Annotated in this window: 61 protein-coding genes and 1 tRNA gene (2 of these 62 cut by a window edge); 24 read left to right on the plus strand and 38 right to left on the minus strand. The window is 66.9% G+C overall.

The annotated features are described in order from the left end of the window. The 5 genes from LF41_RS11370 to LF41_RS11390 all read right to left on the minus strand — a co-directional run. A protein-coding gene (locus LF41_RS11370; RefSeq protein ID WP_152599997.1) for an acetylglutamate kinase crosses the window boundary here: on the minus strand, positions 1-261 show its 5' portion. 1,065 nt of this gene lie to the left of the window's left edge; only the first 261 of its 1,326 coding nucleotides appear in the window; it begins with the start codon at positions 259-261; its stop codon lies off the left edge, out of view. A gap of 5 nt (positions 262-266) precedes the next feature. Further along, positions 267-1,349 carry an acetylornithine deacetylase gene (locus LF41_RS11375; RefSeq protein WP_036169771.1) on the minus strand — a complete coding sequence of 361 codons (1,083 nt, stop codon included), beginning with the start codon at positions 1,347-1,349 and terminating at the stop codon, positions 267-269. Between the two features lies 1 nt (position 1,350). Next, a complete protein-coding gene (locus tag LF41_RS11380) occupies positions 1,351-2,550 on the minus strand; it encodes an argininosuccinate synthase (protein ID WP_036169774.1) in 1,200 nt (399 codons plus the stop codon). A 26-nt stretch (positions 2,551-2,576) separates the two neighbouring features. Continuing rightward, positions 2,577-3,605 carry an N-acetylornithine carbamoyltransferase gene (locus LF41_RS11385; protein WP_036169776.1) on the minus strand — a complete coding sequence of 343 codons (1,029 nt, stop codon included), beginning with the start codon at positions 3,603-3,605 and terminating at the stop codon, positions 2,577-2,579. A 240-nt stretch (positions 3,606-3,845) separates the two neighbouring features. Then, on the minus strand, positions 3,846-4,259 hold the full coding sequence (locus LF41_RS11390) for a hypothetical protein (RefSeq protein WP_052116384.1): 414 nt from the start codon (positions 4,257-4,259) through the stop codon (positions 3,846-3,848). A gap of 132 nt (positions 4,260-4,391) precedes the next feature. Between LF41_RS11390 and cysS the strand changes: the two genes are divergently transcribed. The 3 genes from cysS to LF41_RS11405 are packed head-to-tail and all read left to right on the plus strand — an operon-like array spanning position 4,392 to position 7,443. Continuing rightward, positions 4,392-5,768: a cysteine--tRNA ligase gene (cysS, locus tag LF41_RS11395; protein ID WP_036169782.1), complete on the plus strand. Its 1,377-nt coding sequence runs from the start codon at positions 4,392-4,394 to the stop codon at positions 5,766-5,768. Then, the gene (locus LF41_RS11400) at positions 5,765-6,214 is read left to right on the plus strand and encodes a SufE family protein (protein ID WP_036170043.1); all 450 of its coding nucleotides are present in this window, start codon (positions 5,765-5,767) and stop codon (positions 6,212-6,214) included. The genes cysS and LF41_RS11400 overlap by 4 nt, the downstream gene beginning before the upstream one ends. Next, positions 6,211-7,443 (plus strand): MFS transporter, encoded by a 1,233-nt coding sequence (locus tag LF41_RS11405; protein WP_036169786.1) that lies wholly within the window; start codon positions 6,211-6,213, stop codon positions 7,441-7,443. Before LF41_RS11400 ends, LF41_RS11405 begins: the two co-directional genes overlap by 4 nt. A gap of 45 nt (positions 7,444-7,488) precedes the next feature. Here the strand turns inward: LF41_RS11405 and dksA are convergent, their stop codons facing one another. Then, entirely contained in the window at positions 7,489-8,526 is a 1,038-nt protein-coding gene (gene dksA, locus LF41_RS11410) for an RNA polymerase-binding protein DksA (RefSeq protein ID WP_036169789.1), read from the minus strand. 109 nt (positions 8,527-8,635) lie between these two features. On the opposite strand from dksA, the gene yidD reads away from it, so the two are divergent. Together yidD and LF41_RS11420 are read left to right on the plus strand one after the other, a co-directional pair. Further along, positions 8,636-8,854 (plus strand): membrane protein insertion efficiency factor YidD, encoded by a 219-nt coding sequence (gene yidD / locus LF41_RS11415; RefSeq protein WP_084073591.1) that lies wholly within the window; start codon positions 8,636-8,638, stop codon positions 8,852-8,854. A gap of 62 nt (positions 8,855-8,916) precedes the next feature. After that, on the plus strand, positions 8,917-10,278 hold the full coding sequence (locus LF41_RS11420) for a dihydroorotase (RefSeq protein WP_036169791.1): 1,362 nt from the start codon (positions 8,917-8,919) through the stop codon (positions 10,276-10,278). A 21-nt stretch (positions 10,279-10,299) separates the two neighbouring features. Here the strand turns inward: LF41_RS11420 and LF41_RS11425 are convergent, their stop codons facing one another. Continuing rightward, positions 10,300-11,421 carry an inorganic phosphate transporter gene (locus LF41_RS11425; protein ID WP_036169793.1) on the minus strand — a complete coding sequence of 374 codons (1,122 nt, stop codon included), beginning with the start codon at positions 11,419-11,421 and terminating at the stop codon, positions 10,300-10,302. Between the two features lie 16 nt (positions 11,422-11,437). Next, on the minus strand, positions 11,438-12,064 hold the full coding sequence (locus tag LF41_RS11430; RefSeq protein WP_036169795.1) for a DUF47 domain-containing protein: 627 nt from the start codon (positions 12,062-12,064) through the stop codon (positions 11,438-11,440). Between the two features lie 193 nt (positions 12,065-12,257). On the opposite strand from LF41_RS11430, the gene LF41_RS11435 reads away from it, so the two are divergent. Both LF41_RS11435 and LF41_RS11440 read left to right on the plus strand, forming a co-directional pair. Next, positions 12,258-13,559, plus strand: coding sequence for a hemolysin family protein (locus LF41_RS11435; protein ID WP_036169797.1), 1,302 nt, complete (start codon positions 12,258-12,260; stop codon positions 13,557-13,559). Then, positions 13,552-14,172, plus strand: a complete 621-nt coding sequence (locus LF41_RS11440; RefSeq protein WP_052116369.1) for an exopolysaccharide biosynthesis protein — start codon at positions 13,552-13,554, stop codon at positions 14,170-14,172. The genes LF41_RS11435 and LF41_RS11440 overlap by 8 nt, the downstream gene beginning before the upstream one ends. 10 nt (positions 14,173-14,182) lie before the next feature. Here LF41_RS11440 and LF41_RS11445 read toward each other — a convergent pair whose 3' ends face one another. The 3 genes from LF41_RS11445 to LF41_RS11455 all read right to left on the minus strand — a co-directional run bounded on the left by LF41_RS11445 (position 14,183) and on the right by LF41_RS11455 (position 18,168). Continuing rightward, a complete protein-coding gene (locus LF41_RS11445) occupies positions 14,183-16,324 on the minus strand; it encodes a putative bifunctional diguanylate cyclase/phosphodiesterase (RefSeq protein ID WP_036169798.1) in 2,142 nt (713 codons plus the stop codon). After that, positions 16,321-17,169, minus strand: a complete 849-nt coding sequence (locus LF41_RS11450; protein ID WP_237577744.1) for a phosphate/phosphite/phosphonate ABC transporter substrate-binding protein — start codon at positions 17,167-17,169, stop codon at positions 16,321-16,323. The genes LF41_RS11445 and LF41_RS11450 overlap by 4 nt, the downstream gene beginning before the upstream one ends. 195 nt (positions 17,170-17,364) lie before the next feature. Then, positions 17,365-18,168, minus strand: coding sequence for an RNA methyltransferase (locus LF41_RS11455; protein WP_052116386.1), 804 nt, complete (start codon positions 18,166-18,168; stop codon positions 17,365-17,367). 56 nt (positions 18,169-18,224) lie between these two features. On the opposite strand from LF41_RS11455, the gene LF41_RS11460 reads away from it, so the two are divergent. Continuing rightward, the gene (locus LF41_RS11460) at positions 18,225-19,040 is read left to right on the plus strand and encodes an inositol monophosphatase family protein (RefSeq protein ID WP_036169800.1); all 816 of its coding nucleotides are present in this window, start codon (positions 18,225-18,227) and stop codon (positions 19,038-19,040) included. Positions 19,041-19,131: 91 nt separating this feature from the next. Here the strand turns inward: LF41_RS11460 and secF are convergent, their stop codons facing one another. From secF to queA, 5 genes are read right to left on the minus strand one after another with little or no spacing between them, the layout of a single operon-like run. Further along, positions 19,132-20,094: a protein translocase subunit SecF gene (gene secF / locus LF41_RS11465; RefSeq protein WP_036169802.1), complete on the minus strand. Its 963-nt coding sequence runs from the start codon at positions 20,092-20,094 to the stop codon at positions 19,132-19,134. Between the two features lie 13 nt (positions 20,095-20,107). After that, entirely contained in the window at positions 20,108-21,970 is a 1,863-nt protein-coding gene (secD, locus tag LF41_RS11470; RefSeq protein WP_036169804.1) for a protein translocase subunit SecD, read from the minus strand. A gap of 56 nt (positions 21,971-22,026) precedes the next feature. Further along, the gene (gene yajC / locus LF41_RS11475; RefSeq protein ID WP_036169806.1) at positions 22,027-22,368 is read right to left on the minus strand and encodes a preprotein translocase subunit YajC; all 342 of its coding nucleotides are present in this window, start codon (positions 22,366-22,368) and stop codon (positions 22,027-22,029) included. A 33-nt stretch (positions 22,369-22,401) separates the two neighbouring features. Then, positions 22,402-23,541 (minus strand): tRNA guanosine(34) transglycosylase Tgt, encoded by a 1,140-nt coding sequence (gene tgt / locus LF41_RS11480; protein ID WP_036169809.1) that lies wholly within the window; start codon positions 23,539-23,541, stop codon positions 22,402-22,404. Further along, positions 23,538-24,578, minus strand: coding sequence for a tRNA preQ1(34) S-adenosylmethionine ribosyltransferase-isomerase QueA (gene queA / locus LF41_RS11485; protein WP_084073568.1), 1,041 nt, complete (start codon positions 24,576-24,578; stop codon positions 23,538-23,540). The genes tgt and queA overlap by 4 nt, the downstream gene beginning before the upstream one ends. Before the next feature lie 188 nt (positions 24,579-24,766). Between queA and LF41_RS11490 the strand changes: the two genes are divergently transcribed. Together LF41_RS11490 and LF41_RS11495 are read left to right on the plus strand one after the other, a co-directional pair. Continuing rightward, positions 24,767-26,272, plus strand: coding sequence for an aminotransferase class III-fold pyridoxal phosphate-dependent enzyme (locus tag LF41_RS11490; protein ID WP_036169813.1), 1,506 nt, complete (start codon positions 24,767-24,769; stop codon positions 26,270-26,272). A 41-nt stretch (positions 26,273-26,313) separates the two neighbouring features. Beyond that, positions 26,314-26,967, plus strand: coding sequence for a class I SAM-dependent methyltransferase (locus LF41_RS11495; RefSeq protein WP_036169815.1), 654 nt, complete (start codon positions 26,314-26,316; stop codon positions 26,965-26,967). A gap of 3 nt (positions 26,968-26,970) precedes the next feature. Here the strand turns inward: LF41_RS11495 and LF41_RS16475 are convergent, their stop codons facing one another. The 8 genes from LF41_RS16475 to rsmD all read right to left on the minus strand — a co-directional run bounded on the left by LF41_RS16475 (position 26,971) and on the right by rsmD (position 33,214). Further along, positions 26,971-27,966 carry a TMEM43 family protein gene (locus LF41_RS16475; RefSeq protein ID WP_161786955.1) on the minus strand — a complete coding sequence of 332 codons (996 nt, stop codon included), beginning with the start codon at positions 27,964-27,966 and terminating at the stop codon, positions 26,971-26,973. Beyond that, entirely contained in the window at positions 27,963-28,856 is an 894-nt protein-coding gene (locus LF41_RS11505; protein ID WP_036169817.1) for an MBL fold metallo-hydrolase, read from the minus strand. Before LF41_RS11505 ends, LF41_RS16475 begins: the two co-directional genes overlap by 4 nt. Before the next feature lie 37 nt (positions 28,857-28,893). Further along, positions 28,894-29,484: a hypothetical protein gene (locus tag LF41_RS11510; protein WP_036169819.1), complete on the minus strand. Its 591-nt coding sequence runs from the start codon at positions 29,482-29,484 to the stop codon at positions 28,894-28,896. Next, positions 29,481-31,220, minus strand: a complete 1,740-nt coding sequence (gene ggt, locus LF41_RS11515) for a gamma-glutamyltransferase (RefSeq protein ID WP_036169821.1) — start codon at positions 31,218-31,220, stop codon at positions 29,481-29,483. The genes LF41_RS11510 and ggt overlap by 4 nt, the downstream gene beginning before the upstream one ends. After that, positions 31,217-31,489 (minus strand): YfhL family 4Fe-4S dicluster ferredoxin, encoded by a 273-nt coding sequence (locus LF41_RS11520; RefSeq protein WP_036169822.1) that lies wholly within the window; start codon positions 31,487-31,489, stop codon positions 31,217-31,219. Before LF41_RS11520 ends, ggt begins: the two co-directional genes overlap by 4 nt. A 51-nt stretch (positions 31,490-31,540) precedes the next feature. After that, positions 31,541-32,029: a hypothetical protein gene (locus tag LF41_RS11525; protein ID WP_036170055.1), complete on the minus strand. Its 489-nt coding sequence runs from the start codon at positions 32,027-32,029 to the stop codon at positions 31,541-31,543. A gap of 41 nt (positions 32,030-32,070) precedes the next feature. After that, positions 32,071-32,571 (minus strand): pantetheine-phosphate adenylyltransferase, encoded by a 501-nt coding sequence (gene coaD / locus LF41_RS11530; RefSeq protein WP_036169825.1) that lies wholly within the window; start codon positions 32,569-32,571, stop codon positions 32,071-32,073. Positions 32,572-32,635: 64 nt separating this feature from the next. Next, positions 32,636-33,214: a 16S rRNA (guanine(966)-N(2))-methyltransferase RsmD gene (gene rsmD, locus LF41_RS11535; RefSeq protein ID WP_036169827.1), complete on the minus strand. Its 579-nt coding sequence runs from the start codon at positions 33,212-33,214 to the stop codon at positions 32,636-32,638. Between the two features lie 65 nt (positions 33,215-33,279). Between rsmD and ftsY the strand changes: the two genes are divergently transcribed. The 4 genes from ftsY to LF41_RS11555 are packed head-to-tail and all read left to right on the plus strand — an operon-like array spanning position 33,280 to position 36,959. Beyond that, a complete protein-coding gene (gene ftsY, locus LF41_RS11540) occupies positions 33,280-34,401 on the plus strand; it encodes a signal recognition particle-docking protein FtsY (protein ID WP_084073571.1) in 1,122 nt (373 codons plus the stop codon). Next, the gene (locus tag LF41_RS11545) at positions 34,401-35,645 is read left to right on the plus strand and encodes an AsmA family protein (protein WP_036169828.1); all 1,245 of its coding nucleotides are present in this window, start codon (positions 34,401-34,403) and stop codon (positions 35,643-35,645) included. The genes ftsY and LF41_RS11545 overlap by 1 nt, the downstream gene beginning before the upstream one ends. After that, positions 35,642-36,685 carry an A/G-specific adenine glycosylase gene (gene mutY, locus LF41_RS11550; protein ID WP_036169830.1) on the plus strand — a complete coding sequence of 348 codons (1,044 nt, stop codon included), beginning with the start codon at positions 35,642-35,644 and terminating at the stop codon, positions 36,683-36,685. Before LF41_RS11545 ends, mutY begins: the two co-directional genes overlap by 4 nt. Position 36,686: 1 nt before the next feature. Then, a complete protein-coding gene (locus tag LF41_RS11555; RefSeq protein ID WP_036169832.1) occupies positions 36,687-36,959 on the plus strand; it encodes an oxidative damage protection protein in 273 nt (90 codons plus the stop codon). A 4-nt stretch (positions 36,960-36,963) separates the two neighbouring features. On the opposite strand, the gene LF41_RS11560 is transcribed toward LF41_RS11555, so the two are convergent. Next, positions 36,964-37,386 carry a DUF6491 family protein gene (locus tag LF41_RS11560; protein WP_036169834.1) on the minus strand — a complete coding sequence of 141 codons (423 nt, stop codon included), beginning with the start codon at positions 37,384-37,386 and terminating at the stop codon, positions 36,964-36,966. Positions 37,387-37,536: 150 nt separating this feature from the next. Between LF41_RS11560 and LF41_RS11565 the strand changes: the two genes are divergently transcribed. Next, a tRNA-Phe gene (locus LF41_RS11565) sits at positions 37,537-37,612 on the plus strand. A gap of 173 nt (positions 37,613-37,785) precedes the next feature. Here the strand turns inward: LF41_RS11565 and LF41_RS11570 are convergent. Then, positions 37,786-38,262: a hypothetical protein gene (locus LF41_RS11570; protein ID WP_152599998.1), complete on the minus strand. Its 477-nt coding sequence runs from the start codon at positions 38,260-38,262 to the stop codon at positions 37,786-37,788. Between the two features lie 153 nt (positions 38,263-38,415). On the opposite strand from LF41_RS11570, the gene LF41_RS11575 reads away from it, so the two are divergent. Continuing rightward, a complete protein-coding gene (locus tag LF41_RS11575; RefSeq protein WP_036169836.1) occupies positions 38,416-39,663 on the plus strand; it encodes a glycosyltransferase in 1,248 nt (415 codons plus the stop codon). Then, complete coding sequence (locus LF41_RS11580) at positions 39,660-40,025, plus strand: cupin domain-containing protein (protein ID WP_036169838.1); 366 nt, start codon at positions 39,660-39,662, stop codon at positions 40,023-40,025. The genes LF41_RS11575 and LF41_RS11580 overlap by 4 nt, the downstream gene beginning before the upstream one ends. Before the next feature lie 110 nt (positions 40,026-40,135). Here the strand turns inward: LF41_RS11580 and LF41_RS11585 are convergent, their stop codons facing one another. The 4 genes from LF41_RS11585 to LF41_RS11600 form a co-directional block, all read right to left on the minus strand. After that, positions 40,136-40,525: a hypothetical protein gene (locus LF41_RS11585; RefSeq protein ID WP_036169840.1), complete on the minus strand. Its 390-nt coding sequence runs from the start codon at positions 40,523-40,525 to the stop codon at positions 40,136-40,138. 94 nt (positions 40,526-40,619) lie between these two features. Continuing rightward, positions 40,620-40,979, minus strand: coding sequence for a hypothetical protein (locus tag LF41_RS11590; RefSeq protein WP_036169842.1), 360 nt, complete (start codon positions 40,977-40,979; stop codon positions 40,620-40,622). A 63-nt stretch (positions 40,980-41,042) separates the two neighbouring features. After that, positions 41,043-41,510: an Hsp20/alpha crystallin family protein gene (locus LF41_RS11595; RefSeq protein ID WP_036169844.1), complete on the minus strand. Its 468-nt coding sequence runs from the start codon at positions 41,508-41,510 to the stop codon at positions 41,043-41,045. Positions 41,511-41,667: 157 nt separating this feature from the next. After that, complete coding sequence (locus LF41_RS11600) at positions 41,668-41,940, minus strand: hypothetical protein (protein ID WP_036169846.1); 273 nt, start codon at positions 41,938-41,940, stop codon at positions 41,668-41,670. 438 nt (positions 41,941-42,378) lie between these two features. On the opposite strand from LF41_RS11600, the gene LF41_RS17015 reads away from it, so the two are divergent. The 5 genes from LF41_RS17015 (at position 42,379) to LF41_RS11615 (ending at position 47,235) form a co-directional block, all read left to right on the plus strand. Next, positions 42,379-42,522 (plus strand): hypothetical protein, encoded by a 144-nt coding sequence (locus tag LF41_RS17015; RefSeq protein ID WP_161786956.1) that lies wholly within the window; start codon positions 42,379-42,381, stop codon positions 42,520-42,522. Between the two features lie 13 nt (positions 42,523-42,535). After that, on the plus strand, positions 42,536-42,691 hold the full coding sequence (locus LF41_RS16480) for a class IIb bacteriocin, lactobin A/cerein 7B family (protein WP_084073573.1): 156 nt from the start codon (positions 42,536-42,538) through the stop codon (positions 42,689-42,691). A gap of 255 nt (positions 42,692-42,946) precedes the next feature. Further along, positions 42,947-45,055: a peptidase domain-containing ABC transporter gene (locus LF41_RS11605; protein ID WP_036169848.1), complete on the plus strand. Its 2,109-nt coding sequence runs from the start codon at positions 42,947-42,949 to the stop codon at positions 45,053-45,055. Further along, positions 45,052-46,317, plus strand: a complete 1,266-nt coding sequence (locus LF41_RS11610; protein ID WP_036169850.1) for an HlyD family secretion protein — start codon at positions 45,052-45,054, stop codon at positions 46,315-46,317. Before LF41_RS11605 ends, LF41_RS11610 begins: the two co-directional genes overlap by 4 nt. 27 nt (positions 46,318-46,344) lie before the next feature. Further along, on the plus strand, positions 46,345-47,235 hold the full coding sequence (locus LF41_RS11615) for a pseudouridine synthase (protein ID WP_052116371.1): 891 nt from the start codon (positions 46,345-46,347) through the stop codon (positions 47,233-47,235). A gap of 6 nt (positions 47,236-47,241) precedes the next feature. On the opposite strand, the gene LF41_RS11620 is transcribed toward LF41_RS11615, so the two are convergent. The 3 genes from LF41_RS11620 to LF41_RS11630 all read right to left on the minus strand — a co-directional run bounded on the left by LF41_RS11620 (position 47,242) and on the right by LF41_RS11630 (position 49,719). Then, positions 47,242-47,802, minus strand: coding sequence for a hypothetical protein (locus LF41_RS11620; RefSeq protein ID WP_036169852.1), 561 nt, complete (start codon positions 47,800-47,802; stop codon positions 47,242-47,244). Between the two features lie 85 nt (positions 47,803-47,887). Further along, on the minus strand, positions 47,888-48,649 hold the full coding sequence (locus LF41_RS11625) for a LytR/AlgR family response regulator transcription factor (RefSeq protein WP_036169854.1): 762 nt from the start codon (positions 48,647-48,649) through the stop codon (positions 47,888-47,890). Next, positions 48,646-49,719 carry a sensor histidine kinase gene (locus tag LF41_RS11630; protein ID WP_052116372.1) on the minus strand — a complete coding sequence of 358 codons (1,074 nt, stop codon included), beginning with the start codon at positions 49,717-49,719 and terminating at the stop codon, positions 48,646-48,648. Before LF41_RS11630 ends, LF41_RS11625 begins: the two co-directional genes overlap by 4 nt. A 145-nt stretch (positions 49,720-49,864) precedes the next feature. On the opposite strand from LF41_RS11630, the gene LF41_RS16220 reads away from it, so the two are divergent. Next, positions 49,865-50,554 (plus strand): DUF2306 domain-containing protein, encoded by a 690-nt coding sequence (locus LF41_RS16220; RefSeq protein ID WP_052116373.1) that lies wholly within the window; start codon positions 49,865-49,867, stop codon positions 50,552-50,554. On the opposite strand, the gene LF41_RS11640 is transcribed toward LF41_RS16220, so the two are convergent. The 3 genes from LF41_RS11640 to LF41_RS11650 all read right to left on the minus strand — a co-directional run bounded on the left by LF41_RS11640 (position 50,544) and on the right by LF41_RS11650 (position 52,656). After that, positions 50,544-50,831: a hypothetical protein gene (locus tag LF41_RS11640; RefSeq protein WP_036169857.1), complete on the minus strand. Its 288-nt coding sequence runs from the start codon at positions 50,829-50,831 to the stop codon at positions 50,544-50,546. The genes LF41_RS16220 and LF41_RS11640 overlap by 11 nt on opposite strands. Positions 50,832-50,893: 62 nt before the next feature. After that, positions 50,894-52,252, minus strand: coding sequence for a hypothetical protein (locus LF41_RS11645; protein WP_036169858.1), 1,359 nt, complete (start codon positions 52,250-52,252; stop codon positions 50,894-50,896). Between the two features lie 14 nt (positions 52,253-52,266). After that, positions 52,267-52,656, minus strand: coding sequence for a hypothetical protein (locus LF41_RS11650; protein ID WP_152599999.1), 390 nt, complete (start codon positions 52,654-52,656; stop codon positions 52,267-52,269). Positions 52,657-52,757: 101 nt separating this feature from the next. On the opposite strand from LF41_RS11650, the gene LF41_RS11655 reads away from it, so the two are divergent. Beyond that, positions 52,758-53,246, plus strand: a complete 489-nt coding sequence (locus LF41_RS11655; RefSeq protein WP_036169862.1) for a nuclear transport factor 2 family protein — start codon at positions 52,758-52,760, stop codon at positions 53,244-53,246. Between the two features lie 11 nt (positions 53,247-53,257). On the opposite strand, the gene LF41_RS11660 is transcribed toward LF41_RS11655, so the two are convergent. Both LF41_RS11660 and LF41_RS11665 read right to left on the minus strand, forming a co-directional pair. Continuing rightward, positions 53,258-54,094, minus strand: a complete 837-nt coding sequence (locus tag LF41_RS11660) for an acid phosphatase (protein WP_036169863.1) — start codon at positions 54,092-54,094, stop codon at positions 53,258-53,260. Beyond that, on the minus strand, positions 54,091-54,242 hold the final stretch of the coding sequence (locus LF41_RS11665) for a DUF1214 domain-containing protein (protein WP_036169865.1). It continues 1,225 nt past the right edge of the window; the window shows 152 of its 1,377 coding nt (coding positions 1,226-1,377); its start codon lies beyond the right edge, outside the window; its stop codon occupies positions 54,091-54,093. Before LF41_RS11665 ends, LF41_RS11660 begins: the two co-directional genes overlap by 4 nt.

Below are 54,242 nucleotides of genomic sequence, written 5' to 3' on the forward strand. Positions count from 1 at the left end.
GGCGGCGAGTTCGTCGTCGAGCTGCGGGCCCGCGCCGTGCAGCACGATGGGCGTGAGGCCGACGTCCTGCAGGAACGCGAGCGACGAGGTCAGCGCTTCGAGATCGTCGCGCAGCACCGCGCCGCCGACCTTGACGACGGCGAAGCGCGCCGCGTCCAGTTGCGAGAAGCGCTTGAGGTACTGCGAGATCTCCTTCGCGCCGGCCATGCTCGAAAGCAGTCGGACGATGGTCTGGCGGGTCTGGGGATCGTGGATGTGCATGACGTTCATTCGAGGATGCGCACGATGGAGTCGGTGTAACGCTGCAGTTGGTCGAGGGCGACCCATTCGTCGGCGGTGTGCGCCTGGGCGATGTCGCCCGGTCCGTAGACGAATGCGGTCATGCCCGCGCGCGAGAAGAGCGACGCCTCGGTCCAGAAATCGACGGCGTTGCCGATGGGCAGGCCGAGCTCGTCGGCGAGGTCGCGCGCTTCCAGGCGCCGCGCTTCGGCGAGCGCGATGTCGCCCGACGGCAGCGACGGGCCGCGGAAGGTTTCTTCGTAGCGGGCGAGCGCGCCGGGTTCGGCGAGCTTGCCGAACGCGTCGTGCAACTGCTCGAACGCCATCGACGGCAACGGACGGAACCCGAAACGCACTTCCGCCGCCGGCGCGATCACGTTCGCCTTGATGCCGCCTTCGACGCGGCCGATGTTGAAGCGCAGACCCGTCAGCCCGCCGAAGCGCTGGTGCGATTCGGCGTCCACGAGATCCAGCGCGCGGCTGCCCCAGCGCATCGCGTGGTGCAGCGCGCTGGCGTGCAGCGCGTTCTCGCCCGACGCATGGCCCGCCTGGCCCTGGAAACGCAGCAACACCGAACTGATGCCACGATGCGCGAGCACCGCTTCGCATTGCGTGGGTTCGGCAATGATCGCTTCGGCGAACCCGTGATCGCGTGCGAGGAATGCATCGATGCAGCGCGCGTCGTTGGCTTCCTCGTCGCTGCTGAACAGGAACGCCGCGTCGCCCTGCGTCACGCCTGCTGCGGCGACCAGGCCCGCAGCCGCGCCCTTGATGTCGCATGCGCCCAGGCCGATCGCACGATCGGCCGTGATGCGCAGGCGCAACGGATCGGCCGTCCACGCGGGCGAGGACGGCACCGTGTCGAGATGGACGTTGAACACGCGGCGCGGGTTGCCGCGCACGGCGAGCAGCGACACCGCGCCCTCGCCATGGTCGGTCACCGTGCACTCGAAGCCCGGCAGATGCGCGCGCAGGTACGCGAAGATGCCCGCCGTCGTGATCGCCCGCGGCGGGTTGCGCGTGTCGAACGATACGAGCGATTCGAGATGGCGAAGGACGCGATCGAGCACCTCAGCGGTCCTTTTCGTTCACCTGGGCCCACAACGTGCTGCTCATGCCGAACAGGCGGATGAAGCCTTCGGCTTCCTCCACGCCCCAGTCGGCCGATTGCGCGTAGGTGGCGCCCTTCGCATTGAGCAGGTGCGGCGAACGGATTGCGACTGCGTCGACGCGGCCGCCGCGCGTTTCGAGCACGACTTCGCCGTTGACCATGCGCTGGCTGGAGGCGAGGAAGGCTTCGAGGTCGGTCTTCAGCGGATCATGGTAGAAGCCTTCGTACACGAGCTCGACCCACTTGCGCGCCACGTCCGGCTTGAAGCGGTTCTGCTGCTTGGTCAGCACCGCTTCCTCCAGTGCGCGATGCGCGGCGAGCAACGCGGCCAGGCCCGGGGCTTCGTACACGATGCGGCCCTTCAGGCCGATCGTCGTATCGCCGGTGTACATGCCGCGGCCCACGCCGTACGGCGCGAACAGGGCGTTGAGCTTGGCGAGCAACTGCGCACCGGGCATCTGCTTGCCGTCGATCGACACTGCTTCGCCTTTCACGAACGCGATCGTCACTTGCAGCGCATCGGCCGGCCATTGCTCGCGCGGTGCGCACCAACCGCGGGCGCCTTCGCCCGGCGCTTCCCATTTGTCGATCTCACCGCCCGACAACGTCACGCCGAGCAGGTTTTCGTTGATCGTGTAGGCCTTCTGCTTGGCGCGCACGGCGAAGCCGCGTTCCTCGAGGTACGCCTGTTCGTACGCGCGCGTCTGCGTGTGCTCCTTCTGGATCTCGCGGATCGGCGCGACGATCGTGTAATCGCCGCTCGCCTTCACCGCCAGATCGAAACGCACCTGGTCGTTGCCCATGCCCGTGCAGCCATGCGCGATCGCGCGCGTGCCGAGTGCATGTGCGCGTGCGAGCGTCGCATCGACGATCAGGTAACGGTCCGACACCAGCAGCGGATACTGGCCCTGGTAACCCTCGCCCGCCATGACGAAGGGCTTGACGAAGCCGTCCCAGATCGCGGGACCGCCGTCGATGGTGACGTGCGAGGCCACCCCGAGTTCCGCGGCGCGCGCTTCGATGGTCGCGCGTTCTTCCGCATCGACGCCGCCGGTGTCGGCGAACACGGTGTGAACGTTCCAGCCCTGCTCCTGCAGGTACGGCACGCAGAAGGAGGTGTCGAGGCCGCCGGAAAAGGCGAGGACGATGTCTTTGTTCATTGGAGATCGGTTCCGGGAATAAGGAGTCAGCGGCGCTGGCCGATGAGCGAGGCCATGACCGCTTTCTGCACGTGCAGGCGGTTCTCGGCTTCGTCGATGGCGATGCATTGCGGCGAATCCATCACCGCGTCGGTGGCCTTCACGTTGCGGCGCAGCGGCAGGCAGTGCGAGAACACGCCGTTGTTCGTCAACGCCATCTTGGCTTCGTCGACGATGAAGTGCTGGTGCGCATCGCGGATGGGCTTTTCCGGCGCCCAGTTGCCGAAGTACGGCAGCGCGCCCCAGCTCTTGGCATACACGGCATCGGCGCCGCGATACGCGCTTTCGATGTCGTGGCTGACCTGCAGGGAGCCGCCGCTTTCGGCGACGTTCTGCGCGGCCCACTGCATGTAGCGCTCGTCGAGGATGTACTCGGGCGTCGGGCACAGCAGCGTCACGTCCATGCCCATGCGCGTGGCGATGGTGAGCGCGGAGTTGGCCACCGCGGTGTTCAGCGGCTTGGGGTGGTAGGTCCACGTCAGCACGTATTTCTTGCCGCGCAGGTCGGTGGTGCCGAAGTGTTCCTGCAGCGCCAGGATGTGCGCGAGCTCCTGGCACGGGTGCGTGATCGTCTCCATGTTGATCACCGGCACCGACGAATATTTCGCGAACCCCTTCAGCACGCGGTCTTCGCGATCCAGCGACCAGTCGACGAACTTCGGGAACGCACGCACGCCGATCAGGTCCACGTAGCGCGACAGCACGCGCGCGACTTCGGCGATGTGCTCTTCGGTTTCGCCGTCCATCACCGTGCCGAGGTCGAACTCGATCGGCCAGGCGTCCTTCCCCGGCTGCAGCACCACGGCGTGGCCGCCGAGCTGGAAGGCGCCGATCTCGAAGCTCGTGCGCGTGCGCATCGAGCTGTTGAAGAACACCAGCGCGATGGACTTGCCTTCGAGTGCCCGCGGGCCGAGCGGCTGCTGCTTGTACTGCGCAGCCATCGCGAGCACGGCGTCGAGCTCGTCGCGCGACCAGTCCTGGGTGTTGAGGAAGTGCCGGAGCGGAACCTGTTTCATGGAGCGTCCTGTGGGGAAGGAAATCGCCGGGCCATGAACGAAGAAACCCAGCGCAAGGGCTGGGTTTCTGGCGGATCCGATACGACGCGGCGCGCTACCCAGCGAAAATGTGGGGGAGCGGTCGGCGCGCGCGCGAGGTCATGCCCGCCGCCATGTAGGCGGAGGTGAGGACGTCGGCGTCGGCGCGGCAGGTCTGCATCGGGCGCGCATGGTCGCACCGACGGGCCGTCGTTGCAATGTTCACTTGCGCGGCGGGATGTAGGGAACGACGCTCACGCGCACGCGCAGGCGGTTGCCCGGGTCGTACGGCAGGCGCGAGCGGTACTTCGTGCCGCGATAGACGTAGTCCACGTCGTAGGCGATCGGGCGGCGGAACTCGCGCACCACCGGCACCATCTCGCAGTTTTCCTGCTGGGGCGCGGGCTCGGGCTTGCGCGACACGGCGCCCTTCACCGCGCCGACGATCTTCGCCAGGCCCTTCTCTTCGGCGGCATGCGCCTGGTCGGAGCACCGCGGTTCCATCCGCGTGGCGCGCAGCACCTGGTAGATCGGCTGCACCCGCATGACCTGGGCGAAGTCCATCCGCACGTTCTCGGGCTGCAGCACCGTGGTGCCGGCGTCCTGCGCGAACGCCGGCCGCCCGGCGAGGGCCAGGGCAAGGAGGACGGCAAGACGGAAGGACGTGAAGAGGCGCACGCATTCAGTGTAAAGGCCGGACGCGGGCTGCGGCCTGAATCAGGGCTTTCCCGACCGCTAGAATGGCGCGGTTTCCCCATCCCCCGACCCATGGCCCTTCGCCTCCACAACACCCTGACCCGCCGGGTCGAGCCTTTCGCGCCGCTGGACCCCGTCAACGGGCCCACCATGTATCTGTGCGGGCCGACGGTCTACAACTACGTCCACATCGGCAATGCGCGCGGGCCGGTGGTGTTCGACGTGCTGGCCGCCCTGCTCCGCCGCCGGTTCGGCCAGTTGCGCTACGCGCGCAACATCACGGACGTCGACGACAAGATCAACGCCGCCGCGCGCGAGGCCGGCGTGCCGATCTCCGCCATCACCGAACGATTCACGCAGGTCTATCTCGACGAGATGGCCGCACTCGGCGTGCAACCGCAGCCGCTGCAGCCGAAGGCCACCGAGCACATCGCACAGATCATCGCGATGATCGAGCGCCTGATCGAGCGCGGGCACGCGTACGCCGCGGAGGGCCACGTGCTGTTCTCCGTCGGCAGCTACAAGGATTACGGCAAGCTCTCGCGCCAGTCCCCCGAAGACATGCTGGCCGGCGCGCGCGTCGACGTCGCGCCCTACAAGCAGGATGCGGGCGACTTCGTGCTGTGGAAGCCTTCGACCGACGATCTCCCCGGCTGGGATTCGCCCTGGGGCCGTGGCCGCCCAGGCTGGCATATCGAATGCTCGGCGATGGCCGAGGCGCACCTGGGCGAAACGATCGACATCCACGCCGGCGGCATCGACCTGCAATTCCCGCACCACGAAAATGAAGTCGCGCAGAGCGAATGCGCGCACGGCGGCAAACCGTTCGCGCGCTTCTGGCTGCACAACGGGATGCTGGTGTTCGGCGGCTCGAAGATGTCGAAATCGCTCGGCAACGTCGAACGCATCCACACACTGCTGGAACGCTACCCCGGCCGCTCCGAGGCGCTGCGTTATGCGCTGCTTTCCGCGCACTACCGCCAGCCGCTGGATTGGACGCCGGCGCTGGTCGAGCAATCGATCCGCACGCTGGATCGCCTGTACGGCACGCTGCGAGACCTGGGCGACGTGGACGCGACGGCGGTGATCCCGCAGTCGGTCGAAGAGATGCTCGACGACGATCTGAACACGCCGCAGGCATTGGCCGAACTCGCGCGCCTGGCCGGCGACGCGCGCAAGGCCGAGGGCGCCGATGCGCGGCGCGATGCCAAGGCCGCGTTGCTCGGCGCGGGCCTCGCGCTGGGCTTGTTGCAGCGCGAACCGTCGGAGTGGATCGCGGGCGAGACCTCGGACGACGACGACGCGCGCATCCAGGGCCTGATCGACGCACGCATCGCCGCCAAGGCCGCGAAGGATTTCGCCCGCGCCGACGCCATCCGCAAGCAGTTGGCCGACGACGGCATTCTCCTGGAGGACACGCCCCAGGGCGTACGTTGGAAACGCGCATGAACGCCGTCGCCGACCACCGCGTGTTCCCGCTGGAGCCCACCGCCGCCGATGCACAGGCAGCGATCGCGGAGGAGTTCGCCTTCTTCGGTGATTGGTCGGAGCGTTACCAGTACCTCATCGACCTGGGCCGCAAGCTGCCGCCGTTCCCCGATGCGCTGAAGACCGAGGAACATCGCCTGCACGGGTGTCAGTCGATGGTGTGGATCGTCGGCGAAGGCGATCCGCAGCGCCTGGATTTCGTGGCGACCAGCGATTCGGCCATCGTCGCCGGCTTGTGCTTCCTCGCCCTGCGCGTCTATTCGGGGCGCTCGGCGAGCGAGATCCTCGAGACCGAACCGGATTACGTGAACGACATCGGCCTGGCCAAGCACCTCTCGCCGACCCGCAGCAACGGCCACGCCGCGCTGCTCGCCTTCATCCGCGAGCGTGCGCGGGCCGCCGCGTGAGCGCCGACGCACTGCCATCGCCGCTGCGCAATCGCGCGTTCCTCGAACTGCTGACGTATCGCATCCTCGCGATGCTGTCCTACCAGATGGTCGCGGTGACCGTCGGCTGGCACATCTACGAGATCACGGGCGATCCGCTGGCGCTGGGCCTCGTCGGCCTGGCCGAAGTCATTCCGTATTTCTGCGTCGCGCCCTTCGCCGGTTATCTCGTCGACAACCTCAAGCGCCGGCGCCTCGGCGCGATGGCGTGCGCGGGCCTGGCGATCACCGCGACGCTGCTCGTGTCCTTCGCCGCCGGATGGACCGCGGCGGCGGGGACGTGGCTGATCTACGCGGCGATCGCGCTGACGGGCACGGTGCGTTCGTTCCTCACGCCGATCTACAACACGCTGTTCGCGCGCGTGTTGCCGCGCGAGCAGTACGCGCGCGGCGCAGGGCTCGGGAGCGTGGTGTTTCAGCTCGGGCTCGTGCTGGGCCCTGCGTTCGGCGGCGTGATGGTGGCCTGGGCCGGGAAGACCGCTGCGTACGGCGTCGCCGCGGCATTCGCGATGGCCGCGGGCCTGGCGCTGATCACCATGCGCATCGACGAGCCGCACATTCCGGCCGAACGCGCGCCGATCTTCGCCAGCATCGGCGAAGGCCTGCGCTTCGTGTTCGGCCACCAGATCCTGCTCGGTGCGCTGGCGCTGGACATGTTCGCGGTCTTGTTCGGCGGTGCGGTCGCGTTGCTGCCGGCCTTCATCAAGGACGTGCTGCACGCCGGCCCCGAAGCGCTGGGCATCCTGCGCGGTGCGCCGGCGGCCGGTGCGGTGATCGTGGGTCTGTGGATGGCGCGCAAGCCGCTGGAGAAACACGCCGGGCGCGTGCTGCTGATCGCGGTGGCGTTGTTCGGCGTCTGCATCATCGGCTTCGCGCTGTCGACGCACCTGTGGCTGTCGGTGGCGCTGCTGTTCGCTTCGGGCCTGTGCGACGGCGTGTCGGTGGTGCTGCGCTCGACGATCCTGCAACTCGCCACCCCCGACGCCATGCGCGGGCGCGTCTCGGCGATCAACGGGATCTTCATCGGTTCGTCGAACGAACTGGGCGCCTTCGAATCGGGGCTGGCGGCGAAGATCCTCGGGCTGGTGCCGAGCGTGATCTTCGGCGGATGCATGACGATGTCGATCGTGGGCATCACGGCGAAGTTCGCGCCGAAGTTGCGCAGGTTGAACCTGAAGGACCTGCACTGAGGCAAAAAAAAGCCCCGCTTTAGCGGGGCTTTCTTCATGCGTGCATCAATCGCCCATCTGCTTTTGCAGGTGTTCCCAGCGTTCCTGCTCGTCGATCGTGCGTTCGGCGGTCAGGCGGGCTTCCAGTCGGTCCAGGCCGATCTCTTCGCCCGAGTCCACGCTGTAGCCGTATTCGCCGGCGTCCAGGCGCTTGAGCGTGCTGTCGATCTTGCCGATCAGCTTGCGATAGCGGTCGCGGGTGCGCAGCTCGAGCGAGTTCTCGGTCTCGCGCGTCGCACGTTCGGCTTCGTCGCCGACGTCGCGCACTTCGTCCTTGAGGTTCTCGATGGTCTGCTTGGATTCCTCGACGAGGTCCGCGCGCCAACCGAGCAGGCGCTGGCGGAAATATTCCACCTGCAGCGGGCTCATGTACTCCTCATCCTGCGAGGGCTTGTAACCCTGCGGAACGACGGGGCGGCCCGTGCCCTCATCGGTCTTGTAGTCGACGACTTTCACTTTACCCCGCGGTGCAGGTGCGGCCGGTTTGGCGGCCACGGCAACCGCCACTTTGCCCTCCGGGCGTGGGCGGGGCGTGACGGCGGGCGCAGCCGACGAGGCGGGCTTGGGCGACGTCGCGAGCGCTGGCTTTGCGGATTTCGCCGCGGCCTGCGGTGCGGGGGCCTTCGCTTCGACCTTCGGCGCCGGCGTGACCGGTGCGCTCTTGGTCGCGGGCTTCGCGGCGGGCTTCTTGACGGCGGCGACGCGCGTCTCGGGCTGCTTCGCGGGCGCTGCGGCCTTCACGGGCGCGGCCTTGGCGACGGGCTTGACCGGAGCGGCGGCCTTCTTCGCGGGCACGGGCTTCGCGGCGGGCTTCACGGCCTTGGCGGGCGCGGGCTTCTTCGCGGGCGCGGCTTTCTTCGCGACGACGGGCTTCTTCGCAGGCGCGGCCTTCTTCGCGACAGGCTTCTTCGCCGGCGCGGGTTTCTTCGCTGCGGGTTTGGCGGGCTTTGCGACGGGCTTTTTCGCCGCAGTCTTCTTCGCCGCCGGCTTGGCGACCTTCTTCGCGGCCTTGGCGGCCTTCTTCGCTGGTTTCTTCGCTGCCACGAGCGGTACGTCCTCGTTCCCTTGAGGCGGGAAAGCGCGCTGTTATACCCTGCCCCGTCATGGGCGGCAACCCGCGAAACCCGTGGACAAAGGCCGCAATTCGACAATCGTGATCGATCGACTGCTCATCGGGGCCCTGCGCGGATACAAGCGCTGGATCAGTCCATTGCTGGGTCCGCGTTGCCGGTTCGCGCCGACGTGCTCGGAATACGCGATGCAGGCCATCGCGCGCTTCGGCGCGGTGCGCGGGACCTGGCTGGCCGCGCGGCGCGTCGCGCGGTGCCACCCGTTCCACCCCGGCGGGCACGACCCCGTGCCGCCACGATGAACGCCCACTGCGCGTGCATCTGAATGCGCGCATGATGCCAACGCACTCCTCAAGGACATGACATGCCCGCGACGTCCAAGCCCACGCTGATCGTCAACGCCCGCCTGGTGAATGAAGGGCGCGAGTTCGAAGGCGACCTGCGCATCGAGAACGGCCGCATCAGCGCCATCGGCAGCGGCCTGTCCCCGCGCGACGGGGAACACGTCGTCGACGCCGCGGGGCGCCGCCTGCTCCCGGGCATGATCGACGACCAGGTGCACTTCCGCGAACCGGGCATGGAATACAAGGCGGACATGGCGACCGAGTCCGCCGCGGCCGTCGCCGGCGGGCTGACCAGCTTCATGGACATGCCCAACACCAACCCGCCGACGCTGGACAGCGCCGCGCTGGAAGACAAGTACAAGCGCGCCACGGGCCGGGCGTGGGGCAACTTCGGCTTCTACATGGGCGCCAGCAACGACAACATCGAGGCGATCCGCGCGCTCGACCCGCTGCGCGCACCGGGCATCAAGGTGTTCATGGGCGCATCGACCGGCAACATGCTCGTCGACAACCCGGAAACGCTGGACGCGATCTTCCGCGACGCGCCCACGCCGATCATCACGCACTGCGAAGACACGCCGATGATCGACGCCGAGCTCGCGATCTACAAGGCGAAGTACGGCGACGACATCCCCGCCGCGTGCCACGCCGACATCCGCTCGCGCCAGGCGTGCATGAAGTCGACGCTGCTCGCGCTGGAACTGGCGCGCCGCAACGATACGCGCCTGCACGTGCTGCACATCTCCACGGCCGACGAACTCGCGCTGTTCGAACGCGGCCCGTTGATCCGCGCCGATGGCACGCGCAAGCGGATCACCGCCGAAACCTGCATCCACTTCCTGCGCTTCGACCGCGCGGACTACGCAACGCTCGGCCACCTGATCAAGTGCAATCCTTCGATCAAGGATGCGAGCGACCGCGAGGCCTTGATCGCCGCCGTCGCCGAGGACGTCATCGACGTGCTCGCCACGGACCACGCACCGCACACGCTCGAAGAGAAGTCGCGTCCCTACACCGGCGCGCCGAGCGGCTTGCCGCTCGTGCAGTACGCGTTGCTGGCCGCGCTGGAACTGGTGCACGAAGGCCGGCTCACCAACGCGCAGGTGGTGCAGAAGGTCTCGCACGCGCCGGCGCAATTGTTCGACGTCGCGCAGCGCGGCTACCTGCGTGAAGGCTACATGGCCGACCTGGTGCTGATCGACGACACGCCGCTCACCGTGCGCCGCGAGGACGTGCTGTCGAAGTGCGGCTGGTCGCCCTTCGAAGGCCGCACGTTCCATTCGCGCATCGGCGCGACGTGGGTCAACGGCGTGCTCGCATGGGACGGCTCGCAGTTGGTGGGCGGGCCGAACGGGCAGCGGCTGGAGTTCGCGCGCGTCTGATCGCGCGCGAATGTCGGCGGATTACGCCCAGCCCAGCATCTCGACGAGGCGGAACATCCCGTAGGCGATGCCGCCGGCGGCGGGGATCGTCAGGATCCATGCCCACACGATGCGCTCGATCACCGTGATCTTCAGCGCGCGCGGGTTCTTCGCGAAGCCCACGCCCATGATCGCCGTGGAAATCGAATGCGTCGTCGATACCGGCATGCCGAAGTGCGCAGCGGTGACGAGGATCGTGGCGCTGGCCGTTTCCGCGGCGAAGCCGTCGATCGGATGCAGCTTCACCATCTTGTGGCCGAGCGTCTTGATGATGCGCCAGCCACCCGCGGCGGTGCCGGCGGCCATGACCAGGGCGCAGGTGACGACGACCCACGTGTCGATGTCCTTCTCGCCGCCGTCCGGATGCAGGAAGCCCAACCATGCCGGCAGGTCGTTCAGCGCGCCCGATGCCTGCGCGCCGAAGATGGCCAGCGCGATGATGCCCATCGTCTTCTGCGCATCGTTGGTGCCGTGCGCCATGCCCATGTAGGCCGCCGACACGATCTGCGCCTTTCCGAAGAACGCGTTGACCCAGCGCGGCCGCGCCACCCGCGCGAACGGACCGCCCGCGCGGAACAGCGCGGCGATGATCGCGTACAGCAGCCCGAGGATCAGCACGCCGAGCAGGAAGCCGAAGAACGGCGAACTCACCATCGGCAGGAAGACCTTCCACAACAGGCCCTTGTTTGTGGACCAGTCGCCGTCACCGGCCTTCGACCAGATCAGCGCGCCCCAGTTGTTGTGCGCCGCCGACAGCGCCGCGCCGCACAACCCGCCGATCAGCGCGTGCGACGAGGACGACGGCAGGCCGCGCCACCACGTGATGATGTTCCAGGCGATCGCGCCGAGCAGCGCGCAGATCAGCACCTGCGAGGTCACCGCGACGACGTCGGTGTTGATCAGGCCCGAGGAGATGGTCTTGGCCACCGCGGTGCCGAGGAACGCGCCGACGAGGTTCATCCCGGCGGCCAGGATGACGGCCTGGCCCGGCGACAGCACCTTGGTCGCCACGACCGTCGCGATGGAATTGGCGGTGTCGTGGAAACCGTTGATGAACTCGAAGATCAGCGCGAACGCCACCACGAGCAGCACGAGGGTGAGCATGCGATGCGCCCCTGGGTCAGCTGTTCTTGAGCGCGATCGAATAAGCGACGACGCCCGCCTCGCGGCAGCGGTCGATCGCCTTCTCGAGGATCTCGAAGAATTCCTTCAGCAGGAACATCTCCGCGGCATCGAGGCGACCGGAGTAGATGTCGCGGTGCAATTCGAGGATGAGGCGGTCGGCTTCGGCTTCGATCACGCGCAGGCGATCGTTGAGTTGCTTCATCGGCTCCAGGCGCAGGTGCTGCAGCTCGGCGACCATCTGCACGACGACTTGCGCGGCCTGTTCGAGCATCGCCGCGCGCGGCGCGAAGTCGATGCCTTCCAGGCGATGGCGCGCGAGCGCGAAGCGGTCGGCGAAGCGCTCGACCTGCTTGGGGATCTTGTAGAGCGCCGAACCGAGCGACTCGATGTCCTCGCGCTCGATGGGCGTGATGAAGCTGTCGACCAGCGCCTGGCTGATCTTGTCGGAGGCCACGCGCTCGCGCTGGCGGGCGAGCTTGAAGGCTTCCAGCGCCGGCGTGCGCGTCGGCGACTTCAGCATTTCGTGGAGGGCCACCGTGCTGTCGTGGGCGGCGACCGCGGCGTCGTTGAGCAGGCTGTAGAACTGCTTGCCCTGTCCGAAGATCGTCTGCAGGGAGAACATGCGGGGCGGCTCCGTTTCACGGTGGTGACGATAAAGAGGCGCAATTATGACAGGCAGTCGTATGACAAGCGTATGACAGCCCCGCCGCCGGGCGGCTGTTATGATGCCGCCGCGCCCCCGCGCACCCCATGGACGACGCCACTCCCGCCCCCGCCGAACACCCCCCGGCCTTCCCCCGAATGGACGCGCCCGCGTGCTCGAGCTGCTGATCGTCGCCTTCCTGATCGTCCTCAACGCGTTCTTCGCGATGTCGGAGATGGCGCTGATGACCTCGCGCAAGCTCAGGCTCAAGCAGATGGCCGAGGACAACCGCGGCGCCCGCTGCGCGCTCGCGCTGGCCGAGCATCCGGACAACCTGCTGTCCACCGTGCAGGTGGGCATTACCGCGATCACCGTCCTCACCGGCTTCTACGGCGGCGAATCGCTCGGCGCGATCATCTCCGCCAACCTGCGGGACGTGGCCTGGGTCCAGGAACACGCCGGCAAGATCGGCACGGCCGTCGCCGTGGTCCTGATCACCGCAGCGTCCGTGGTCTTCGGTGAACTCGTCCCCAAGCGCCTGGCGCTGACCAATCCGGAAAAGATCGCCAGCATGGTCGCGATCCCGATCGATTGGGTCTCGCGCGGCGCGCGGCCGCTGGTCGCGACGCTGTCGGCGACCAACCGCCTCGTCTTGCGCCTGCTGGGCATCAAGGACGACGCGCGCGGCGCCATCACCGAAGAAGAAATCCAGCTGCTCGTGAGCGAAAGCCACGAACAGGGCGTCATCGACGCCGACGAACGCAACATGATGACGCGCGTCATGCGCCTGGGCGACCGCACCGCCGAGAGCCTGATGACGCCGCGCATGCGCATCGCGTGGCTCGACGCGGCCGCCGACCGCGAGGAGAACCTGCAGACGATGCGCGAGACGCCCTACTCGCGTTATCCGGTGTATCGCGGCAACGACGCCGACGTCATCGGCGTGCTGGAAGTGAAGACACTGCTCGACGAGCTGGCGAAGACCGAACCGGAGTTGTTCCGCGACATCCGCCCCGCGGTGTTCGTCTCCGAATCGACGCATGCGCTCAAACTCCTGGAAATCTTCCGCGAAGAACAGCAATCGATCGCGCTGGTCGTGGACGAATACGGCGAGATCCAGGGCATGGTGACGGTCACCGACGTGATGGGCGCCATCCTCGGCCGGTTGCAGTCGATGCAGTCGGACGAAACCGATGCGATGGTCGCGCGCCGCGACGATGGGTCGCTGCTGGTCGACGGCGCTTTGCCAATCGAGGACGTGCGCGAATTGCTCGGCGGCATCGCGTTGCCGGACAGCGAAGCGCTCGACTACCACACCGCCGCGGGCATGGCGATCGCGCATTTCGGGCGCATCCCCAACGTCGGCGAGTATTTCGATTGGGACGGTTGGCGCATCGAAGTGGTCGACCTCGACGGCCCGCGCGTCGACAAGCTCCTGCTGCAACCCCTGGACCCGGACGCGGACGATGAATGACGGGCAGGCGCAAGCGCCGCACGCCGAGCGCGGCACCCGCGCCATCCTCGACGCGCTCGCCGAGGGCGACCCGAACGATCTGCTGACGCTGCGCGACCTGTTGTCGGGCCTGGGCCGTCGCGCATTCGGCATGCTCGCCTTCGTGTGCGTGCTGCCCGCCTTCATCCCGATCCCCATCGGCGGCGCGATCAGCGGCCCCTTGCTGATGTTCATCGGCGTGCAGATCGCCATCGGCCTGCGCAAGCCGTGGTTGCCGGAGTTCATCGGCAAGCGCGGCGTGCACCGGCATGCGATCGCAAAATTCGACAAACGCCTGTCGCCGGTCTTGTCGCGGCTGGAAAAAGTGGTGCGCCCGCGCATGGCGTGGATCCTAGACAGCCGCATCGCCGGGCTGGTCACGGGCGTGTTGCTGGTGCTGCTCGGGTTCCTGTTGTCGCTGCCGATCCCGCTGACCAATTACCTCTTCGGGTTCACGCTGCTGGCCTTTGCGCTGGCATTGCTGGAACGCGACGGCGCGTTGATGCTCGCGGCGTGGGTGGTCGGCATCGTCGCCGCGGCGTTGAGCTGGAACCTGGCGGTCCAGGCCGCGCACGGCCTGGATCTGTTGATCTGACGTCGCAGAATCAGGCCAGCAGCTGCCCGAAGTCGTGCGCGTTCATCGGGTAGCCGAGCCAATAGCCTTGCGCGAGGTCGCAACCGCGTTCGCGCAGGATGTCGAACTGCCCTTCCTTCTCCACGCCTTCGGCCACGACGGTGATGCCGAGCGAATGCGCCATCGCGATGATCGCGGTGGTGAGCGCGAGGTCGTCTGGGTCGCGCAATACATCGGCGATGAAGCTGCGGTCGATCTTCACGCCGTCGACGGGCACTCGGCGCAAATGGCTCAGGCCGGAGAAGCCCGTGCCGAAGTCGTCGAGCCAGATCTTGACGCCCGAGGCGCGCAGGCGCGCGAGCAGGCCGCTGGCGTGGATCTCGTCGCCGATGACCGCGGTCTCGGTGAGTTCGAGGTGCAGGCGCTGCGCTTCCAGGCCCGTTTCCTTCAGCGTGGTCGCGACCACGCGCGGGAGATCGCCGCTGCGCAGCTGGCGCGGCGAGACGTTGACGGAGACGAACAACTTGTCGGACTTCGGATGCGCTTCCTGCCAGCGCATCGTGTCTTCGCAAGCAGCGCGCAGCACTTGCGGGCCGATGGTCTCGATCAGGCCGCTCTGCTCGGCGACGTCGATGAACACCGACGGCGCGATGGGGCCATGTTCGGGATGCTGCCAGCGCAGCAACGCTTCGGCGCCGCGCAACTGGTTGTCGGCGAGGCTGTAGACGGGCTGGTACGCCAGGCTCAGCTCGCCGCGTTCCCACGCGCCGCGCAGGTCCTGTTCCATGCGCACGCGGCGTTCGACCGCCTGGTCCATCGCGCGCGAATAGAAGCGGTGGCAGTTCTTGCCGGCGACCTTCGCCTGGTACATCGCGATGTCGCCGTTCTTCATCAGCATCGTCGAACCCGACGCGTCTTCCGGGAACAGCGTGATGCCGATGGACGTGCCGAGGAAGACCTGGCGTTCCTGCACGACGATCGGGCGGCTGAGTTCGGCCACCAGCGCTTCGGCCAGCCGGCTTGCGGCCGTGCGGACGTCGCCGTGGTTGCCCGTCGGCGAAAGCACGCTCTCGATGAGGATGACGAATTCGTCGCCGCCGAAGCGCGCGAGCATCGCGCCTTCGCCGCCCATGCGCTCGACGGTTTCGCGGATGCGGTTGGCGAACTGCACGAGCACTTCGTCGCCCGCATCGTGGCCGAGTGTGTCGTTGACGCGCTTGAAGTCGTCGATGTCGGCGAACAACAGCGCGAGCTGGCGGCCGGCGCCACGCAATTGCAACAGGCGGCGGTCCAGCGATTCGCGGAACGCCAGCCGGTTCGCGAGCCCCGTCAACGCATCGCTGTAGGCCATGCGGCGGATGTCGCGGTCGTGGCGCGCGACGCTGCTGCTCATGCGGCCGAAGGCGCGCACGAGGTCGCCGACCTCGTCGCCGCGGCTGGTCACCGGCGCGTCGGTTTCGAAATTGCCGGATTCGATTTCCTGCGCGACGTCCGCGAGCTGGCGGATCGGGCGCACGAGCGTCTTCTGCACCAGCGCGACGACGAGCGCGCCGAGCGCGAGCAACGCCGCGCCGATCATCGAGATCCAGAACACATGCTTGCGGCCGATCTCTTCGAGGCGCGCGTGCATCGCCCCGTTCGCGCTGTCCTCGTCGCGCTTGATCGCCGAGAGCGAGTAGCCCACGCGCACGCCGCCCAGGCGCTGGTCGCCGATCATGATCGGCGCGGAGATGTCCACGATGCGGTCGGAGCTCTGCACGTGCGTCGAGCGGGCGGTGACGACTTCGAACGCGAAGGCATCGTTCATCGGCTGGCCGTAGGCCGGGATGTCGCCCGAACCGTCGTGCACGATGCGGCCCTGGGCGTCGTAGACCAGCACATAGGCGACGTCGGGCTGGCGCATCGCGGCGCGCGCGAGCGTGCCGATGGCGTCCAGGTCCGAGTAGTACATCGGGTTGGTCAGCGATTCGGCGAGTTGTTGCACGCCGGCTTCGCCGCGGCGCTTGAGGCGTTCGCCGACCAGCTCGCGCATCGTCTGGCGGCCGACGTCGAAAACCTGCGCCTGCATCGTTTCCTGGCGCTGCCACATCACCGCCATCAGCGCGAGCACGCCGATCAGCACGAGGGCCATGCCGGCGAGGAACTTCGCCTGCAGGCCGAAGCGCAGGGTCATTCGACCTCCGCGCGGATGCGCTCGACGCCGCTGCCGATGTACTGCAGCGAATGTTGCGCGCGGCCATCGATCGGCAGGAAGCGCGTGGTCTTGAAGAAGCGCAGCAGCGCTTCACGTGCGTCGGGATCGCGCGAGGCTTCGATCAGCACTTCGCGCAGGCGCGCGGCGACCTTCGGGTCCATCGAGCCGCGCACCATTTCCAGCGCGCGCGGGTACGCCGGGGTTTCGTGCACGATCTGCAGGTCGGCGCGGAAAGCAGCGGGCACGCGCTGCGGGTTCTGCCAGTCGAGGTTGCTCATCACGCCGACGTCGACCAGGCGCTTGTGCACCCATGTGGCGATGTTGAGCTCGGTGCGCGCGAACAGATAACCGACGCGATCGGGTTCGGCGCGGTCCATCGGCGAGAGCAGGATCTCGAGCTTCAGGCCCTGGTCGAGCAGCTCGGAGGCAGGCACGTAGTAGGCGCTGGTGGAATACGGGTTCTGGAAGGCGACGCGACGCCCCCGCATGTCCTTCAGCGACTGGATGCCGCTGTCCTTGCGGACGAAGAACACGCTGGTGTACGCGCTCACGCCGTCGCGTTCGGTGAGCAGGAGCGGTTTGGCGCCGGAGCCCTGTTCGAGCAGCATGCCGGTGCCGGCGGTTTCGGTGACCCAGTCGACGCGGCCGCGGCGCAGGTAGGAATTCATCTGCTGCACGTCGTGGGCCATCAGGATGCGGCCCTCGCGGATGCCCACGTCGGCCATGCGCGGCACGACGTAGTCGAGCAGCGGCTTGAGTTGTTCGTAGTGTTCCTTCGGGTCGTCGCTGATGCGGCCGAGCACCAGCACATGCGAGTCGTCGATGACGACGTCGTCCGCCGCACGGGCGTCGTGCTGGAGAAGGGGGTTCGGGAATGCTGCGGCGATGCAGACCAGCAAAGCGGCGAAGCGACGGAACGCTACCAAAGCGAAAGCCCTGCTGACTCCCCGAAGTGCGGAAAGCCTAGCCCATTTAACGCCTTGTAAACAGCGTTTGCCGCCGGTTGCAGGGCAGTTTCATCAGGTCTCCGGCGGCGGATTCGCACGCCCGGCGAGCATCGCCATCCGCTGGGTATCGGCGAGCACCCCGCGCAGGAGGCGGACTTCGGCACTGCCCAGCCCGGCGCGCAGGTACAGGCGGCGCAACTTGCGCATGGCCGAGTCCGGGGTCCGGCCCTTGTGGAAATCGATCGCATCCAGGGCGTCTGCCAGTTGCGCGAAGAAGCCTTCGAGCTCGGCATGGGGCGCCGGGCCTTCTTCCGACGTCACCATCCCGGACGCCGGCGCGGCCGCCCTCGCCTCCCCGCCCAGGGCGGTGCGCCGCACTTCGTAGCTCAACACCTGCACGGCCGCGGCGAGGTTGAGCGAGCTGAAGGACGGGTCCGACGGAATGTGGATCGAGGCGTGGCAGAGCTGGAGTTCGTCGTTGGTCAGGCCCGTGCGCTCACGGCCGAAGACCAGCGCCACCGGGCCTTGTTCGGCGAAGGCCAGCGCGCGGGCGGCGCCTTCGTCGGGCTCGAGTTGCTCGAGTTGCACCCGTCGGCTGCGGGCGGTGCACCCCAGCACGAGGGCGCAATCGGCGACGGCATCGGCCAGCGAATCGAAGACCGGCGCGTTTTCGACGAGGTCGTCGGCGCCGGCGGCCATCGCGACCGTGTCCCGGTCGGGGGCCTTTTCCGGGGCGACCAGCACCAGCCGCGACAGGCCCATCGTCTTCATGGCCCGCGCCGACGCGCCGATGTTGCCGGGGTGCTGGGTGCCCACGAGCACGATGCGGACGCGGTCGCGCGCCAGGGACTCGCGGGGGGATTCGTTCGAAGGCATCGGTTCGCTCATGGCGCGAATGTTAAACTCCGCGCCCCTCGCGATCGGCCCCGTCCATGCAGAAACCCGCCGTCACCATCATGGTCAAGGCCGCCCGCGCAGCGGGCAACGTGCTGTTGCGCCACATGAACCGCCTCGATGTCCTCAATGTCATCGAGAAGGAGCGCATGGATTATGCGAGCGAAGTCGACGGCCTGGCCGAGGCCGAGATCGTCCGCGAACTCAAGCGCGCGATGCCCGATTGCGCAATCCTCGGCGAGGAGACCGGCGCCACCGGCCGCGGCCGCTCGACCTTCGTGATCGACCCGCTCGATGGCACCAGCAACTACCTGCACGGCATCCCGCACTGGTGCGTGTCCATCGCGCTGGTCGAAGGCGGCGAGCCGCAGCACGCCGTGATCTTCGACCCGCTGCGCAACGAGCTGTTCACCGCGAGCAAGGGCAGCGGCGCGGTGCTCAACGACAAGAAGATCCGCGTCACCGAACGCAAGGACCTCGACGGCGCGATGCTCATCACCGGCTTCCCGCCCCGCGAACGCGAACGCATCGCCCCGCACCTGGCGTGTGTCGGCGAGCTGTTGAAGACCGCCGAGGACATCCGCCGCACCGGCTCGGCCGCGCTCGACCTCGCCTACGTGGCCTGCGGCCGCGCCGACGGTTACTTCGAAGCCGGCGTGAAGCCGTGGGACATCGCCGCAGGCGTGCTGCTCGTGCGCGAAGCCGGCGGCCGCGTCACCGATTTCCGCGGCGCCGGCACCGGCCCGATGGACCAGCGCGGCGTGCTCGGCCGCCAGCTCGTGGCCGGCAACCTCAAGCTCAGCGAACACCTGCAGAAGGCGATCGTGAGTTCCGGGTACGCCGCGGCTTTTTGATCGGTTCGATTCGAAGCTGGAACAACAAGAAGGCCGCGCAGATGCGCGGCCTTCTTGTTTTGCCGGACGCCGAACGGCGTCGCGCCTTGTGTTACGGACGTCGCGCCAGGGCGGCTTCGTCGCGGGCCTTCGGCAGGAGGTCCTGCTTGCGCACGTTGAGCCACAGCAGCAACGGGCAGGCCACGAAGATCGACGACAGCGTGCCGATGATGATGCCGATCATCTGCGACTCGGCCATGCCGCGCAGCGAGCCGCCGCCGTACAGGTACAGGGCGAACACGGTGAGGAAGGCGACGAACGAGGTGATCACCGTACGCGAGAGCGTCTGGTTCACCGACTTGTTCAGCACTTCGTAGGGCTCGGCGCGCATGCCGCGGAAGTTCTCGCGGACGCGGTCGAAGACCACGATCGTGTCGTTGATCGAATAGCCCATCACCGACAACACGCCGGCCAGCACCGTCAGGTCGAACTCGTGGCCCGTGAAGGCGAACCAGCCGGCGACGACCACGACGTCGTGCATCGTGGCGATGATCGCCGCCACCGCGAATTTCCATTCGAACCGGAACGCGATGTAGAACAGGAAGCCGATCACCACGAAGATGATCGCGTACAGGCCGTTCTTCGCGAGCTCCTTGCCGATCTGCGGGCCGACGTACTCGGCGTGCAGGATGCGGAAGTCGTCGATGCCCTGCGCCTTGATGGCCGCGCTGACCGCCGCGCGCGCGTGCGTGGTCGCGGTTTCGCCCGCCTCGCCTTCCTGCGGTTGCAGGCGCACGAGCAGCTCGTTGCCGCTGCCGAAGTTCTGGGCCTGCGCGGAGTCGTAACCCGCGACGTCCAGCGACTTGCGCACGCCTTCGATGTCGACCGGCTTGCTGGAGCGCACCTCGACCTGCGTGCCGCCGGTGAAGTCCAGCGCGTAGTTGAAGTTCTTGACCACCATCGCGCCGATGGCGCCGAACATCAGCAGCGCCGCGAGGGTGACCGACACCCAGCGCAACTTCATGAAGTTGATGTTGGGTTCGTTGGGGATCAGGGTCAGCGGAAAGATTTTCATTGTGTCTGGCCCGTCAGATCGCGATGGACTTGAGCTTGCGGCGGCCGCCATACACCAGCGTCGCCAGCCCGCGCGAAACCGGAACGGCCGTGAACACGGACGTCGCGATACCGATGATCATGGTCAGCGCGAAGCCCTTCAGCGGACCGGTGCCGAACAGCAGCAACGCCAGGCCCGCGAGCACCGCGGTCATGTTGGAGTCGAAGATGGTGCCCGACGCACGGTCGTAGCCCGTGGCGATGGCCGCCTGTGGTGGCATCCCCGCGCGTAGCTCTTCGCGGATGCGTTCGTTGATCAGCACGTTGGCGTCGACGGACATGCCGACGGTCAGCGCCAGGCCCGCGAAGCCCGGCAGGCTCATCGTGGCGCCGAACACCGACATCACCGCGACCACCATCAACAGGTTCAGCACGAGCGCCAGGCACGTGATGATGCCGAACATGCGGTAATACAGCAGGAAGAAGCCAAGGGCGAACAGGAACGAATACAGCACCGCGCGCGTACCGCGGGCGACGTTTTCCGCACCGAGGCTCGGGCCGACGACGCGTTCCTCGACGAAGCTCATGGGCGCGGCGAGCGCACCGGACTTCAGCTGCGTCGCGAGGTCCGAGGCTTCCTGCTGCGAAAGGCCCGTGGTCTGGAAGTTCTTGCCGAACACGCCCTGGATGGTCGAGGCGCTGATGACGCGCTCCTCGGTGCGCACCGAGCGCACTTCCTTGCCGTCGACGAGCTTGGTTTCGGGGATGTTCTCGACGTACACGATGCCGAGGCGCTGGCCGACGTTCTCCAGCGTGTGGTCGAGCATGCGCTGGCCGCCGATGCTGTCGAGCGTGATGCTCACGCTCGGGCCGCCGCGGTCGGGATCCACGCCCGCCACCGCGCCGACCAGCTGGTCGCCGGACACGAGCAGGCGCTTGGACAGCAGCAGCGGCGCGCCGTTCTGCTGGTAATAGATGCGCGCGTTGGGCGGCACCTGCTTGGATTGCACGGCGTCCATCGCCTGCTGCTCGTCGCCGACGACGGCGCGGAATTCCAGCGTGGCCGTCGCGCCGATCTGGCGCTTGGCTTCCGCGGTGTCCTGCAGGCCCGGCAGCTGGATCACGACACGGTTGGTGCCCTGGCGCTGGATCACCGGCTCGGCGACGCCCAGGCTGTTGATGCGGTTGCGCAGCGTGGTGAGGTTCTGCTCGATCGCCTCGGTGGCGATCAGCTGGATGCCGGCATCCGGGATGTTGACGGTGATGCGGCCGTTGTCGGCGGCGGCGACGATGTAGTTCGGGAAGATCGTCTGCAGCTTGGCGACGGCCTTTTCCGAATCGGCGGCGTTGCGCAGCGTGACGGACAACGTCTGCGGACCGGTGCGCGCGACCGACGAATACACGATGCGGTCGGTGCGGAACTGCGAGCGGATGTCTTCCTGGTAGGCGTCCAGGCGCTTTTCGATGGCCGCCTGTTCATTGACCTGCATCGCGAAGTGCACGCCGCCCTGGAGGTCGAGGCCGCGCGGCATGGGACGCGCGCCGAACCAGCCGAGCCACTCCGGCGCAGTCGGGGCCAGGCTCAGCGCCACCACGTAATCGCTGCCCAGTTCGGGGCGCAGCGTGTCCGATGCGCGCGTCTGCGTGTTCGCATCGGCCAGGCGCACCAGCAGGTTGCCCTTGGCTTCGACGGCCACCGACTTCGCGGGGATGTTGGCTTTCTGCAGCAGCGCGACGATGCGCTTGGCCAGCGCATCGTCGATGGCGACGGTGCCTTCGCGCGCCGCGGTGACCTGCACCGACGGATCCTGCGGGAACGCATTGGGCAGTGCATAAACGATGCTGACCAACAGCACCAACAGGATGACGACGTATTTCCAGCGCGCGAACGTGAGCATCGGTGTCCCCACGGCGGCCTGCGCGGCCGCCGCAACTACGGATCAGGAATGGTGGATCAGGCGGACTTGAGCGTGCCCTTGGGGAGCACGTTGGCGACGGCGCCGCGCTGCACGCGCAACTGCACGCCGGTGGCGACCTCGACGGTGACGAAGTTGTCGCCGATATCGGTGATGGTGCCGGCGATGCCGCCGCTGGTGATCACCTCGTCGCCGCGGGCGAGCTTGTCCAGCATGCCGCGGTGTTCCTTCTGGCGCTTCATCTGCGGGCGGATCATCAGGAAGTACATCAGGCCGATGAAGACGATCGGCAGGAGCAGCGTCTGCCACATGCTGCCGCCGGCGGCGGGAGCCGCGGCCTGGGCGTGGGCGGGGGCGATCAACAGGTCGAGCAGGTCCATTCGCTGGGTCCGGCAATGTGAAAAGGCGGGGGATTATGCCACGTGGCCGGGGCTGGCCCCGGGCGACGTGGTGCGGGCGGCGTAGAAGGACTCCCTGAATGCCGCGAAGGTTCCCGCCTCGATGGCCGCGCGCATGTCGGCCATGAGTTTTTCGTAGTACCAGAGGTTGTGGAGCGTGCCGAGCATCGGCGCCAGCATCTCGTTGCAGCGGTCCAGGTGGCGCAGGTACGCGCGCGTATAGCCCCCAGAACAGGTCGGGCACCCGCAGCCTTCCTCGATCGGGCGCACGTCCTTCTCGTATTTCGCATTGCGGATGCGGACGGTGCCGAAGCTGGTGAAGTAGTGGCCGTTGCGCGCGTTCCGCGTGGGCATCACGCAATCGAACATGTCCACGCCACGCGCGACCGCTTCGACCAGGTCTTCCGGACGGCCGACGCCCATCAGGTAGCGCGGGCGGTCCTCCGGCAATTGCGGGCAGGTGTGGTCGAGCATCGCGTTGCGCTCGTCCTCGGGTTCGCCGACGGCCAAGCCGCCGATCGCGTATCCGTCGAAGCCGATCCCGCGCAGCCCCGCCGCCGACGCACTGCGCAGGTCGTGGTGCACCCCGCCCTGCACGATGCCGAACAACGCCGCATCGTTGCCTTCATGCGCGCGCTTGGAACGCTCCGCCCAGCGCAGGCTCAGTTCCATCGAGGCCTGCGCGACCGCCTGCGTCGCCGGGTACGGCGTGCATTCGTCGAAGATCATCACGATGTCCGAATCCAGCACCTTCTGGATGCGCATGCTTTCCTCGGGGCCGAGGAACACGGTCGATCCATCGGTCGGCGCGGCGAAGGTCACGCCCTTCTCGGTGATCTTGCGGCGATGCGCGAGCGAGAAGACCTGGAAGCCGCCGGAGTCGGTGAGGATCGGCCCGTCCCAGCGTGCGAAGCCGTGCAGGCCGCCGTGCGCTTCGATCACCTCGAGGCCGGGGCGCAGATAGAGATGGAACGTGTTGCCGAGGATGATCTCCGCACCCAGCGCGCGGATCTGTTCGGGCAGCACGCCTTTCACCGATCCGTAGGTGCCCACCGGCATGAACGCCGGCGTTTCCACCGTCCCGCGCGGAAAATGCAGGCGGCCGCGGCGCGCGCCGCCGTCGGTGCCGAGGAATTCGAAGCGCATGCGGCTCATTGCGTGTCACCGTCGGACGGCCACAGCAGCATCGCGTCGCCATAGGAAAAGAAGCGGTAGCCCTGCGCGATCGCGTGCGCATAGGCCTCGAAGATGCGCGCCTTGCCGGCGAACGCGGACACCAGCATGAGCAACGTGCTCTCCGGCAGATGGAAGTTGGTGAGCAACGCATCGACGCTGCGGATGCGGTATCCCGGCAGGATGAAGATCGCCGTTTCGCCTGCGAAGGGTTGCAGTTGCCCATCGACGAGCGCGGACTCCAGCGCGCGCACGACCGTCGTGCCGACCGCGATCACGCGGCCGCCGCGCGCACGCGTCGCGCGCACTTGTTCGACGAGCGATGCATCGACGTTCAACCATTCCGAATGCATGCGATGTTCGGACAACTCGTCGACGCGCACCGGCTGGAACGTCCCCGCGCCGACATGCAACGTGACGTGGCCGAACGCGACGCCCTTCGCACGCAATGCGTCGAGCAAGGCTTCGTCGAAATGCAGGCCCGCGGTGGGCGCGGCGACGGCGCCGGTCTGTTTCGCGAAGACGGTCTGGTAGCGCGCGTCGTCGTTGATGTCGGCGTCGCGGTGGATGTAGGGCGGCAGCGGCAAGCGGCCGGCGTGCTGCAACCATTCGGCGAACGGGCCATCGACGTGGAAACGCAGGCGATAGAACTCGCCTTCGCGCCCCAGCACTTCCGCTTCGCCGCCGGCATCCAGCGCAATCCGCGAACCGGCTTTCGGCGACTTGCTGGCGCCGACCTGCGCGCGCGCTTCGTCGCCGGGCAGCAGGCGTTCGATGAGGATTTCCACGCGCCCGCCGCTGGCCTTCTGCCCGAACAGGCGCGCGGGAATCACGCGCGTGTCGTTGAACACCATCAGATCGCCCGCGCGGAGCAGGTCCGGCAGGTCGCGCACGCCGCGGTCGCCCAGGGGCGCGGGCGCGGGTTGGACGACCAGCAGGCGGCTGGCGGAGCGTTCGGGGAGCGGGGCCTGCGCGATCAAGTCCTGCGGCAGGTCGTAATGGAAGTCGGAGCGCTTCAAGGCGGCGGGCCGTCGGGCCGGGCGAAAACGGCCGCCCAGTGTACCGGCCGGCGGGGGTTATATCGGGGGGTGGGGGGTGGTAGACTCGCGCAAGCTTCTGAAATCCCTAGGAAACACGCACCGCGCGGCCCCGCCGCGTTTTTGTTTTCAAGGGTTCCCACCGTCAAGATTTTCCCGAGGTTCGTGCCATGAACGCCAACGCTTTGCTCGCTCCCCTCGCCCCCTTGCGCGCCCATGGCGGCACGCGCCGGACGCAAGGCCTCGACGACGCCACGCTCGCGCGCCTGTCCGCGAACCACCCGGAACTCGCGCAGGCCATCGCGGCCGCCGCCGCCGAATACGAGCGCGTGCGCGGCGAATTCGCCGACCTGCTGGACATGGACGAAGACGCGCAGATCCGCGCCGTGCAGGGTGGCTACGTCAACTTCTATTCGATGGACGCGGTGAACCCGTACGTCGCGTTGTCCGCGCGCGGCCCGTGGGTCGTCACGCTCAAGGGCGCGGTGCTCCACGACTCGGGCGGCTACGGCATGCTCGGCCTGGGCCACACGCCGGACGCGGTGATCGCCGCGATGGCGCGCCCGCAGGCGATGGCCAACATCATGACGCCCAATCTTTCGCAGTTGCGCTTCGACCGCGCCATGCGCAAGGAAATCGGCCACACCCGCGGCGGCAGCCCGTACACCAAGTTCCTCTGCCTGAACTCCGGTTCCGAAAGCGTTTCGCTCGCCGCGCGCATCGCGGACGTCAACACCAAGCTGATGACCGACCCGGGCGCGAAGCACGCCGGCCGCGCCATCAAGCGCATCGTGGTGAAGGGCAGCTTCCACGGCCGTACCGAGCGCCCGGCGCTGTACTCGGATTCCTCGCGCAAGACCTACCTGCAGCACCTGGCCAGCTTCCGCGGCGAGGACACGCTGCTGACGGTGGAGCCCTACGACGTCGACCAGCTCAAGCAGATCTTCGCCGACGCCGAGACCAACAACTGGTTCATCGAAGCGATGTTCCTCGAGCCGGTGATGGGCGAAGGCGACCCGGGCCGCAGCGTGCCGCCGGCGTTCTACGCCGCCGCGCGCGAGCTGACCAAGGCGCACGGTTCGCTGTTCCTCGTCGACTCCATCCAGGCCGGCCTGCGCGCCAACGGCGTGCTGTCGATCGTCGACTACCCCGGCTTCGAGACCCTCGAAGCGCCGGACATGGAGACCTATTCCAAGGCCCTCAACGCCGCGCAGTACCCGCTGTCGGTGCTGGCCGTCGGCGAGAAGGCCGAGAAGCTTTATCGCGCCGGCACCTACGGCAACACGATGACCACCAACCCCCGCGCGCTCGATGTCGCGGTGGCGGTCCTCGAACAATTCACGCCGGCGCTGCGCACCAACATCCGCGAGCGCGGCAAGGAAGCCATCGCCAAGCTCGAAGCGCTGAAGGCCGAACTGGGTGGCCTGATCACCAAGGTCCAGGGCACGGGCCTGCTGTTCTCGTGCGAGCTGGCCCCGCAGTTCAAGGGCTACGGCACCGGTTCGACCGAAGAATGGCTGCGCGAGCGCGGACTGGGCGTCATCCACGGCGGTGCGAATTCCCTGCGGTTCACCCCCCACTTCATGGTCGACAGCGAGGAGATCGACCTGCTCGTGGCGATGGTAAAGCGCGCATTGCTCGAAGGCCCCCGCCAACAACAGGCAGCCGCGGCCTGAGGGGCTAGACTCGGGCCATCCACAACACCGGAGGTGTGGTGATGGCCCAGCACAAGGAACCGCAAGACCTGGCGGCGTCGGTGGACGTCGTCGGGGAGCCCTGGAAGGAAAGCGCGTACTACGCCGACGCCGAGCAGTGGACCTTCGTGTTCTGGGATCCGGCGCATCCCTTCCGGTCGTACTTCGACCGGCTCGACCTGCGCAACACCATCGAGCTGGCGTGCGGCCACGGCCGCCACGCCGAGCGCACCGCGGCGATGGCCGGGTCGCTCACGCTGATGGACATCCACCAGGCCAACCTCGATGCCTGCCGCGCGCGCCTGGGGCATCTGCCCAACGTCCGCATCGAGCGCAACAACGGCTACGACTTCCGGCCCGTCGAAGACGGCAGCGCCACCGCGATCTACTGCTACGACGCGATGGTCCACTTCAGCCCGGACCTCGTCGCTTCCTATCTGCAGGACGCGGCGCGCGTCCTCGCCCCCGGCGGGATGGCGCTGTTCCATCATTCCAACCACGACTCGGGCAGCGACCGGCACTACGGGCTCAACACGCACGCGCGCAATCGCATGACGCTCGAGCGGTTCTCTGAACTCGCGCGCGAGGCGGGGCTGGAGATCGCCGATTCGCGCGCGCTCGATTGGGGCGAAGCGGTCGAACTCGACGGATTGACGCTGGTGCGCAGGCCTGCGTGAGCCTCAGCGCATCGTGATCCACAGGGCGGTCGCGGTCGCGCCGCCCAGCACGACCATCGTCAGCAGCATCCCGAGGAAGCGGCCCACCGACGTACCCGCGTGGCGGCCCAGGCCCCACGCGTGCAACACGCGGCCGAGCAGCAACACGACGCCGCCGGTGAAGATCCACTGCCGGCCGACGCCCGCGATTTCCAGCAACGCGAGCAACAACAACGTCAGCGGCACGTATTCGGTGAAGTTGCCATGCACGCGGATCCAGCGTGCGAGTTCGCGGCTTTCGCCCGCGCCGATGCCCACGCGCGCCTGCGTGCGCCAGCGCACGACCTGCAAGGTCAGCGCCATCAGCAACAACGCATGCAACGCGGCGAACATCAGCGCCGTCACCGGCAACGGAATCGCGGCCGCGGCGGGCGCCATCGTCGGCAACGGCGGGTCGTCGGGAATCGGGTCGCCGGCGATGGGAAACCATGTCCCGCGTTCGAGCGACACATGCCCCTTCAGCGCGGACAGCGTCAGCTCGCGCCAACCGATGCGCAAATCGCCGATCTGCGGGTCCAGCGGATTCTCCGCGCTGCCCAGGCCATCGCCTTCGGGCTGGAACGTGGCCGCGAGATTGCCCGGCAGGGCCGAGAAGTTCGGCCGGAACGAACGCCACTGGCCGAACTGCTCGATCACGCTGCGGTCGAGCGGCTTGTCGTCGAGCGTCACGCGCTGCGCGGTCCAGCGCCGCCCGCGCATGGGGAATTCCGGATTCGCGTGGCCGGCGGCGTAGCCGCTCGAATCGATCGGCGCCTCGCTCCAAACGCGCTCGAACCCGCCGTCCTTCGCGCGCCACTGGAACATTTCCACGCGGCGTTCCAAACCGAAATGCCGCGCGCTGACGCCGAACTCGCGATCGCGCACCACTTCGTCGGAGACCGGCTCGCCCTCCTGCGCGTGCACGAAGCCACTCGCCAGCAAGAACAGCAGCGCCAGGATCCCGCGAAGGGCGTGCCTCATGCGGCCAGCGCCCGCGCGTGCAGTTCCGCCACTTCGTGCGTGGTGCCGAAGCGGCCCGTGGCGTCGTCGCGCACCACCTGCGCGAGCGCGCATTCCGGATCGTGCGTGAAGAACAGATGGACGTTGCGCGCGAGTTTGTCTTCCAGGAACTCGCGCTTCTCGTCGATCAGCAATTCGGCGTTGCGGTCGTAGCCCATCGTGATCGGCACGTGCACCCACGGGCGGCCCGGGATCAGGTCGGCGCAGAACACCACGCCGCCATGCGCCTCACCGTTGCTCGAGTCCGGCCCGATGATCTCCGACAACATCAGCCCCGGCGTGTGCCCGTCGCTGAAATGGAAACGCACGCTCTTGCCGAGCGCCGGCGTGTGCACGCCTTCGACGAGCTCCAGCCGGCCGCTTTTTTCCAGCAGCCCCTGCAACTCGGGAATGAACGATGCGCGGTCGCGCGGGTGCGGATGGTTCGCGCGCTCCCAGCATTCCTTGCTGACGACGTAGGTCGCGTTGGGGAACAGCAGTTCGGGCGCGCGGCCTTCGCTCCACGGCGCGAGCAGGCCGCCGGCGTGGTCGAAGTGGAGATGCGAGAGGACGACGATGTCGACGTCGTCGTGTTCGAAGCCGGCGGCACGCAGCGATTCGAGCAGCACGTGGCGGTCTTCCACCACGCCATACCGCTCGCGCATCTTCGGATCGAAGAACGCACCGATGCCGGTTTCGAACAACACCGTCTTGCCGTTGAGCGGGCTCGCGAGCAGCGCGCGGCAGGCCAGCGCGATGCGATTGGCATCGTCGGGCGCGGCCCAGCGCGACCACAATGCGCGCGGGGCGTTGCCGAACATCGCGCCGCCATCGAGCTTCTGTGAGTTGCCGAGGATCGACCAGAGCTTCATGCGGCCGATTGTAAGCGGTGCGCCGGTTAACGAATCGCTAGCGCGCCGGATCGGCGGACAGATGGAAGACGAACGCGCCTTCCTCCGGCTTGGCCGCCGCGACACGGATGGCGCCGACCGCGCCACTGGCCGACAGCCGGCCCTCGCCCGTCGCGTCGGGCGCGCGGCCCAGGCCGAACAGGCGTCCGCGCCAGCCCTTGATGGTCACGCGCACCCCGTTCCGGCCGTCCATGCGCAGCACGCCGGTCGCGTCCTTGGGCACGGCGACATTGCGGCCGCCGGTGTCGTCCAGGTCGTCCTGCTGGAAGGCGAACAATGCATCGTCGTCTGCCTCCACGGTGAAACGCCAGTCGGTGGTGCCGGGCGAGCCGTCGTTCTCCACCGCGATGCGATCGACCGCGACGGTGAAGCGGTCGACGGACTTCGGCGTTTCGCGTGCGGGCGTCGCCTCGGACGCACCGCGCGCACTCGCGGGCGCGGAAGCGACCACCGCCTGCGGCGTCGACGGTGCGCGGTCGCCGCGCAGGTTCACGTACACCGCCGTCAACGAGGCGATCAGCGCCGCCGCGCCCGTCAGGATCGCGGGCACGTGCTGCAACGTTGGCTTCTTCGGCGGCTGTTCGGTCATTTGCGCTTCGCTTCGCTCGGTTGCACGGCGGCCTTGCCGACCGGATTGCGCGGGTCGGAGCCGCCCGACAGCGTATTCGTGCGACGGTCCCACTGCACCGTCTGCAGGTTGCCCCAGGTCGGTTCCGCGGCGTTGACCGTGTGGCCCATCGCTTCGAGCGCCTTGACGGCCTCCGGCGACAACGCGCCCTTTTCCGCCGAGATCACGTCGGGCATCCATTGGTGGTGGAAGCGCGGGAGCGCGGCGACTTCCTGCGGCGAGAGGCCCGCGTCGTACCCGAGGATGCCGATCAGCACCTCGGTGATGATGCGGCTGCCGCCGGGTGCGCCGATGGCGATGACCTTCTCGCCGTTGTCGAGGAAGGTCGGCGTCATCGAGCTGAGCATGCGCTTGCCCGCCTTCGGCGCGTTGGACTCGAAGCCCATGACGCCGAATGCGTTCGGCGTGCCCGGGCGCAGCGCGAAGTCGTCCATCTCGTCGTTGAGCAACACGCCCGTGCCCGGCACGACCATGCCCGAGCCGTACAGCAGGTTCACCGTCTGCGTGGTGCTGACGCGGTTGCCTTCGGCATCGATGATGGAAAAATGCGTCGTTTCGTCGTCTTCGAGCGGCGCGGGCTGGCCCGAGAACAACGCGCTCGGCGTCGCCTTGTCCGGATGGATCGAGGCGCGCAGACCGGCCGCGTAGTTGCGGTCCATCAGCCGCGCGACCGGCACTTTCACGAAATCGGGATCGCCGAGATAGATCGTACGGTCGCGGAACGCGCGGCGCATCGATTCCACGGCGACATGGATGCGGTGCGCTTCGTCGAGCTTCGACAGGTCCCACCCGTCCATCACCTGCAGCATCTGCGCGAGCGCGATGCCACCCGACGACGGCGGCGGCGCGGTGACGACGTCCCAGCCGCGGTACTTGAAGCGCAGCGGCTCGCGTTCGCGCACGCGGTAGCTCGCCAGCTCCCGTGCGGTCCACTTGCCGCCTTCGTCCGCGACGCCCTTCAACAACTTCTGCGCGACTTCGCCCTTGTAGAAGCCGTCGTAGCCCTTTTCGGCCAGCAGTTCGAGCGTATGCGCGAGATCGGGCTGCTTCAGGATTTCACCGGCCTTGGGCGGGTCGCCATCGGCGAGGAACACCGCGCGCGTGCCGGCGTAACGCTCCATCACTTCGCGGCGGCTGCCGTAGCCGCGCTCGAGGCGCGGGTAGACCTCGAAGCCATCGCGCGCCAGGCGGATCGCCGGTGCGAGCGTCGTGCGCAACGGCAGGCGGCCGTACTTCGATGCGATGTGCACGAGCGCGGCGGGCAAGCCGGGAATGCCGGCGGACCACGGGCCGTTCTCGGCGCGGTCGGTGTCGAGCTCGCCGGCCTTGTCGAGGTAGGCCTCGGGCGTGGCGGATTCCGGCGCGGTTTCGCGCGCGTCGACGAAGATGTCGCGGTTGGTCTTCGCATCGTGCAGCAGGAAGAACCCGCCGCCGCCGATGCCGGAGGAGATCGGTTCGACCACGGCAAGCGTCGCGGAGGTGGCCACCGCGGCGTCGAATGCGTTGCCACCGTTGCGGATCGCTTCGAGGCCCGCGTCGGTGGCCAAAGCTTGCGCGCTGGCGATGACGGTGCCGTCGGGATGTTGCGGGCGCGCACCGCGCGCATCGGCCGCCGCGGCGTCGAAGGCCGCGAGGAGCAACAGCGTCGCGCAAAGGGAAAGGACGTGCCGGATGGCCGGGCGCAACGCGTGCGTCATGCGGGGGGTTCCCTCGGGATGCCTTCCTGCTTCAGGCGCAGGAGTTTGGCGAGCAGTTGCTCGTGCGATTCGGGATGCCCGGGATCGGGGTCGATGCATTCGACCGGGCAGACGACGACGCACTGCGGCTCGTCGTAGTGGCCGACGCATTCGGTGCAGCGCGAAGGGTCGATCACGTAGATGGTTTCGCCCTGGGAAATCGCCCGGTTCGGGCAAGCCGGCTCGCAGACGTCGCAGTTGACGCAGAGCTCGTTGATTTTCAGGGACATGGTCTTGCGTCCGGATGCGTGGCCGCGCGGCGGCCACGCACCGGGAATGCCTTACTTGGCTTCGACGAACACGTAGTTGACGCCCGACGGCGCGACGGCCGCCTTGACGCGTTCGTTGTCCGCGGCCTGGCCGATGAAAAGGACCTTGACGCCCTTCATCGAACCGGCGGCGACGTCGGCGAACGCGGCGACGACCAGGTCGCCCATCTTGTTCGAGGCCGGCGAGACGAACGCGAGCATGTTGCCTTCGAGGATGCCGCGGCCCAGGTCGCTCTTGACCTTGTCCATCTGCGCGTCGTACTGCGCCTGGAAGTCGGCGTCGGTTTCGAGCGGCAGGAAGTACACGAACGGCGCGTTGGTGACGCCATCCATGTTCTTCTTGACCACGTCGCTGGCGTAGGCCTGCCACGCATTCGGATCGCCGTTGGTCGGCACCGCCACCGCGGCGGCCACGGCCTTCGGCGCCTCTTCCTTCTTGCACGCCGCGAGGGCGAGGACCGCGAGCATCGCGAGCAGCGCGGTGCGGGACATCGTGAGCATCTTCTGGCGCATGGTGGAACCCCCCGGAACAGGAATTTGGATCAGGTGGAAATGCGCTGCCATTCGGCTTGCAGCGCGGCGGCGACCGCCGATGGCACGAACCCCGAGACATCGCCGCCGAGGCGGGAGATCTCGCGCACCAGCGACGAGGAAATGAAACCGTATTGCTCGGCGGGCGTGAGGAACAAGGTCTCCACGCCCGGGATCAGATGGCGATTCATGCTCGCCAACTGGAACTCGTATTCGAAGTCCGACACCGCGCGCAGCCCGCGCAGCAGAACGCCGGCGCCCAGTTCCGTCACGAAGTGCGCGAGCAACCCGGAGAAACCGCGCACTTCCACGTTCGGGTGATGCCCGAGCGCGTCCCTGGCCAGGTCCACGCGCAGATCGAGCGGCAACGCAGGGCCCTTGCCCGGGCTCTGGGCCACGCCGACGATCAAGCGTTCGAACAGCGGCGCTGCGCGGTCGACGAGGTCCACGTGCCCGTTGGTGATCGGGTCGAACGTGCCGGGATAGACCGCGATGCGGGTGGCCACGGGCATCGGTGCGTGGTTCGGGTCGGGAAGACGCGGCGAGTGTAACCGAGTTGAAACGGCCGGTCCCGGATCAACCGGGGCCCGTGCCCTTTCGATAGAGCGCGTACCGCACCTCGCGGGTGCGTCCTTCGCGATGCAGGCGCCAGCCCTCGGGCGGCGGCGCCGAATCCGTCGCGGGCGCTTCGACATACAGCCAGGCGTCGGGGCGCATGCGCGGCGCGAGCACCGGCAACACGCCGCCCCACAGGTTGGCGTCGAACGGCGGGTCGACGAACGCCAGGTCGAAACTCGCCTCGGGCTGCGCATGCAGCCACGCCATCGCATCGGCCTGCACCACTTGCGCGGCATCGCCCCCCTGCAGGCGCGCGGCGGCTTCGCGCAGGAAACCGGCGGCTTCTCGGTCATGCTCGACCAGCACCGCGCTCGCCGCGCCGCGCGACAGCGCTTCGAACCCAAGCGCGCCGGTGCCCGCGAACAGATCCAGCACGCGCGCGCCGGGCAACATCGGCAGCAACCAGTTGAACAGCGTTTCGCGCACGCGATCGGAGGTCGGGCGTAGGCCGGGGCGATCGGGCACGCGCAACTTCGTGCCGCGCCAGCGGCCGCCGACGATGCGGACATGGCCTGCCGACGGGTCGCGGCGCGTCATCGGGGCGTCTCGGGGGTGGGTGCTACCATGCCGGCCATTCTCCACGATCGACACGCCGCGGCCGCATGCGCTGGTTCCGACGCAAGAAACCCGACGACGCCCCGCCGCCTTCGACCGACGTCCAGACCGACGCCCCGCGCGCCGCCGACGCGCCCGAAGGCGCAGGCATCGCCGCGCCCGAACCGGAAACGGCACTCGTCGAAATCGACCGCAACTTCGAGCCAGTGGTCGAACCGCCCTTCGTTGAACGCGCCGCCCCCGCGACCGCCGGTAAATCCGGATGGCGCGAGCGCCTGCGCGGCAGCGGCTTCGCCAAGAGTCTCGGCGGGTTGTTCTCGCGCAACCCGAAGCTCGACGACGACCTGCTCGACGAGATCGAAACCGCGCTGCTGACCGCCGACGTCGGCGTGGCCGCGACGACGCAATTGCTCGAAGGCCTGCGCCAGCGCATGAAGCGCCGCGAATTCGCCGATGCGAAGGAATTGCTGCGTGCGCTGCGCGCCGAACTCATCGCGATGCTCGCGCCCGTCGCGCAGCCGCTGGTCATCGATCCGCACGCCAAGCCCTTCGTGCTGCTCACCGTCGGCGTCAACGGCGTCGGCAAGACGACGACCATCGGCAAGCTCGCGCGCCGCTTCAAGGACGAAGGCCGCAGCCTGATGCTCGCCGCGGGCGACACCTTCCGCGCCGCCGCCGTCGCGCAATTGCAGGCATGGGGCGATCGCAACGACGTGCCGGTGATCGCGCAGGGGCAGAACGCCGATGCCGCATCGGTCGCCTTCGACGCATTGAACGCGGCGAAGTCGCGCGGCGCCGACGTCCTGATCGCCGACACCGCCGGCCGCCTGCACACGCAGCAGGGCCTGATGGCCGAATTGGGCAAGATCCGCCGCGTGATCGCGAAGGTCGACGCCTCCGCGCCGCATGAAGTGCTGATGGTGATCGACGGCACGACGGGCCAGAACGCGCTGTCGCAATTGCGGCAATTCAACCAGGCGGTGACCGTCACGGGCCTGGTGGTCACCAAGCTCGATGGCACGGCGAAGGGTGGGGTGGTGTTCGCGCTCGCGCGCGAGTTCGGCATCCCGATCCGCTATGCGGGCATCGGCGAGCGCCCCGAAGACTTGCGCGTGTTCGACGCGGACGCCTTCGTCGACGCCCTGCTCCCGGAATCGCTCGGCGCCTGATGACGCGCGCGCGCCGCTGGCTGCTGGCCATTGCGGCGGTGGCGCTGCTGCTCGCGCTCGCGCTGTGGTTCGTCTCGCGTCCGCAGCGCGTCGCATCGCTGGTGATGTCGCAGCTCGGCTCCGCGCTCGGGCTGGAAATCACGGCGCGCGGCGTTTCGGAATACACGCTCGCCGGTGGCCCGCGCCTGGTGTTGCGCGACGTGGAAGCGCGTGCGCATGGCGCTTCGCGTCCGCTGCTGCATGCCGATCGCGTGGATGTGTCGGTGCCGTGGTCGACGGTGCGCACGCGCGGCGCGGACCTGGCGATCAAGCGCATCGAACTCGATACCCCCGTGCTCGACGTGCCGATGTTGCAGGCGTGGCTCGCGTCGCGGCCCCCGAGCGAAGAATCGAAGATGCCGACGCTGTCCGATGGATTGCGCGTGCGAGATGGCCGCGTGGTCGGCGCCGGGTGGTCGATCGATGCGATCGCGCTCGACGTGCCGCGCGTGATGCCGGGCAAACCGGTCGAAGCGCAAACCTCGGGCCGTTACGTCGCGCGCGACACGCGCGTTCCGTTCGAACTCGCGCTGAAGATGACGCAGCCGGCGAACGACGCCGGCCTCGGCGCGCACGGCACCATCACGCTGGAACAACCCGGCCGCCGCATGCCCGCGACCGTGCGCGTGTCGGGCCCGCTGCATTTCGACGACCACGGTGTTCGCATCGCGCCCCTGCGCGCATCGATCGCCGCGCGTTACACGCAAAAGGATGTCGATCTGCCGTTCGCCTTCGCGCTCAACGGTCCGCTGCGTTACGAAGGCGGCGCGGTGTCGCTCTCGCCCGCCGGCCTCGCGTTGCGCGGCAAGGGACTCGTGCCGAACTTCGACGGTCGCGCGGCCTTCGCATACACCGACAAGGCGATGCTGCACCTGGCCGGAACACTCGCGACGTGGCCCGACGCTTGGCCCGCGCTGCCGCCGCCGATCGGGCAATCGACCTCGCCGCTGCCCGTCGTGCTCGATTACGCGGGGCCATTCGATTTCTCCGATGTCGCGCGGTTGCAACTGACGCGCGATGCAACGCGGCTCGACGCGCGCTTCGCGTTGCCCGCGGTGCTGTCGTGGATCGATGCAGCGCAATCCTCGCCGCTGCCGCCGCTGAGCGGACGATTGACGACGCCGACGCTCGACATCGGCGGCGCGGTCCTCGAAGGCGTCGACGTGCGGATGCACGACCCCGCGCTCGACACGGCCGCACCATGATCGAGAACGATTCCTTCGCGAGCCGTCTGCTCGCATGGTTCGACGTCTCGGGCCGTCATGACCTGCCCTGGCAACACCCGCGCACGCCGTATCGCGTGTGGTTGTCGGAAGTGATGCTGCAGCAGACGCAGGTGCGCGTCGTCATTCCGTATTTCGAACGCTTCCTCGCCACCTTGCCCGACGTGCGTGCGCTGGCAGCCGCGCCGCTCGACGAGGTGATCGCGTTGTGGGCGGGCCTGGGCTACTACGCGCGGGCGCGCAACCTCCATGCGGCGGCGAAGGCGTGCGTCGAAAAGCACGACGGGGATCTGCCGCGCGATCTCGACGCGTTGATCGCCCTGCCCGGTATCGGCCGCAGCACCGCGGGCGCGATCCTTTCGCAGGCGTGGGGCGATCGCTTCCCGATCCTCGACGGCAACGTCAAGCGCGTGCTCGCGCGCGTGCACGGGATCGAAGGTCATCCGGGCCTGCCCGCGATCGAAAAGCGCATGTGGGCCATCGCGGAATCGCAACTGCCCGATGCGCGCATGGCCGACTACACGCAGGCCCAGATGGACCTCGGCGCAACGCTGTGCACGCGCGCTGACCCGGCATGCGTGCTGTGCCCGATGCAAACCGTGTGCACGGCGTTGCGCGAAGGCCGCACCGCCGAACTGCCGACACCGAAGCCCGGCAAGCCGCTGCCCGAACGCAGCGCGCTGATGCTGTGGATCGAGGACGCGCAAGGCCGCGTGTTGTTGCAGCGCCGCCCGGCCGCGGGCATCTGGGGTTCGCTGTGGTGCTTCCCCGAACATTCCGACCACGACGCGGCGCGCGCCTGGTTCGCCGAACACATCGCGTCGGATTACGACCGCGCCGAACCGCTGGCGCCGGTGGCGCACGGGTTCACCCATTACCGGCTGCAGATCCAGCCCCTGCGTTGGCGCGATACATCGGCGACACGCACGACGGGCGATAATGGCGACCTGCGCTGGATCGAACGCGCGTTGCTGCATACGCTCGGCCTGCCCGCGCCGGTCCGCAAATTACTGGAAAGCTGAGATGCCCCGCACCGTCTTCTGCGTCGTCGACCAAACCGAAACCGCCGGCCTCGACTTCATCCCCTGGCCCGGCCCGGTGGGCAAGCGCGTGTTCGAGAACGTGGGCAAACCGGCCTGGCAACGCTGGCTCGCACACCAGACCATGCTGATCAACGAAAACCGGCTCTCGCCGCTCGACCCCAAGCACCGCGCGATGCTGGAGGCCGAGATGGAAAAGTACTTCTTCGGCGGCGGCGCGGAGAAACCCGTCGGTTACGTCGCGCCCGACGCCTGAGCCGTCAGATCGTCTTGCTTTCCATCGCCTTGCGCGAGGCACGCACGGCTTCGATGTCGAGCGGGCGGATCTCTTCGATCCGGCAGTTCATGTTCGAACCGGCGAAGGCCACGCGATCGAACTTCGCCTGCACCCACGCGCCGGTCTGCGTGGTGATGACCATCGCCGCGGCGCCGTTGTCGTAATCCAGGCACGGGCCGCTGAGGCGCATCAGGTACGACTCCTTCGGCCGCATCGTCACCACCACGTGGTTCCTGTCGACCTCTTCCCAACCCTGCGGCGAGAAGTAATTGATCTTTGCGATGGGCTCGCCGGCGTTGGATTCGTAGAGGGAAAGCCGCTGCTCCTTCGTCATCCCCGACGAACATGCGCCGAGCAGCAATGTCACCGAGACCGCGGCGACGGCGGAAATCATCTGGCCTTTCATGGGGAACCTCCCGTGTCCCGGCCCCGTGTCGGGGCCGCCTGATCCAATCTTGCTCCCGACAAAGGCGTGCGGTCGCCCCCGCCCGCACGCCATTCAGCGAGCATGCGGCTTGCCCTGCCCCGGCCATCTGCGTAACATGCGCGGCTCGCTGGCCGGGTAGCTCAGTTGGTAGAGCAGGGGATTGAAAATCCCCGTGTCGGGGGTTCGATTCCCTCCCCGGCCACCAGTATTCAAGTGGTCACCGAAAGCCCGCACTTGCTGCGGGCTTTTTGTTTGGGCCAAGAACGTGTCATCGATCCGGCAGGCTGCGCCCCGAATGGTGCCGTATGGCCGTCGCAGCTGCATTCCCTGGGGTGGACCTGATTCGCGCCCGGGGCCGCGCGTCGGACAAAGCCGCGATCAATTCCGAAGCGCATCCGCTGCAGCGCGATGGGAAGTGGCGCGCATACCGACAACGAATTGCAACACCGCGAACGCGATGTGGACGGCTGTCGACACATAACCCAGTGCGAGCATGTCCATGAAGATGAAGAAATGCCAAAGCGCGATGTTCGACGCGCCCAGCAGCGTGTGCACGGCGGCGCCGGTGAAATGCCATGCGCGTGCAGGCGGCGCCTGCGTGCGGCCGACGTAGAGGAACCACAAGGCGAAGATCGCGGCGAGGCCGTGCGCTTCGAGGAAGCCGATGCCGCTCGACGGCTCGCCACGCAGGGCCGTGACCAGGGGGCCCGCGCCGAAGAAGATGGCGCGAATGTCCATGAAGAATGACGGAATGGCAAACAGTCCGAGGACGATGCCATTGGCGAACATGAGGCGTTGGCGGCTGGTCATGGTCACAAGGCTGCCCCACGGGCAGAGGGATGGCAACGAGAACAATTAATCCCTTCGCTCGCCGGGCGACGCTCGATGCGCCCGGCTTCACGCTGCTGGACGCCGGCGGACTCCGACCGCGTTCGTTTAATTATTCTCGTTGCCACACGCACCGCCACGGGCGCACTGTATCGCCGTTCAATTCCCCCTCGCCCCCCCATGAAGCTCGTCATCGCCACTTACGGCACCGAAGGCGACGTGCGCCCACTGGCGGCGCTGAGTCGCGCACTCCTCGACGCCGGACATCAGGTCCACCTGCTCGCCGACCGTTCCACATTGCGGCACGCCGATGCGCTGGGTGTGGCAACCTCGGCGCTCTCCGGCGACATCAAGGGCGTCGACGATCCGCAGGCGGGCATCGACACCGTCGTCGCGAACGATCGTGGCGTTCAGGGCATGGCGAAGGCGCTGGCGCATATCGCCAACACGCACGCGACCGCATGGCTGCGCGAAATCGTACACGCTGCGCGGGACGCAGACGCGATCCTTGTCTCCGGCCTTGCGGCATTCACGGGACTCTCGGCGGCCGAGTATCTGCGGCGCCCGGCGATCGGCGTGGGCTTCATTCCGTTCTCCCCGACCTCCGCGTTCCCCACGCCTTTCGTGCGCTCGCGCTTCGTCCCGCGATTCCTCAATCGCACGAGCCATCTGCTCATCAACGAAGTGCTCTGGCGTGCGTTCAAGCAATCCACCAACCGCGCACGCGCCGAAGCGTTCGGCATGCCGCGTCGCGACGCCGCCTGGACGACCCATCCGATGGTCTACGGCGTGTCGCCGTCGCTCGTACCCGCGGCGCCGGATTGGCCGGATTCCACGTCTGTCAGCGGGCAATGGGTCGCGCCGAGCAAGGACTGGTCGCCGCCGGACGCGCTACGCGCCTGGCTCGACGCCGGCGAAGCGCCGCTGTATGTCGGCTTCGGCAGCATGGTCGGGTTCGATCGCGACCGGCTCATGCGGTGCGTCGTGGAGGGCGTTGGCGGTCGACGCGTGCTCTTCCACCCGGGTTGGGCGGGACACGACGCGACACTCCCCGGCAATTTCTTCGTCATCGACGACGTCCCGCACGATTGGTTGTTCCCGCGCGTCTCGGCGGTCGTCCACCACGGCGGCTCGGGGACGAGTCACTCGGCCGCCCGTGCGGGCGTCCCATCGGTCGTGCTTGCCTTCGCCGGCGATCAAGCGTTCTGGGGCGACCGCCTGGCGAGCGCCGGCGTCGCCCCGAGGCCGCTCAACGGGCATCGATGCAGCGCACGCGAAATCGCGGATGGCATCGCGTTCGCGGGTCGCAGCGACGTGCGCGCAAAATCACAAACGTTGGGCGAACGCATGCAGGCAGAGAATGGCCCTGCCATCGCAGCGGAAACGCTCGAACAACTCATTGCATCACGAGCAGGAACCCCGCCATGAACAACGCGTACGACATCGACACCGACACCATCCTCCACCCCGTCGGTACCGATTTCGACATCACCGCCATCGGCGCCGCACAGAACCCGTGGTGGAACCGCACGCTCTGCGCCGTCAACGATGCGTGGGTGCGGCTGGGCGTGCTCGACGGCGACTTCCATTGGCACAAACACGACGACACCGACGAGTTTTTCATGGTCATGGAAGGGCAGCTGGACATCGAACTCGAAGACCGCATGGTCACGCTGCAACCCGGCCAGGCCTTTACCGTGCCGCGGGGCGTGATGCATTTCCCGCATGCGCGCGGCCGGACGGTGGTGCTGATGATCGAGCGCGCGGGCGTGGCTCCGACGGGGGACTAGCGAGCCCGTAGGGCGCCGCCGTCAAGCCCACATGCTGCCCTTGTGTTGCGTCAGATTGGAGGCCGTTGCCGGCGGGGGTGACCGCTTACGGCCAGAAGCGGACATCTCGATCACGCGCGGGCATGACTCCCCCGGATCCCTGCAAGTCCCGCCGAGAAAAGCATGATCGAGCCGCCCAGGACCATGCGCCTGTGCTCGATGGAGCCGTGGGTAAATCCGACAAGTGCAACAAGTGCACAGCCGCCAATCCCCAGCAACAGCAATGCCCACGCAAGCCTGTGGCTTCCTTTGCGACCCAGCGCACTTCTCCCTCCAAGAACGGCGCGGCACAAAATGAAGACGACACAGGCGAGTACCACCCCAACAACGGCCGAGGCAACCCAGGCCCCTTTCGATACAAGGAGCATGGACAAGAGGCCCAACACAATCGCCAGCATGGCACTGAGAGCAATGCCGAACGCGCGTTCTCCCCGCGTAGGCTGACGAGTGAACTCCTTCATGCCGCGACGCTCCTGATAACTGCTAATGGCGAGCAAAGCATACGCAATGAGCCGACGCCGTGTGGCTCGCCTCAATTGCGCAATATTCAAGTGGTCACCGAAAGCCCGCACTCGTTGCGGGCTTTTTGTTCGGGCCAAACGTGTCATCGATCCGGCAGGCTCGCAGGTCTGGATCAGACGACACGTCCAGGCGCTCCGTCTGGCGCGTGACTGCTTCCACGAGTTCAGCGGTCCAGTCCTCGGCAAACGCTTGGACGTGTTGGGAGAGCCACTCGCTGGAACGGACCTCCGCGGGAAGTGCATACGCAGCGGCGACGCGATCGGCACGCAGCCTGCGCCACTGCTGCAGCAACTCCGTGGGGTCGGGGTGCGTCTGCACCACGGCCCGCAGGGCCATTTGCTGCACGGCGAGTTGCGCCTGCAGGATCGCAATTTCTTCGCGCCAGCTGTCCATCTCCAGCTCCTGGATAGAAAGGAATCTGTGGGAGCGCCCCGCTGGAACGCGGGGCGCGCTGGGTCAGAATGTCGAGCCCACCTGGATGCGTCGAGGCGTCGTTTCGGGACGTTTGGGAATCATGATCTGCAACACGCCGTTATGTCCCGTCGCCGTGATGCCGTCCGGGTCCGCGCTATCGGGTAGCGCGAACCGGCGATGAAAACTGCCGTGCTGGCGCTCCACCCTCGAAAAACGCTCGCTGTTGTCGTCGACCTCGCTCGTTCGCTCGCCCTTGATGGTGAGCAACCCTTTATCCATCTGTACATCGATGTCCTCGGGGTTGACGCCTGGAATGTCGGCGTACAGGACGAAGCGACCTGGCTCCTCCTTGATGTCCACCAGCGGTATCCACTGGCTGGTGACCACTGACGACTCGTCCTTCGAGCCGCCTTGTAGAAAGTTGCCTTCAAACAGGCGATCGATGATCTGGCGGACCGGATCCGTGGTTCCCTGTCCGCCCCACTGCGGAAAGCGAGCCATCTGGTTCATCGCATTTCTCCAATCTAGCTGGTTGATCTCCGGATGTGGCAGCGCCCATCCGCGCGGGAAAATAGCGCGCCTGCGCGGTTTTTCAAGCGGGCGAAACTCCTCCGTTGGCGATCCTTAAGCGGCGTCAAAAAGGCATTAAAAACTGCCTTCCGCTGCCTCAGGAAATATGCCGTGGACGACTCGTCTTGATGGGCATCCGCTCAAGCCATCTGATCGCTTCTTCCCGATCATCGAAGAACGCTAGTTCGAGTTTCCTGATCTGGGCCGTCGTCTCCGTGGACCGGCCGTCTTCGCGTGAAAGGCCAAGCATTGCGACCCGGCAACCATTCAAGGCGGGAGACACCGCGCTCTTCGCGATGAAGTCGACGCGCCCGCTATCGTCGTTGGCCAGTAGCTGCGCGTTCCTGAAATTCACCAGGATGTTCCGCACGCTGGATTGGAAGCAGGACCAATCTCAAGCGTGCTTTGAGCATCCCGTGTCACGGTTCGATTCCCTCCCCGGCCAGGCATAACATGATGGGAACACCGAGAAATGAAAGGCTCGACTGCAAAGCGGGGCCTTCGCGCCAGCCTTGCGCACGCCAACGATCAACTTCTGTCGCGCCACGGCGACTTGCGCCGTGCGGTCGTGTTAGCGATCCTCCTCACCACACCGTCGTTAGAAACCGCGATCACAGCGGATGATCGCCTTGCGGCGTGTCTGCTCTGCCCAACTCATCTAGAAGATTCGCATCATCAATTACCTGATTTCTCCGCTAGGTAGACGCCAATCCGATTGCCCGCCTCCATCCCCCATGCTGCTATTTGGACGCGCCAGTGAATCGCGAATTTGCAAAGCGCGCTTGCCAAATCCATTTAGGAGAAATTGATGCGTGAGTTGACTGCCGGTGACCTTGCCGTCGTTCATGGCGGAAAGATGTCACTCACAACGAAGTACGTGATTGGCTTCGGCTTCGTCGTATGCCCCGCTCTTGGGGCAGGAATGCTGCTTGGCTATTACGCCAACGCCTGAATAACCTGACCAGATGGGAAAGCGCGTGCGTGAACTTTCAGAATCGGAACTCGAACAAGTGAATGGCGGCACCCTCGCGACAGCGATTGCGCTCGCCGCTCTGGGCGGCGCGGTGTTTGCCTTTGGTTATGAAGTTGGTAAGGACATGGCTGCTCGGGACGCGCGTTGAAGCAGATCGCGATGTCCGTTTTGTATATGCACACCAATTGAGTGAATCAACATGAACAAGGAAACCAAACTTGCGTTTGTTGCGTTGACCGTGATCGCGGTCGGCCTTGCACATGCCGCGATCGGGTACAGCCTTGGGAAGCGGCTGGCCCTGTCCGAGGGCTCAATAAACACTAGGGATCATTAGTCGGCCCTCTCGGTCGCAAGGAACAAGAGTAAGTCCCGGCCGATTGGATGGGGCTTACTTCTTGGACGCATGAACGTCATTCATCAATCCGAATCCTCCGAATGCGGCTTGGCATGCCTTGCCATGGTGGCCTCGCATCATGGTCAACATGTTGGCCTGCGCGAGCTGCGCCGCCGATTTCCTCTTTCCCTCAAGGGTGCCCCGCTCTCGCGACTGATCACCATCGCCGGAGATTTGGGATTCCAGTGCCGCGCGCTGCGCCTCGAGCTGAAAGACCTCAGTCAACTTGCCACGCCGTGCGTACTGCATTGGGACCTCAACCACTACGTCGTCCTGGCCAAAGTACGCGGCGACAAAGTCACCATTTACGACCCGGCTTCCGCCAAGCTCGTGCTGTCGCTGTCCGAAGTCTCCGCGCACTTCACAGGCGTTGCGCTTGAACTGACGCCGGGCGCTTCGTTCGTCCGTGAGCGCGCTGCGCCGTCCGTCTCCGTGCGCCAATTGAGTGGCCGCGTGACTGGGCTCTGGCGTTCGCTCGGCCTACTGCTCGGCTTGTCCGTTGCCTTGCAGGTGTGCGCGCTTCTGGCACCGTTCTATATGCAATGGGTCGTGGACCATGTACTGGTGGCCGCCGACCGCGATCTACTCACTGTGCTGGGCCTTGGCTTTGGCCTTGTGGTCCTGCTGCAAGTCGCCATGGGCGCCCTGCGCGGCTGGTCAGTCGTCTATCTTTCCACGCGCCTAAGTCTGCAGTGGACGGGCAACATCTTCGCGCACCTGCTGCGTCTGCCACTGGACTTCTTTGAGAAGCGTCACCTGGGCGATATCACTTCTCGCATGGGCGCAGTGCAGGCGATCCAGCGCACACTGACGACAAGCTTTGTCGAAGCCCTGATCGATGGCCTTACGGCGTTGGTAACGCTGGGCATGATGCTGCTGTATAGCTGGAAGCTGGCGACAGCCACCATGCTGGCTGTGGGGCTCTATCTTGGGGTGCGTGCAATCGCCTTCCGTCCCTTGCGCGATGGCACCGAGCGGCAACTAGTGGCTGCTGCCCGGCAGGAAACCCACCTGCTGGAGTCCATCCGGGGGGTTCAGTCGGTCAAGGTCGCCGGTAGTGAATCGGTGCGCCCATCCACCTTCTTCAACCTGATGCACGACACCGCCAACCAAGACGTGCGCTTGGCAAAGCTCTCTCTTGGCTTCAGCTCGGCCAGTCAGTTGATCTTCGGCATCGAGCGAGTGGCGGTGATCTGGGTCGGCGCCGCGCTGGCACTGCAAAACGTGTTCTCGGTGGGCATGCTTGTCGCCTATCTCGCCTACAGAGAACAGCTCGCCCAACGCGTGTCCGGGCTGATCGATAAGTGGATCGAGTTCCGCATGCTACGCCTGCATGGGGAGCGGCTTGCGGATATCGCGTTGGCCGAACCTGAGGCGGAGACGCAGCCCGTTAGCGTCAGTCACGACATCCAACGCGCACGACTCGAGGTGTCGGGCCTGTCCTTTCGTTACGCCGAGGGCGAACCATTGGTCATCCACGACTGCACCTTCAGCGTGGAAGACGGCGAGTCGGTCGCAATTGTTGGCGCCTCGGGCTGTGGCAAGAGCACGCTGGTCAAGCTATTGCTAGGACTACTGCCGCCCACGCAGGGAACGATTGCCGTGGACGGTAACGACTTGCGCAAGCTCGGGCCCGCGCACTTCCGCCAGTGGGTCGGCGCCGCGATGCAAGATGACCAGCTCTTCGCCGGAAGCATCGCCGAGAACATTGCCTTCGGTAATGACGGCTACGATTTGGAGCGGGTGATGCAGGCGGCCGCGCTGGCCGCCCTCCACTCGGACATCCTGGGAATGCCCATGGGCTACCACAGTTTGATTGGCGATATGGGCACCACGCTCTCAGGCGGACAGAAGCAGCGTGTCATATTGGCGCGAGCGCTATACCGCCGGCCTCGCTTCCTGTTTCTCGATGAGGCGACAAGCCATCTTGATGTCGACTGCGAGCGTCAAGTGAACGACGCTGTGCGGGGCTTACCACTGACCCGTGTCATCATCGCTCACCGCCCCGAGACTATTGCCAGCGCCGATCGCGTGCTCGTGATGCACAGCGGGCAAATCGTGCAGGAACTTCGGCCGAAGGCGGCCCCACTTTCCGCGCTTGCGTCGCAGCTGGCATGACGCAGGGCCTGTTCCGAGCCGAAGTGTGCGAGGCCAAACGCGCCAGCAATCTGGGCGGAATTTCGCTAGCACAACCGGTACGGCTCTGGGCGCTGGCAGTTGTCGCCGGTGTCGCCGTAATTAGCGTCGTGGCATTCCTGTTTCTTGGGGAGTACCACCGGCACTCGCGCGTACCCGGGCAGCTCGTCCCCAGCCTCGGGTTGTCGACAGTGGTGGCACCGACAGTGGGCGTGGTCGCTCGCGTTTTCGCCGACGAAGGCGCACGAGTCCACTCAGGCGAGCCGCTACTACAAATCGACGTGCCGCGCACGACGGCCACCGGACACAATGCGCTTGAACTTGTCCGCGAAGCGCTCAATGCACGTAGCGACAGCGTTCGAAGTCTGTGGGCCGCGCAGCGCGCTCAGATCGACGCGCAGTCTGCAGGGACGCGCCAGCAGTTGACGAGGGTACGGGAAGAGTTGAATCACGTGAAGCAAGCCATCGCCACGCGCGACGAACAAATTCTAATTGCCCGCAACACGGTCGAGCGCTATCGCCGGTTGGCTGCAGACGACTACGTCAGTCAGGTGCAGTTAGACCAGCAGGCGCAGGGGCTGCTGGATCTGGTCAACGAGCGGCAACGGCTGGAGCTGCAAGCGGCCAGCACGCGCCGGGGTATCGCCCAACTAGAACAATCCCTGCGAGAGATGCCGGCGCAGCGACAATTGGCCCAGGCGCAAGCGCAGCGCGAACAAACTCTGCTCGATCAGGAAAGCATCGAGCGCGAAACCAGCGGCGGCTTGCAGGTGGTAGCGCCCGTGGCGGGCATTCTCGCAACGCGCTTAGTGGAACCCGGCCAAGCTGTCCAGCCCGGTGAGCCGCTCCTGAGCCTGTTGCCCGAAGGCTCGCAGTTGCAGGCGCAGTTGCTCGTACCCAGTCGCGCTGTCGGCTTCATCGAGCCCGGCGACTCGGTGTTAATGCGCTATCAAGCGTTCCCCTATCAGAAATTCGGGCATCAGCGCGGCACCGTAGTTCGCGTGTCGCGGAGCGCGATTAATCCGGGCGAGTCCATGGCGCCAGTCGTCAGAGGACAAACGCAGGAGCCCTACTATCGCGTTCTCGTCGCGCTTGAGGCTCAAAGCGTCACCGCCTATGGCAAATCCGAAACACTGCGCCCCGGCATGTTGCTGGAGGCGGACATCCTCGGCGAGCGACGCTCGCTGATCGAATGGATTCTGGAACCGCTGTACTCGCTCAACGGGAAGCTGGGCGGCGCCTGACGCCAGCGCGGGTGACACACTGCCTCCATGCGCCAACGCCCTCCCACCATCGATGGCCTGACCGCCAGCACGCTGCAATTACCGCCCGGCCCGTGGCCGACGGTGCTGGCGTGCCTGTGCGAGCGGTTTCCGTCTGTGGCGCAAGCGCAGTGGATCGACCGGATGGCGCGCGGGCGCGTCGTCGACCACGACGGGAATCGGGTGACGCCGGAGACGCCGTATCGCATCGGGCTCGAAGTCCATTACTTCCGCGAAGTCGCCGACGAGGCGCCGATTCCGTTCGATGAAGCCGTGTTGCACGAAGACGCCGACTTGTTGGTGGCGGACAAGCCGCATTTCCTGCCCGTCGCGCCCACCGGTGCGCATGTCCACGAAACCTTGTTGGGCCGGCTGATCCGCCGCACCGGGAACCACGCGTTGGTTCCGCTGCACCGGATCGATCGCGAGACCGCCGGATTGGTGTTGTTCTCGACCAACCCGGACAGCCGCGCACGTTACCAGGCGTTGTTCCGCGATCGGCGGATCGAAAAGCACTACGAGGCGATCGCACCGGCGTTACCGGGCATCGCATTTCCCCGCGTGCATGCCAGCCGGATGGTCGCAGGCGAACCGTTCTTCCGCATGCAGGAAGTCGAAGGACCGGCGAACAGCGAAACCCGCATCGACGTCATCGCGCGCGGCGATGCGCGCTGGCGTTACGCACTGACACCGATCACCGGCCGCAAGCACCAACTGCGCGTGCACATGGCCGCGCTGGGCGCGCCGATCGCCAACGACACGCTCTATCCGTCACTGCGTCCGCGTTCGCCGGGCGATTACGACGCGCCGTTGCAACTGCTCGCCAATCGCCTGGCTTTCATCGATCCGCTCAGTGGCGGCGAGCGCATGTTCTCGAGCAACTTCCTGCTCCAGGCCTGAGCGGGATCAGCCAGGCCGGGCCTTCGTCGCGGCCATCAGCGTCGCCGCATCGACGACGCGCATCTGCATCGCCCTCACCGCATCCGCCGAAGCAGCGTCCGATTCCCCCGCCACCAACAACAGCTTTCCGCCGGGCATGGCGATCTCCGCGTGGAAAAGCGTGTGCGCGGTCGAGAGGTTCTTCCATTCGACAAAGAAGTACGGGACGCCATTGCGGGTCCCCAGCTTGCAAGCCTGCACGTTCGCCTTGCCGGTGGGCCCGGAGAGCTCTTTCTCGGCCGAACGACAATAGGTGTCCGCCGACTTCTTGTCTTGCACCGGAGCGCCGGGGGAGAGGCTGAGGTTGACGTTGTTTCCGCTGTTTCCATAAAAGAACACTTCGACTGACCCGTTGCGCAGGCTCTCGATGAACGGATCCCGCGAATCGGGCAGGCGCGCCGGGTCCAGGGCGTGCCAAGGTGCCGAAACATCGAACTGGACACCGAACTTGCTGGCGAAGTCCGCCGCGGATGCCGCGGTCGCGCACAAACAGGCGGCGATGAAGATGACGGTGCGCTGGAATTGCAAGATGGCCCCCTTTCGGTCTCTCCCCGAGACGCCTCGATGATACCGAACGCAGGGGTCGCAATCGCTATCGCGTCGCTCCTGAGATTCATCCCGGCCGGAAGTGATGCACGTACCGGCGACTCACGGGGAGCAAGTCGGTGCGCGCCTTCAGGTGCAGGCGCGCCGTCTCGTTCTCACCGCGCACCACGTGGCTGACGGCGCGCAGGTTCACGACCACGGCGCGATGCACCTGCACGAATTGCGCGGGATCGAGTTGCGCAATCAGGTCCTTCAACGGCGTGCGCACCAGCGCTTCCCCGCCCTTGCCTGAGTCGTCGCGCCACGCCACGCGCGTGTACTTTTCGTCTGAGCGCAGGTAATCGATGTCCTCGACGGCGATCAGCCGAACGTCGTTGCCGATCGACGCACGCAACCAGCGCAGGTGCGTGCGCGACAGGTGCTGCAACAGCGGGCCCAGGTCCGCCATGGAGGTCTGTGCACGCAGCCGCGCCTGCAAACGCGCGACCGTGTCCGCCAGGCGCGCGGGCTCCACGGGTTTGACGAGGTAATCGATCGCGCCCTGTTCGAAGGCCTGCACCGCGTAGCGGTCGAAGGCGGTGACGAAGACGATCTGCGCGCGCTGGCCGATCGCGCGCGCGGCATCGATGCCGTCGAGCCCGGGCATGTGCACGTCGAGGAAACACACATCGGGCGTCAGCGCCTCGAAACGCTCCACCGCTTCGCGCCCGTTGCGCGCTTGCGCGACGATCTCCAGTTCCGGCCATGCGTCGGCCAACTGGCGCGCGAGTGCGCGGCGCAATAGCGGCTCGTCGTCCGCGATCAAGGCCGTCGGCGAGATCGCGCTCATGGCACCGGGGGCCGCGCAGGCAGGACGAGTTCCGCACTGGTGCCATGCGGATGCACCGCGCCGAGCGTGAGTCGCGCGGCATCGCCGAATGCGAGTTGCAGGCGTTCGCGCAGGTTCGACAAGCCCGTGCCGTCGAGCGTCGCGCCCGACAGTCCGACGCCCGTATCGATGACCTGCAGGCGGCACTCTTCACCGCGTACCGTGGCGCGCACGTCGATGCGTCCACCCTCCTCCGCCGGGTCGATGCCATGGCGCACGGCGTTCTCCACGAGCGTCAGCACGCTCGTCGGCGGGCACGCGACAAGCATCGCACCGGCTTCGGCATCCACCGACCACTGCAAGCGATCGGGCATGCGCATGTGCATCACCGACAGATAGGCGCGCACCAGGTCCAGCTCCTGCGCCACGGTGCCGCCCGGCTCGTGCAGGCGCGGCACGGCCGCGCGCAGATAGGCGATCAGGCTGCCGAGCACGCTCGATGCCTGCGGTGATCCGGCATCCACCAACTCGCGCACGTTCGCGAGGGTGTTGAACAGGAAGTGCGGCTCGACCTGCGCTTGCAACAAGCGTAGCCGCGCATCCAGCGCATTGCGTTCGTATCGGCTCCGCTCTAGTTCGAATGCGAGCGCCTGCGTGCGCACTTGCCCGCTGATCTGCCGATACAACGCCGACATCGCGATCCACGGGCCGACCAGCAAGCCCATGAACGCGATGAAGCTGAAGCCTTCCATGCGCGACTTCACCGCCCACCAGTGCACGTCATGCGGCGTGGTGAACGCATACGTCAAAGCGGCGGCCACCGGCATCACCGCCGCGACGCTCGCGACCTGCAGGCCCCAGCGCGGGAACCACGCCGGCAAGCGGCGCGGCCAACGTTCGAACAAGCCGAAGACGAACAGCGCGGCGAGGCCGACCATCAGCAAGCGCAGGAGCAGCAACCAATAGGACGACAACCAGTTCGCCGACATCGGCAGGCTGGCGACGAACGCTGCGATTCCGACCACGCGCAAGCGGCGCCACCCGAACCACGGTCCGGGCACCGGCGCAGCGGAGGCATGGGCATCGGACATGGCGCGACGATACCAGCCCGGCCGTGCGCATCGTCGAGGTCTTCCGTCCTTCATTCCCTCCAGGCCGTCGTTCGTCGCATGGCGGCTGGACGTGCCCTCGGCGCACTTCCAGAGTCGGCGCATTCCACGACGAGGAGACGCCGCCATGCTGCGCTGGGTGCATATCGCTGCCGGGCTGGTCGCCATCCTTGCGGGCTTCACCGCGTTGTTCGCGAAGAAGGGATCGCCGCTCCATCGCCGCGCAGGCGATGTGTTCGTGGTGGCGATGATCACCCTGACCACGACGGCCCTGTACGCCGCCGCGTTCGTGCATCCCAACCGCGGCAACGTGGTGGCCGCGTTGGTGACGCTCTATTTGGTGACGACCTCCTTCCTGACCGTGAAGCGCGATGTCGCCGTGGCGCGCGGGTGGTACGTCGCCCTGATGTTGCTCGGCCTTGCGGCGACGGCGCGCGCCGCGTGGCTCGGCATGCTCGCGGTGCGCGAGGGCGGCGTCGACCACTTTCCTGCCGGCGTCTTCTTCGCGTTCGGCTTCGTCAGCCTCGCCGGCACGTTGCTGGATGGGCGTTTGCTGATCGCGGGCCGGATCGAAGGCGCGCAGCGACTGGTCCGGCACCTCTGGCGCATGGGCACCGGGATGTGGATCGCCACGGCCTCGTTGTTCCTCGGGCAGGCGAAGTTCTTCCCGGACGCGATGCGGTCCTCGGGCGTGCTGAGCGTGCCGGTGCTGGTGGTCGCGGGCGTGACGCTGTTCGAACTGGTGCGCACGATCCGGCGCAAGCGTGTCGCGAAAGGGCGCGTCCATGCGCCCGAAGGTCCAGGGCTCAGCCCTTGAGCACGATCTCGCACTTGGCGAACTCTTCGTCGCTCTGCGACTTCACCGCGCAGTCGAGTTGTTCGCGGCTCAGCCCGATCTTGTCGGCCTGGCATTCGGCGACGATGCCCGTGCGCATCTCCTCGACGTCCTTCTGTTCCATGTAGAGGTTGTTCTCCATGCCGGACATCCCGACCAGCTTGTCGGCGAACACCTTGCATTCGGCCTCGCCGAACGATTCCGACCCGCCGACGGCCGAACAGCCGGACACCCCCAGCACCATCACGACGACTGCCATCCCTGCAATCCGCTTCATCATCTGTAATCCCCTTGGGTTGAAGTGACACATCGAAACAATCGTCAGAGCATCAGCGCGTGCGTTCCGCGCTCGTTGCGCTCCAGGCCGGTGAACACGACGCTGCCGGTCGTCGCGTCCCATGCGAACGGCGCATTCGTGTACGGATTCTGCCAGCGTGCGGCGTGCACGCGCGGTGCGGCATCCGACGCGGTCGCATGGGTTTCGCGCAATTCGGCGGCCAGCAGAGCCGCGCGGCGAACGCCTTCGATGTCGCTGGCGCGCACTGCGTATTGGTCCAGGTCGTTCACCATGCCGATGTCGTGCAGGATGTGCCCGAAGAAGTTGTACGCGTGGTACGTCCCTTCGGTGGCCGACGATTCGCGGTGGGAGGCTGCGATGGCCCCCGGGATCGCCGGGTAGTCGACATCCAGGCGGTCGGACAGGCGGACGAAGTCGCGCGCCGTCATGTTGTTCGTGGCCTGGGGTTGGAAGAACGGGCGTTCCAGCGCGTCCTTCACCTTGTTCGGCGACATCAGGCCGGGCTTGTCCACCAGTGCGGCCAGGCCCGTCGACCGGAAAACGTACTCGCCGGCGAACACGCGCCGCATCGAATACTCCTCGCGCGTGATGGGCTGCGTCCATGCAGCTGGCGGCGCCGCAGGCTTGCCGGCGGCATGCAGGTCGCGCAACACGAGATTGCCGACGGTGAGGTTCCGCTTCAGCGCGGAGGTGGCGATCATCTTCGCGATGAGCGTGTCCGAAGATCGCAACGCCATCCGCCAGAACGTGAAGTCGCGGTCCAGCGCTGCGCGCGCGGCCTCGCCGTCACCGGCGCGCGCCTGCTGCCACGCCTGCATGAACATCAATTGCTGGCCGTGGAGCGCCGGGGAAAAGCGGGGAGACGGCGTGCTGACGTCCGTCCCGACGACTTCCTTCCATTCGCGCAAGCCCTGCATGCGAACGTACCGTTCGAGCAACCAGTGCTCGGATGCCAGCCAACCGTCGACCTGCGCGAAGTCCCCCTGCACGAGGCGGGCGCATTCGGCGGTGCCGGTCTTGCACGCTTCGGAGAGCGTGGTGATCGCCGACGACCTGGCGCGTTGATATTGATGTTCGCGTCCCGGGAGGAAGGCGTACTCGCCTTCCTTGGGAGGCGTGTACCGTTCCAGGAACGCCTTGCGTTGGATTCCCCACGCGAGCGGATCCTGGCCTTCGGGCACGTCCATCCCGAGCAGGAACACCCAGGCATTCGCGGCATCGGGGACGTCGGGCTTGCTTGCGACGATTTGCTGCAACGCAACGTCGTCCTTCGATGGCGCTTCGTCCGACCAATTGATCGCGATCAACGCCGCGTAACCGAGAATGACGAGCCCCACGCACGCGCAGACCAACCACGCCAGCAGGCGTGCCGGATTTCCCATTCGATATCCCCTGGTCAAGCCGATTCTTCGTCCACACCGTAACGCAACCAGCGATCCGCGACGCCGGCATCGCTGAAGGCGCGGGCATCGATGCCCGCTTCGCGGGCGAAGATCTCGCAGTATTCGAGGTGGTCCATGCCACTGGGCTTGACGTGCGCGATGCGCATGCCTTCCAGGCCCCTGCCCTTCATCTTGTCGACGAGGTTGCGCCATTCGGAGATCGCGAGTTCATCGCCGACGAGCCGGTCGCAGACGTAAAGCCACTTCGGGCGTTGCTCGGCGACCGCGCCGACGATGCGCTCCCAGTAGGCCACGGTGTTGTCCAGCGTGCGCAAGCCCGTCACGGTCGCCATGAGGCCGCCGCCGGGGCGAGTGAGGGCGATGGAGAAATCCTGTTGAGCCATGGGTGCTCCCGGGCGTTCCGTGCCTTGCGCCAGCTTAGCAATTCCGTCCGCATGCGTTTTGCAAGATCATGCGCGGTCCACCCCATACCCGCCCGGGCCCGATGAACCTCCTTGTGCGCTCCTGCCTGCCGTTGTTGTTCCTGGTCGCTGCCCTCCCCGTCGCCGCGGCGGAACCCGACCACCCCGGGATTCACGCCGTGATCGAGTCGTTCCGCACGGCGATCATCCAGCGCGACAAGCCGCGCTTCCTGGGTTTGTTCCTGCAGCCCGACGCGCCATGGCAACTGGTCAACGGCGATGCGACGCTCGCGCAGATCCAGAAAGAACGCCCGCAGGCGATCAAGGCCCGCTACAAGGCCGAGAACAACCCGGTCGCCTTCATCGACGGGATCGTGAGGAGCGAGCGGACCAGCGAAGAGACGTTCTCCAACATCCGCATCGACGGGGATGCCGACGTGGCGACGGTCACCTTCGACTACACCTTCAAGTCCGACGGCCGCGAAACCAACCACGGCACGGAATGCTGGCTGATGGTGCGCACGCAGGATGGCTGGAAGATCACCACGCTCGCATATTCGTACAACCGCTGAAGGGCGTATCGCTACAGCGCGCCCGTGATCGGTGACACGAGCGCGCTTTCCGCCGCGCATTTTGTCGAATCGGCGAGTGCGGCGGCATTCAACTCGTCGCGCGCCGCGGCTACGTCGGCACGGAACGTTGCGTCCGTATGCAAGCGCGCGACCGCACCGGCGGCCACCGTGCGCCCCGCAAGGATGTCGCTCTGCCAGTGCGCATTGCACACCAGGCGGCTTTCGCCGAACGACCGCGCGCGTGCAAGCACCGCATCCGCGCGATCGGGCGCGACTTCGACGAGCACCAGGCCCCACGTCCATCCGATCGCCGTGTGGCCGGAGGGATACGAACCGTCGTTGCGCAAGGCCGCTTCCTCGCCCGGCGCGCAGGTGTGTTCGTCGTAGTGCACGAACGGGCGCTGGCGCTTGTAGTGGTCCTTCGCCTTGTACGTCGCCATGCCGCCGTCGACCATCGTGCGTTGCAGCAGCAGGTACAGGCGTGGCGTGGCGTCCTTCGACACGGTCTTTCCGAGCGCGCAATCGAACGTGCTGGCGGCGTGCGGGAAGTGCAGGTCGGCGTCGGAGGTCGCCAGTGTGTCGCGCGGCGTGTTGCGCAGCGCCTGCGCCGCCTTGTGAACCGCTTCATCCTGCGCGAATGCGGACGATCCCGGCGCCGGCGGTTGCGGCACCAATGCGAGGCTGTCGGGCAACGCGCGCCCCAGGTATCCCGCGGGGACGCCGGGTTTGAGTTCGGGCACCTGTGGCGCCACGGCGGGCGGCGGCGTGCTTTCGACGGCGCTGCCCGCGCAGGCGACCACCGCAGTCATGCACGCGCCCGCGAGGAGCGCGCGCACTTGCCGGCTCATGCGCGCTTCTCCAGCGGCGGCGGGAAGTACGTGCCGTCGGCGACGCCCCCCTTCGGCCCGTAGAAGCGGAACGTCAGGCGATAGTCCTGTCCCGTCGGCGTCGGCAACCAGTTCGAATCGGGTGCGTCCGCGGGCTTGTCGGAGGCGA

The sequence above is a fragment of the Lysobacter dokdonensis DS-58 genome, from assembly GCF_000770795.1.
Taxonomy (GTDB): Bacteria; Pseudomonadota; Gammaproteobacteria; order Xanthomonadales; family Xanthomonadaceae; genus Noviluteimonas; species Noviluteimonas dokdonensis.

Excerpts from the sequence above, each read along its gene's own strand:
- LF41_RS11460 (WP_036169800.1), top strand. The coding sequence starts at position 18,225 with ATGCAGAAACCCGCCGTCACCATCATGGTCAAGGCCGCCCGCGCAGCG.
- LF41_RS11580 (WP_036169838.1), top strand. The coding sequence starts at position 39,660 with ATGAACAACGCGTACGACATCGACACCGACACCATCCTCCACCCCGTC.
- coaD (WP_036169825.1), bottom strand. The coding sequence starts at position 32,571 with ATGCCCGTGGCCACCCGCATCGCGGTCTATCCCGGCACGTTCGACCCG.
- LF41_RS11380 (WP_036169774.1), bottom strand. The coding sequence starts at position 2,550 with ATGAACAAAGACATCGTCCTCGCCTTTTCCGGCGGCCTCGACACCTCC.
- LF41_RS11510 (WP_036169819.1), bottom strand. The coding sequence starts at position 29,484 with ATGACCGAACAGCCGCCGAAGAAGCCAACGTTGCAGCACGTGCCCGCG.
- LF41_RS11420 (WP_036169791.1), top strand. The coding sequence starts at position 8,917 with ATGCCCGCGACGTCCAAGCCCACGCTGATCGTCAACGCCCGCCTGGTG.
- rsmD (WP_036169827.1), bottom strand. The coding sequence starts at position 33,214 with ATGACGCGCCGCGACCCGTCGGCAGGCCATGTCCGCATCGTCGGCGGC.
- LF41_RS11440 (WP_052116369.1), top strand. The coding sequence starts at position 13,552 with ATGAATGACGGGCAGGCGCAAGCGCCGCACGCCGAGCGCGGCACCCGC.
- LF41_RS11640 (WP_036169857.1), bottom strand. The coding sequence starts at position 50,831 with ATGGCAGTCGTCGTGATGGTGCTGGGGGTGTCCGGCTGTTCGGCCGTC.
- LF41_RS16220 (WP_052116373.1), top strand. The coding sequence starts at position 49,865 with ATGCTGCGCTGGGTGCATATCGCTGCCGGGCTGGTCGCCATCCTTGCG.
- mutY (WP_036169830.1), top strand. The coding sequence starts at position 35,642 with ATGATCGAGAACGATTCCTTCGCGAGCCGTCTGCTCGCATGGTTCGAC.
- LF41_RS17015 (WP_161786956.1), top strand. The coding sequence starts at position 42,379 with ATGCGTGAGTTGACTGCCGGTGACCTTGCCGTCGTTCATGGCGGAAAG.
- tgt (WP_036169809.1), bottom strand. The coding sequence starts at position 23,541 with ATGAGCCGCATGCGCTTCGAATTCCTCGGCACCGACGGCGGCGCGCGC.
- LF41_RS11560 (WP_036169834.1), bottom strand. The coding sequence starts at position 37,386 with ATGAAAGGCCAGATGATTTCCGCCGTCGCCGCGGTCTCGGTGACATTG.
- LF41_RS11595 (WP_036169844.1), bottom strand. The coding sequence starts at position 41,510 with ATGAACCAGATGGCTCGCTTTCCGCAGTGGGGCGGACAGGGAACCACG.
- yajC (WP_036169806.1), bottom strand. The coding sequence starts at position 22,368 with ATGGACCTGCTCGACCTGTTGATCGCCCCCGCCCACGCCCAGGCCGCG.
- LF41_RS11625 (WP_036169854.1), bottom strand. The coding sequence starts at position 48,649 with ATGAGCGCGATCTCGCCGACGGCCTTGATCGCGGACGACGAGCCGCTA.
- LF41_RS11520 (WP_036169822.1), bottom strand. The coding sequence starts at position 31,489 with ATGTCCCTGAAAATCAACGAGCTCTGCGTCAACTGCGACGTCTGCGAG.
- ggt (WP_036169821.1), bottom strand. The coding sequence starts at position 31,220 with ATGACGCACGCGTTGCGCCCGGCCATCCGGCACGTCCTTTCCCTTTGC.
- LF41_RS11660 (WP_036169863.1), bottom strand. The coding sequence starts at position 54,094 with ATGAGCCGGCAAGTGCGCGCGCTCCTCGCGGGCGCGTGCATGACTGCG.
- LF41_RS11545 (WP_036169828.1), top strand. The coding sequence starts at position 34,401 with ATGACGCGCGCGCGCCGCTGGCTGCTGGCCATTGCGGCGGTGGCGCTG.
- LF41_RS11650 (WP_152599999.1), bottom strand. The coding sequence starts at position 52,656 with ATGGCTCAACAGGATTTCTCCATCGCCCTCACTCGCCCCGGCGGCGGC.
- ftsY (WP_084073571.1), top strand. The coding sequence starts at position 33,280 with ATGCGCTGGTTCCGACGCAAGAAACCCGACGACGCCCCGCCGCCTTCG.
- secF (WP_036169802.1), bottom strand. The coding sequence starts at position 20,094 with ATGAAAATCTTTCCGCTGACCCTGATCCCCAACGAACCCAACATCAAC.
- LF41_RS11575 (WP_036169836.1), top strand. The coding sequence starts at position 38,416 with ATGAAGCTCGTCATCGCCACTTACGGCACCGAAGGCGACGTGCGCCCA.
- LF41_RS11385 (WP_036169776.1), bottom strand. The coding sequence starts at position 3,605 with ATGAAACAGGTTCCGCTCCGGCACTTCCTCAACACCCAGGACTGGTCG.
- LF41_RS11585 (WP_036169840.1), bottom strand. The coding sequence starts at position 40,525 with ATGAAGGAGTTCACTCGTCAGCCTACGCGGGGAGAACGCGCGTTCGGC.
- LF41_RS11605 (WP_036169848.1), top strand. The coding sequence starts at position 42,947 with ATGAACGTCATTCATCAATCCGAATCCTCCGAATGCGGCTTGGCATGC.
- LF41_RS11615 (WP_052116371.1), top strand. The coding sequence starts at position 46,345 with ATGCGCCAACGCCCTCCCACCATCGATGGCCTGACCGCCAGCACGCTG.
- LF41_RS11630 (WP_052116372.1), bottom strand. The coding sequence starts at position 49,719 with ATGTCCGATGCCCATGCCTCCGCTGCGCCGGTGCCCGGACCGTGGTTC.
- LF41_RS11400 (WP_036170043.1), top strand. The coding sequence starts at position 5,765 with ATGAACGCCGTCGCCGACCACCGCGTGTTCCCGCTGGAGCCCACCGCC.
- secD (WP_036169804.1), bottom strand. The coding sequence starts at position 21,970 with ATGCTCACGTTCGCGCGCTGGAAATACGTCGTCATCCTGTTGGTGCTG.
- LF41_RS11425 (WP_036169793.1), bottom strand. The coding sequence starts at position 11,421 with ATGCTCACCCTCGTGCTGCTCGTGGTGGCGTTCGCGCTGATCTTCGAG.
- LF41_RS11455 (WP_052116386.1), bottom strand. The coding sequence starts at position 18,168 with ATGCCTTCGAACGAATCCCCCCGCGAGTCCCTGGCGCGCGACCGCGTC.
- LF41_RS16480 (WP_084073573.1), top strand. The coding sequence starts at position 42,536 with ATGGGAAAGCGCGTGCGTGAACTTTCAGAATCGGAACTCGAACAAGTG.
- LF41_RS11490 (WP_036169813.1), top strand. The coding sequence starts at position 24,767 with ATGAACGCCAACGCTTTGCTCGCTCCCCTCGCCCCCTTGCGCGCCCAT.
- LF41_RS11590 (WP_036169842.1), bottom strand. The coding sequence starts at position 40,979 with ATGGACAGCTGGCGCGAAGAAATTGCGATCCTGCAGGCGCAACTCGCC.
- LF41_RS11525 (WP_036170055.1), bottom strand. The coding sequence starts at position 32,029 with ATGCTCACGATGTCCCGCACCGCGCTGCTCGCGATGCTCGCGGTCCTC.
- cysS (WP_036169782.1), top strand. The coding sequence starts at position 4,392 with ATGGCCCTTCGCCTCCACAACACCCTGACCCGCCGGGTCGAGCCTTTC.
- LF41_RS11445 (WP_036169798.1), bottom strand. The coding sequence starts at position 16,324 with ATGACCCTGCGCTTCGGCCTGCAGGCGAAGTTCCTCGCCGGCATGGCC.
- LF41_RS11610 (WP_036169850.1), top strand. The coding sequence starts at position 45,052 with ATGACGCAGGGCCTGTTCCGAGCCGAAGTGTGCGAGGCCAAACGCGCC.
- LF41_RS16475 (WP_161786955.1), bottom strand. The coding sequence starts at position 27,966 with ATGAGGCACGCCCTTCGCGGGATCCTGGCGCTGCTGTTCTTGCTGGCG.
- LF41_RS11655 (WP_036169862.1), top strand. The coding sequence starts at position 52,758 with ATGAACCTCCTTGTGCGCTCCTGCCTGCCGTTGTTGTTCCTGGTCGCT.
- LF41_RS11555 (WP_036169832.1), top strand. The coding sequence starts at position 36,687 with ATGCCCCGCACCGTCTTCTGCGTCGTCGACCAAACCGAAACCGCCGGC.
- LF41_RS11495 (WP_036169815.1), top strand. The coding sequence starts at position 26,314 with ATGGCCCAGCACAAGGAACCGCAAGACCTGGCGGCGTCGGTGGACGTC.
- LF41_RS11505 (WP_036169817.1), bottom strand. The coding sequence starts at position 28,856 with ATGAAGCTCTGGTCGATCCTCGGCAACTCACAGAAGCTCGATGGCGGC.
- LF41_RS11430 (WP_036169795.1), bottom strand. The coding sequence starts at position 12,064 with ATGTTCTCCCTGCAGACGATCTTCGGACAGGGCAAGCAGTTCTACAGC.
- LF41_RS11645 (WP_036169858.1), bottom strand. The coding sequence starts at position 52,252 with ATGGGAAATCCGGCACGCCTGCTGGCGTGGTTGGTCTGCGCGTGCGTG.